Below are 56,185 nucleotides of genomic sequence, written 5' to 3' on the forward strand. Positions count from 1 at the left end.
GATGGCCTCCAAAAACAAAACACCCTGCGAAAGCGTAGCCCTCGCAGGGTGTGGGGGTGACCATCTCATTAGCCCGGGGGCGTTCTTCAATGAACGGCCCCGGGCTTTTTTACGCCTGGAGTTCAAGCAGGCAGTTCTTCCTTGCCCAGGCACGCGGCCGCGGTAAACAACACATCCGTGGACGAGTTAAGTGCAGTCTCCGCCGAATCCTGCAACACACCGATGATGAAACCGACCGCCACCACCTGCATGGCAATTTCGCTGGGAATGCCGAACAGGCTGCATGCCAGGGGAATCAGCAGCAGTGAACCACCGGCCACCCCCGAGGCTCCGCAGGCACAGACTGCCGCGACGACGCTGAGCAGTACGGCGGTGGGCAGGTCGACGGCAATCCCGAGGGTGTGCACGGCAGCCAGGGTCAATACGGTGATGGTGATCGCGGCGCCGGCCATATTGATGGTGGCGCCCAGGGGGATCGACACCGAGTAGGTGTCTTCATGCAGGCCCAGGCGTTTGCTCAACGCCAGGTTCACCGGAATATTCGCCGCCGAGCTGCGCGTGAAGAAGGCGGTGATGCCACTTTCGCGCAGGCACATCAGCACCAGTGGGTACGGGTTGCGGCGCAGCTTCCAGAACACGATGGCCGGGTTGATCACCAAGGCCACGAACAGCATGCAGCCGATCAACACCACCAACAGGTGCGCATAGCCGAGCAGGGCGCTGAAACCGGAAGTGGCCAGGGTCGAGGCCACCAGGCCGAAGATACCCAGCGGCGCAAAGCGGATCACCACGCGCACAATCAAGGTGACGCCGTTGGACAGGTCGTCGAGTACGGTGCGGGTAGTTTCGCCGGCATGGCGAATCGCGATCCCCATGCCGATGGCCCAGGCCAGGATGCCGATGAAGTTGGCATTCATCAGGGCACTGATCGGGTTATCCACCACGCTGAGCAGCAGGCTTTGCAGCACCTCGCCGATGCCGCCGGGGGCGCTCACCGTGGCGTCATGGGTGGCCAGTACGAGGAACGAGGGAAACAGGGTGCTGGCGATCACCGCAACGACTGCCGCGGCAAAGGTGCCCAGCAGGTACAGGAACAGGATCGGCTTGATGTGGGTTTCCTGGCCGTGTTTATGGTTGGCGATCGACGCCATGACCAGCACAAACACCAGGATCGGCGCGACGGCCTTGAGCGCAGTGACAAACACTTTGCCGATAAACCCGGTGGCCTTGGCGGCTTCGGGCAACAGCAGGGCCAGCAGGATACCGGCGATCAAGCCGATGACGATTTGCGTGACCAGGCTGACACGCGCAAGTCGTTGAAAGAGGGAAGGGGCAGCAGTCATAAAGTTGTCTCTGTTTTTTTAATGGGTGCAGCAGGGCGGGCGGAAAGGGCTGTAGGAAACAGGTCGCGAAGTCTAGCATGCTGCACGAACTGTCCCGGCCAATGCGGCAATGCGTCACCGGCCGGGCGCCGGTCTTAGCCAAGTCCGGACATGTTCTGTTAAGATTCTTGCCTCTCATCTTTCCTCTCCGTCAGCGAGCCCCCAGGGCAGTCGTTGATGTCGTCGTTTCTGGAGTTTTCATGCTGTTTCCGATCCTGCTGCTGTCGGCCGCCGGCTTTACCGTGCTGACCACGGAATTCATCATCGTCGGCCTGCTGCCGTCGATTGCCCGCGACCTGAATGTCAGCGTGTCCCAGGCTGGGTTGCTGGTGACCCTGTTCGCGTTCACCGTGGCGGCGTTCGGCCCGTTTCTCACGGCCTACTTCGCCCGATTCCAGCGCAAACGCCTGTTCATCACGATCCTGGTCATGTTCGCCGTGGCCAATAGCGTGGCCGCGCTGGCGCCGAATATCTGGGTCATGTCCCTGGCCCGCTTGATCCCGGCCTTGGGGTTGCCGGTGTTCTGGGCCCTGGCCAGTGAAACCGCGGTGGATATCGTCGGCCCCGAATTCGCCGGGCGCGCCATTGAGAAGATCGGCTTCGGGATTGTCTGCGCCACGGTGTTTGGCATCCCGGTCGGCACGCTGATTTCCGATATGTTCGGCTGGCGTACGGCGTTTGCCCTGCTAGCGGCCATTGCGCTGGCCAAGGCCTTGCTGCTGTACATCTACCTGCCCGTCACGAACGCCAAGAACGAGCAGGTCACCTTGCGCTCACAGTTCAAGATCCTGCGCAGCCCGCTGATGCAGGGGCATATCCTGCTGTCGATCCTGGTGTTCAGCGGCATGTTCACCGCCTACACCTACCTGGCGGACATCCTCGAGCGCCTGGCCGGGTTCGACGGTACGCTGGTGGGCTGGTGCCTGATGGGGTTCGGCGCGGTCGGCCTGATCGGCAACTCCCTCGGCGGGCGCGCGGTGGATCGTCACCCGTTGATCGCCTCCATGGTGTTTTGCGGGTTTATGATCGCTGGCATGGTGGCCGTGGTGCCCGCCATTCATTCGACAATCGGGCTGGCGGCGGCGATGGCGGTGTGGGGCGTGACCCAGGCGGCGATGTTCCTGGTCAGCCATGTCCGCCTGATGAAGGCCGCGCCCCATGCGCCGGCGTTTGCCGCGTCGCTGAATATCGCCGGGGCCAACCTGGGTATCGGCCTGGGGGCCATGGTCGGTGGGCATGTCATCGACACCTTGGGCCTGGGCAGCCTGGGCTTTGCCGCCTCCGGGTTTATCCTGGTGTCGATCCTGCTGGCGCTGTGGCTGATGACGGCCAAGCAACCGGCTGCTTCCAACGCCTGAGCTGTCAGGGCAGGGCGGTGAACAATTCTCGCCGCGCACCCTCGGTAATCGCCACGATGCCGGGGTGCTTGACCTTGCGCTCCACCGAGATCGCGTAGAACGACTCGCTCACCGCATCAGTCTGGCCGATCAGCGCCACGCCGTACTGGCGCACGACCTCATCGGCGATCACGCTGGGGGCGATAAAGATACCGCTGCCGGATTGGCCGAATGCCTGCATCAACGCGCTGTCGTCGAACTCGCCGATGATCTTTGGCTGGATCTTCTGCTCGGCAAACCAGCGCTGCAAGCGGCTGCGCACCACCGTCTCCGCCCCCGGAATCAAGAGCGGCGCGCCATGCAAGCATTGTGGGAAATCGCCGCCATGCCGGTCAGCCAGTGCCTGGGTGGCGAAGAAACTGATGCCACATTCCCCCAGTTTCTGGCTGTAACCCTTGATGTCCAAGTGCGTTGGCATAGGGCTATCGGAAATGACCAGGTCCAGGCGCTGGATCGCCAGGTCGGCCAATAAACGTTCGAGTTTGTCTTCACGGCAGGTGATGCGGATCGGTTCGCTTAGCTCTATGGTCGGTGCGATCAGCCGGTAGACGATGGACTTGGGCACCACATCCGCTACCCCGACCCGGAACACAATCTGCTGTTCATTGGGTTGCGCGCGCAGCATCGCTTCCAGTTCATTGCCCGTCTGGAACATCTGCTCGGCATAGGGCAGGGCCTGGCGACCCGCTTCGGTCAGCTCCAACTGGCGGCCTACCCGTTGAAACAATGCGACACCAAAGGTTTGTTCCAGCAGGCTGATCTGCCCGCTGATGGTCTGCGGCGTGAGGTTCAGTTGCTCGCAGGCGCGCACGATGCTGCCGGTCTTGGCTACCACCCAAAAGTAATGCAGTTGTCGGTAATTGAGCATGGCACCCTACACTTCGTAAAAATCGAAGTATACGCGAGAAAAATACGAATTTTCCTGAACTGTTCGCCTGCATAGAATGCCTCGCTATCGCGGGGCCACTATTTGGACCCAATGGTTCTAACGAGGAAGACATCATGAAACTCAACTCCCTGTGCGCTGCATCGCTGCTTGCGCTTTCATTGGTGGTGGTCAGCGGCTGTGATCAAGTCGAAAAAAGCGCGCAGCAAGTGATGGGCAAGGCCACCGAGCAGGCCAAACAAGTCATCGATGAAACCCACAAGGCCGCCGAACAGGCCTTGAGCGAGGCGACCCAGGGCCTGATCAGCCCGGAAAAAAAGGATGACCAGCCAGAAAACGCGCCGCAATCGGACAGTAAAGAAGCTTAACTCCCCCCGAACAACGTCAGGACTGACCTATGGATTACCTTTTACAACTGGCCGCCAGCCCCACCGCCTGGGTCGCCCTGGCCACCTTGATCGTCATGGAAATCGTGCTGGGCATCGATAACCTGATCTTTATCTCGATCCTCACCAACAAATTGCCGGAGAAGCACCGGGCCAAGGCTCGTCGCATCGGCATCAGCATGGCGCTGGTGCTGCGCCTGGGCCTGCTGAGTACCATCGCGTTCATCGTGCAGTTGACCGCCCCGGTGTTCGAGATATTCGGCCAGGCGTTTTCGTGGAAAGACATGATCCTGATCGCCGGCGGCCTGTTCCTGGTATGGAAGGCGACGACCGAAATCCATCACAGCATGGACCCGGAGCCGGAAGAGAAGGCCAGCACCAGCAATGTCGTGGCCATCGGTTTTGCCGCCGCCATCGGGCAGATCCTGTTGCTTGACCTGGTATTTTCCATCGACAGCATCATCACTGCCGTAGGCATGACCGAGCACTTGCCGATCATGATCATTGCCGTGGTGACATCGGTCATCGTGATGCTGGTGGCGGCTGAACCGCTGGCCAAGTTCATCAACGACAACCCGACTGTGGTGATGCTGGCCCTGGGCTTCCTGATCATGATCGGCATGACGCTGATCGCCGAAGGTTTCGGTGCCCATGTGCCAAAAGGCTATGTATATGCGGCGATGGCGTTCTCGGCGGCAATCGAATGCTTGAACATCGCGCGGCGTAACCGGCACAAGCGTTTGCTCGCTGCCCGTCAGTAACGGCTGGAACAAACAGGCCGGCTGCGCTCATCCGAGCCCAGCCGGCCTTTTGCTGTCTGCTAGAATCGGCCCACTTGATAGCTTGAGGTCCACCATGAACGAGCCGATTCGACTTACCCAGTACAGCCACGGTGCGGGTTGCGGCTGCAAGATTTCCCCCCAGGTGCTGGAAGTGATCCTGGCCGGCAGCGGAGCACAGAACCTTGACCCCAAGCTGTGGGTGGGCAACGCCTCGCGCGATGATGCGGCGGTGTATGCCATCGATGATGAGCGTGGAGTCGTCTCCACCACGGATTTTTTCATGCCGATTGTCGATGATCCCTTCGATTTCGGTCGCATTGCCGCCACGAATGCCATCAGCGATATCTACGCCATGGGCGGCGACCCGCTGATGGCCATCGCCATTCTCGGCTGGCCGGTCAACGTGCTGGCCCCGGAGATCGCCCGCGAAGTCATCCGAGGCGGGCGCTCGGTGTGTGACGAAGCCGGCATTCCGTTGGCGGGTGGGCACTCCATCGATGCGCCGGAGCCGATCTTCGGCCTGGCCGTGACCGGCATCGTGCAAAAGCGCCATATGAAGCGCAACGACACGGCCACCGCCGGGTGCCAGCTGTACCTGACCAAGCCTCTGGGCATCGGTATCCTCACCACTGCCGAAAAGAAGGGCAAATTGCGTGAGGCGGATATCGGCCTGGCCCGTGACTGGATGTGCACCCTCAACAAGCCTGGCAGTCGCTTCGGCAAGTTGGCCGGCGTGACCGCGATGACCGATGTCACCGGTTTCGGCCTGCTGGGGCATCTGGTGGAAATGGCTGACGGCAGTGGCCTGACTGCGCGCATCGAGTACGAAAAGGTCCCACGCCTGCCTGGCGTGGAGTACTACCTTGACCAAGGCTGCGTCCCTGGCGGCACCTTGCGCAACTTCGACAGCTACGCCAGCAAGCTCGGGCGCCTGCAGGAACTGCACAAGCGCGTGCTGTGCGACCCCCAAACCAGCGGTGGCCTGCTGATCGCTGTCAGCCCCGACGGTGATGCCGAGTTTCACGCGGTCGCGGCTGAACTGGGCCTGGCTCTTGAGCCGATTGGCCAGTTGGTGGAGCGACAGACCAACGCGGTAGAGGTGTCTTGATGGCCACTGACATCACCGATTACCGCGATATCTTCCTCAACGACCGACCCATGATGGATACCCGCGCGCCGATCGAATTCAGCAAAGGCGCGTTTCCCGGGGTGATCAACCTGCCGTTGATGACCGACGACGAGCGCCAGCGCGTCGGCACCTGCTACAAGCAACAGGGCCAGCAGGCGGCAATCGTGCTGGGCCATGAACTGGTGTCGGGGGCGATCAAGGCCGAACGCATCGAACAGTGGGCACGATTTGCCCAGGCCCATCCCGACGGTTACCTGTACTGCTTTCGTGGCGGGCTGCGCTCGCAGATTGTGCAGCAATGGTTGAAAACCGAGGCCGGTATTGAGTACCCCCGTGTCGGCGGCGGCTACAAAGCGATGCGCTCCTTTCTGCTCGACACCGTCGAGCGCGCCACCGCCGAGTGTGATTTCGTGCTGCTGGGGGGCATGACCGGCGCGGGCAAAACCGAGGTCCTGGGCCAGTTGCGCAATGCCTTGGACCTGGAAGGCCACGCCAACCACCGGGGTTCCAGCTTCGGCAAGCGGGCCACGGCGCAGCCGTCCAATATCGACTTTGAAAACCGTCTGGCGGTAGACCTGCTGAAAAAGCGCGCGGCGGGCATCGAGCAGTTCGTCGTCGAGGATGAAAGCCGCATGATCGGCAGTTGCGCACTGCCGTTGCCCTTGCACAAAGGCATGCAGTCCTTTCCGATGGTGTGGTTGGAGGACAGTATCGAAGGGCGCGTCGAGCGAATCCTCAACGATTACGTCGTCGATCTGAGCGCGGAATTTATCGAGGTGTTTGGCGAGCAGGGCCAGGCGCTGTTTGCCGAGCGCTTGACCCAGGGCCTGGCCAATATCTACAAGCGCCTGGGGGGCGAGCGCTTCCAGCGATTGCAGGTGATTCTGCAGGAGGCCCTGGCGGAACAGGCACGCACCTGCGTCGTGGATTTGCATCGGCTGTGGATCGAAGGTTTGCTGTGCGAGTACTACGATCCGATGTACGCCTTCCAGCGTGAAAAGAAAGGCGCACGGATCGAGTTCTCCGGCGAGCAGGGCGCGGTGCTGGCGTACTTGCGCGAGCGTAGCGCCCGGCGCGGTTGACAGGTGGGTTTCCGGTGCCTCATCGCGGGCTTGCTCGCGATAGGGCCGTCAGCCTCAACGAAGCGTTAGAGGATCACGGCACCGATCAATCCGCACACCACGCCCACCAGCATGGTCAAGCCGGCCACCGTCACCAGCACCCGCGCATCGAAATCCTTGCGCAGCATCAACAGCGACGGCAGGCTCACGCTCGGCAAGGTCATCAGCAAGGCCACGGCGGGGCCGGTGCCCATGCCCAGGGTCATCATGGTTTGTACGATGGGGATCTCTGCCGCTGTAGGAATCACAAACAGCGTGCCGACAATCGCCAGCGGTACCAGCCACACCAGGCTGTTGGCCATGGCGCCGTCCACATGGGGAAACAGCCAGACCCGCGCTGCACCGAGCACCAGCACCGCCAGGATATAGATCGGTATCGTGCTCCAGAAGAGCTGCCACAGGGTACGCAGCCAGCGGCTCAGGAACGGTTGCGACTCCGTGCTGCTGGCTTCGGCTACAGCCTCCAATGCCGCTTCCGGCACCTGTTCAGGCCGGGCGATGCGCTGTGCCACCATCGACACCCCCACCACCAGCACAATCCCCGCCACCAGCCGCAACGCCGTAAACCCCCAGCCCAGCACAAACCCCATGAACACCAGCGTGGCCGGGTTCAGCACCGGGTTGGCGATCCAGAACGCCAGCGCGGCGCCCACCGACACCCGCTGGCGGCGCATGCCTGCCGCGACCGGTGCCGCGCAGCAACTGCACATCATCCCCGGCAAGGCGAACAGCCCGCCGCGCAAGGTCGAACCCAGCCCGGCGCGGCCGAACAGGCGCAACAGCCAATCGCGAGGGATCAGGACCTGCAGCAAGGAACCAAGGATCACCGCCAACACAGCGGCTTTCCAGATCGCCAGGAAATACACCTGGGCATAGGCCAGCGCCGCGGCCAGCGGCGAGCTTTGCTGGTCATTGAGAATCGAGGCGCCGATGCTGTGGTTATCGGCGGCCACAAATGCCTTGAGGTAATAAGGCGACCACTTCACGTAGTAGAGGCCCACGCAGGCCACCAGCAGGAATAACGTTGGTTTCCACCAGAATGACCAGCCTCGGTTGGGCTGGGTGGAGGTGAGGTTGGGCATGGAAAGGTTCCGCAGGCGAGTCAAGAACGCAGCATCATACGCCCTTGCCTTCGATCATACCCACGCTCCTGCGTGAGCAAAGCTCAAGCCGAAACGCTGCGCTTCAGAGATCGGCGCTGGCCTGGGTCGCCTGTGGGCAAGTTTCGTCGCCGTTATTCAGCCCTTGCTTGTAGTTACGGCTCAGCAACGAGGCCTTGCCGTTGTGCCAGGTCAGCGTCAGCACATACAGCGTGTCGTAGTCACTGCCGGACCAGTCATTGGTGATGGTGTGCTTTTCGCCCACCGCTTCCCTGGCCACCTTGTTGATCAACTCCGGCAGGTAACCGTGGGACCAGGCGGTGTAGATGATGGCGTTGTGGTACTTGTCTTCCACCAGTTCGTCGGCGAGGGCGCTGGTGTCATTGGCCGAAAACTTGATGTTCACCGGCAGGCCGAGCTTGATCGCGCTGGGGCTGATGGTCATCAGGGGGCGAATGTAGCTGTACGAGTTATCTTTTTCGCCTTCTTCGATATTGCGCGTGGGGTTGGCGGCAAACACGAAGTTGGCCTTGCCGAATTTTTCCGGCAATACAGTGGCCAGGTTCATCGCACGGTTCAGGCCCTGGCAATTGAGCTGGCCCAGGCCGCCGGCGGGTTTTTCGCCGTGGCGCAGGAAAACCAGGGTTTGCACGCCATCCACCGGTTGGGCGCGGCTTTCGCGAGCGTCGAGGGCGGCGACCATGGCGGCGCTGACCAGCAGCAGCGGCAGCGTAATGTAGGAATAGCGTTTCAGTCGTTGTACATGGCGCAGAGGCTTGATCTTCATTGTAGGTTCGAGTCTTCATGCGTCAGGTTAAGGCGGACAAGCCTGGCCCCAGTCACGCCGATGGCGTCCTGCGGTGTGTTCCCTGTCGATACAGCGAGGTGCCTCCATTTACCGTTCGGGCGCATGTAAGAGTGCGCTTGGGCACTTTGGTTCGCCCGTGCGGGACATTAGCCCGCCAATGTTGCGCAATGATGACTTATGCACGACGGCAGGCGGGTGGCTATCATGGTGACTTTCTGCCTTGGGGTTTCCCGATGAATTCGCTCGCTGCCTTCCCGATCAACAGCAAATGGCCCGCCCAGCACCCTGAGCGCCTGCAGCTGTACTCGCTGCCCACGCCTAACGGAGTCAAGGTCTCGATCATGCTCGAAGAGCTGGGCCTGCCCTATGAAGCGCACAAGGTCAGTTTCGACACCCAGGACCAGCTGTCGCCCGAGTTCATGTCCCTGAACCCCAACAACAAGATTCCCGCGATCATCGACCCCAATGGCCCCAGCGGCCAGCCGTTGGCGCTGTTCGAGTCCGGCGCGATCTTGATTTACCTGGCGGAAAAGACCAGCCAACTGCTCTCGGAAGACCCGGCCACCCGCTACGAAACCCTTCAGTGGCTGATGTTTCAGATGGCCGGCATCGGTCCGATGTTCGGCCAGGTGGGGTTCTTCAACAAATTCGCCGGTAAGGCCTACGAAGACAAACGCCCGCGCGACCGCTACGTCGCCGAATCCCGACGCTTGTTGGCGGTGCTGGAGAAACGCTTGCTGGGGCGTACCTGGATCATGGGCGACGACTACAGCGTCGCCGACATCGCCACTTTCCCGTGGATTCGCAACCTGATCGGCTTCTACGAAGCGGGCGATCTGGTCGGCATTGCCGACTTCCCCAATGTACTGCGCGCGCTGGACGGTTTTGTTGCCCGGCCAGCCGTGATCCGTGGCTTGAACATTCCGAGCTGAGCATGCCGACTTTCGATTTCAAACAACTGGATGTATTTAGCCGCGAGTCGCTCAAAGGTAATCCGCTGGCCGTGGTGCTGGGCGCCGATAGCCTCAGCGACCAGCAAATGGCCGACTTTGCCCGGTGGACCAATCTCAGTGAGACCACATTTTTGCTGACACCCCGTGATCCACGGGCCGACTACCGCGTACGAATTTTCACTACCTTGAAGGAGCTGCCATTCGCCGGGCACCCCACATTGGGCAGTTGCCATGCGTGGCTCCAAGCCGGAGGTATCCCCAAGGGCGAGGAGATCATCCAGGAATGTGAAATCGGCCTGGTGCGTGTCCGCCGTCAAGGGGATGAACTGGCGTTTATTGCGCCGCCGTTATTGCGCGACGGCCCGGTGGAAGCGCCGTTGGTCGAGCGCGTGCGCCTGGCCTTGGGCCTGGAGCCGCAAGCGATTGTGCGCAGCCAATGGGTTGATAACGGGGCCGATTGGCTGGCGATAATGTTGGCCGATCGCAATCAAGTCCTGGGCTTGCAGCCAGACTATTCGCAACTGCTCGGTTTGGCCGTGGGTGTCATAGCCCCTTGCAACCCAGCCCACGATGACGTGGAGGCGCACTTTGAAGTGCGTGCCTTTGTCGCAGGCGATGGCGCCCAGGAAGATCCGGCCACCGGCAGCTTGAATGCCGGCATTGCGCAATGGCTACTGAGCGAGGGGCTGGCGCCGGAGCGTTATGTGGTCAGCCAGGGCACGGCCATAGGGCGTGCGGGGCGCATTCACATCGAGCGCCAGGGCGATGAAATCTGGGTCGGCGGGGCAGTGGCGGTGTGCATCGAAGGGCGTCTACAGCTCTAGATCAATGAATTATTACGGGCCTGGCAATACACTGTTGGCCCCTGGGCATTTGTGCTGCCGGGGCCAAGGGGCATAAGCTTTCGCCCCAAAGTTTTCAGTCTTCAGTCAGGAAAGCCATGACCAGCCAGTTCCCTCAAGCCCGCCCACGTCGCCTGCGCCGCTCCCCGGAGCTGCGCAGCTTGTTCCAGGAAACCGAGTTCACCCTCAACGACCTGGTATTGCCGATTTTCGTCGAAGAAGAAATCGACGACTTCGTGCCGATCACCAGCATGCCGGGGGTGTTGCGTATTCCCGAGAAGAAGCTGGCCCATGAGGTCGAGCGCTATGCCCGTGCGGGGATCAAGTCGGTGATGACCTTTGGCGTGTCCCACCACCTGGACGCCAGTGGCAGTGACACCTGGAAGGAACGCGGACTGGTCTCGCGCATGTCCTCGATCATCAAGGACGCTGTGCCGGAAATGATCGTGATGTCCGACACCTGCTTCTGTGAATACACCGACCACGGCCACTGCGGCGTAATGCACGGTGCCCACGTCGACAACGACGCGACTCTGGTCAACCTGGGCAAGCAAGCCGTTGCCGCCGCCCGCGCCGGAGCCGATGTGATTGCACCGTCGGCGGCGATGGACGGCCAGGTCCAGGCGATTCGCCGCGCCCTGGATGACGCCGGGTTCACCCATATCCCGATCATGGCCTACTCCACCAAATTCGCCTCGGCCCTCTACGGCCCGTTCCGCGAAGCCGGTGGCAGCGCGCTCAAGGGCGACCGCAAGAGCTACCAGATGAACCCGATGAACCGCCGCGAAGCCGTGCGCGAATCGCTGCTCGACGAACAGGAAGGCGCGGACGCGCTGATGGTCAAACCGGCCGGTGCCTACCTCGACATCATCCGCGACATCCGCGAAGCCTCGCGCCTGCCGGTGGCGGCGTATCAGGTCAGCGGCGAATACGCGATGATCAAGTTCGGTGCCCAGGCGGGGGCGATTGATGAGGATCGGGTGGTGCGTGAAACCCTCGGCTCGATCAAACGCGCGGGTGCGGATTTGATCTTCACCTACTTCGCGATGGACTTGGCGTTGGCCGGTATCTGAGAACAGTGCAAACCCTGTGGCGAGCGAGCTTGCTCGCGTTGGGCTGCGTAGCAGCCCTAAACCCCTGATTTACCTTAAATACTTCATCTCCCTGACTAACTGCATTCTGTGGCATTTGAATTTTGTGATTGGGTGAATGAGATTTTCTTCAATCGTTGGTCTGAATTTTATTTGTTTATTTCGGCTGTATAATTAGTTTTTATTTGTTATTCATAGCTTCTGCATTGTATTTGTCAAGGCAGTCAAGCAAGACTTTCATGAATTGCCTTTTGTCAGTTATTTCGTCGTTGAAATAAGTATCAAAAAGATAAAATACGGACTCGAAGTTTTCGTCTGTATTTAAGAAGTGCCGGATGGTGTTGATATGCCATTCCCTTTCGTCTTTCTTGTATTTGATAAATTCAGGTTTGGTAAGTGTGTCAAATAACTCGGCGAGTTCTTTGTCATTGTTTATATTTTTTGATGCAATGAAGATCTCTCTTTCGGAGTCGTCAAGGTTTTCGATGTTGTAGGTGAATAAAAGGCTGCGGAGGATTGAAAGTTTAGGGAGATGTTTCATATCAGTAGTCCGTATAAGCGGTGATTGGGTTTCCGTCTGAGTCTAGTATTACTGTTGCTTTTCGTTGTTTTCCATATTCAAATCTGTCTTTTTTATAGCCCTCTCCGATTTTTTTCCCATGTCCGTGGGATCGCGAGATGTTTCGAAGTTGGTACGTCTATATGTTGTCTCGGCACAAAAAATTAGCCTATAAATAGTACTGCCCCCTTTCTGATAACTATCTGGTCGTAAGCTTATCAAGCTTTACCTGTCGCTCCGCACGTGTCAGTTTCGGTGAGGCGGGTTCTCAATTTTATTCCCCGAGTAAGTGATTTTCGAGTTTTCGGAGTACGTGATCCAGCCATAGTGGTCCTGAAGCCCATTGATTTGGATAATAATAGTAACAATACTGCTCATGTAACAGATTTTCCTGGAATTCTGACTCGTTTGTGTAAGAAGTAATTAGGTCTAAAATTTGATTTCTTACAGTCAATACTACATCGGTAGGCGACTCGAGTAGAAAGCTATCAATGACCTCGTCAGCAGAGGCATGATTTTCTGTCCAGTCCTGATTAAAGTAGGCGCCAAAAAAATGTTGAAGTTCTATTAAGGTTTTGTTCATTTTTATATTGCGAGACAAAGGGGGGCAGAGGGATGGATTTATTTGATTGAGAACAGTGAATTTGAACTTAAGCCTATTAATAATTTTTTCCCCATTTTTCTGTTCCCTTTCTGGTCTTGCATGACTGGGGTCGCTTCGCCGTCCAGTGCGAGCAAAGCCTGCTCGCCACAGGTCGCAGGCATGATCTGAAAAATTGTTCTTTCGACTTATTTAAAAAGGTTTAATTGAGTTTTTCATAGTCTTTCGCGCCTATTGAGGCTAGCCAAGTCTTGAAAAAATCAATTTGTACTTGCGGATCGTTTGTTAGGTTGTTTTCTTCATAGTCAAATAAATGAACTATATTGTCTTGATCTGCGTGTTTGCCTAGTGTCATCTCGTATGCGACGAGTCCCGCGCTCATTTGAGAAGCCATTCTTGAAGGCATGACGTTTATCTTTGCGCCCTTGCACAAAAATGTCATGTGTGGGAATTCCGCTCTGACTTTTGCCAAGCACACGTATATGTCTTTTCCTTGATAAAGTTTTCTGAAGTTATTGGATTCTGAAAACCACATCAGCCTATTTACGGGGTCATATTTTACGGTTGTTTCGATTTTTATATTATTACGTATGACCTGAATTTTTTGGTATTCCATTTTTTATTTCTGCTGAGCCTTCTCGGGTGAGTGATTTATGGTTTGTCTAAATTGATTTAGCCCATTTGTTACGATAAAGAATTTGCTCGTTAACATCGTTAGTCAGTTCGTTTTCTTCATAATCGAATATGCGGACCAGCTTGGCCTCTGGGTCGCCCATTTCAACTTCGTATGCCACGAATCCACTTGACATTTGGGATGCCATTGCGGACGGGTAGACATTTATTTTAGAGCCTTTGCACAGGAAGGTTATGTCGCTGAACTCTTTTCTTAATAAACCAAAACAGATGAAAATATCTGTATCGCTATATGTTCTTTTTGCACCATTGCTAAATGTTATGGAGAGGGAGGGTATGCTTCTGTCATATTCAATGGTGGCCATTTCTCTAAGAGAATTATTAATTATGGCTATTTCTATGCTTTTCATTTTTTATTGTCTATTTGGATTGATTGGCGAATAGCCTTTATGTGTGCCGTTATCGTGAAGTGGGGGGCATATAAGGTATCTTTAGTGTTTATCCGTTCGAGACAAAGGGCGGTGGATTTGTTTAATTGCTGCTTTTTGCGATTACTGAGTGTTACGGTATTGCCTCAATCGACCGAGCAGCGTTCTCATGAACATTTGCTGATTAATTACAGGTTCACTGAAATAAGTTGCCATTGTTTTGAATATTGAGTCGAAGTTGTCTCCGATGGATAAATAGTGTTCGATCGAGTCAATGAACCACTCTTGCTCCTGTTTAGTGTATGATAGGAATTCCGGTTTGGTCAGTTCGTCAAGTAGTTCAATAAGCTCTTTTTCATTGTTTATGTTTTTTGACGAAATAAGATTTTCTCTTTTTAAATCATCCGTATTTTCAATGTCATAAGTGAACAGTAGTCCGCGAATTATTGACATGCTTGGTTTATTTTTCATTTTTATTCCTCGGTGTAAGCCGTTTTGGGATTTCCATTTTTGTCCAGTGTTACTCGAGCTTTGCGTTGTTGACTATATTTGATTTCGTCGCTGGAATACCCTTCACCAATAATTTTTCCCATGTCTCCGTTTCTTCTGAAGATCAGCTGTGCTCGATATATCGAGTTCAATTGATCCCTGTGACTAGGGACAAAGGGACGGATTTATTTGACTGAAAGCAGTGAGTTTTAACTTAAGCCTATTAATAGTTCTGTCCCATTTTCCCGCATTTTTTCAAGGCCAGGCGAAACTCCGTGGTGACCCATCTCTTGAGGCAAGCGAGTTCCTGTGGCGAGCGAGCTTGCCTCGCGTTGGGCTGCGTAGCAGCCCCATAACCGACACCGCCGAACTACTTGAAACCCCGCATTGCCCTGACTGGTGCCGCTTCGCGGCCCAACGCGAGCAAGCTCGCTCGCCACAGCGTTTTGGGCTGTCAGGGAAAGTGGTGGTGTTACCACGTTGACTGGTCTTCGAGGCTGGCTTTTTGCAGGTCGTCTTTCCATACCTCATTGGCTAGCCGGTAGATATCGGCGAAGAAGCCTCTAGGGTCGGCGATTTCCGTTTCGTCCCAAGCCATAGTTATGTGTTCGTCGTAATCACTTTCGAATTCTCTCGCAAAGTCAAAGTCGGGTTTGTCTAGCACACTCCTGAGTGCAGACATCAACACGAAGCGATGCCTGTAGGAGAGATACATAAGATCCTTAAGAATATAAGAAATTATAATTATTTCTCTGTCTTTTTCATTGTTAGGGTTGTACTGTCGTAATTCTTTTTCGACCGTGTTCTCAAGGTCGTATATCGATAAAGCTCCTAATATATGAGAGATGTTAGGGGCGTAGGGAGTATTCATGAATGGGCACTTCAGCATCGTCTGCTCACTTAGGGAATGCGGTAAATGGTCGAGTTGGATTGTTTCTATCAAATCTGACCTCTGCTCTGTCCATGTTTTCAATGTACTTAGGATCGTTTACGTCTCGGCGGTTAGGTTTGTAGCCGCGTCCGGCTCCGGGTAGCTCGACTATAACCACGGGGTTACCTCCTCTATCAAGACCTGTAGGAAATGGTGAATTGCCTTGCATCCTGCCCATGGCTTTATTTATAGCGTGAAGCTGCATTCCCCAGGTTTTAAATTGGGAGCTGGAATTGATAGTTTCTCTTTTTCCAGTGGTTGGACTTGTTCCATCAATAGATCGTTGCTTTAAAGCGTTGTCTGGTATCTCCGGGCCATGCTTTTCAACCGAGTGCATATCGTATTTCTGTTCCCAACCCAGTACTTTTTGTTTTGCATTTGCCTCTTTCAGTTCATCTATTCTCGCCTGTCGTTGAGTGCGCGTCAGTTGAGGTAGAGCTGGCGCGCCTTCATTAACGCTAGACTTCGGAAGGATAGGAGGAGCGCCAGGCTTGCATTCGTCACCAGGGCAGGTGCTTAAACCTAGTGGATCCACCCACCCCGTAGGATTGGGCACGTACTGGTATCCATTGATCCCACCCGCCAACTTCACCGGATCCGGTGTCAGGTAACGACCAACATCCGGATTGTAGTAGCGATGGCGGTTGTAGTGCAGCCCGCTTTCCTGATCGAAGTACTGACCCTGAAAACGCAGTGGGTTGTCGACTGTTCCGATGTCGAGTCGGGTGATTTCGCCATAGGCTCGGTAGTGGGCGGACCAGACGATTTCGCCCTCGGGATTGGTGAGTTCCTGGGGTGTGCCGAGGTGGTCGAGTTGGTAGTGATAAGGCTTGGTGTCTTTTGGGCCGAAGCCTTCCAGCAGGACGAGCGGGCGAAAGCTGTCCGGTTCGTAGAGGTAGCTGCGATGCTTTTCGGCGTGGTGTTCGGCAACCAGTTTGTCGCCTTGCCAGAAAAACTCCGTGGTGATGTTGTCGACCGTCTTGCTGATTCGTCGCCCAAACGGGTCATAGCGATAGCTCGCGGTTTGGCCGTCGGGCTGGGTAATGCCGATCAGCCGATGCTGGCAGTCGTAGCGGTATTCGGTGACGAGTTGGTGACCCTTGCCGTTCCGTTCGCGGATCAGGTTGCCGAAGGCGTCGTAGTCGTAGTGGCGGTCGCCCTGGATCATCAGGCGGTTGCCGGCGACGATGTCGGGGCCGGGGCGGTCTTGCATGAGCAGGTTGCCGGCCGGGTCGTGGGCGAAGCGTTCGTGCGGGTCTTGCGTGTGGTCGGCGCGGGTGAGGCGGGCGAGGGGGTCGTAGTGGTAGTGGTGTTCGCCTTTGCGGCTGTCGACTAAACGGGTGAGGTTGCCGGTTTTGTCGTAGTCATAGTGGCGTTGGTAGAGGGGAGTGTCCTGCTGCGCGACGGTGTGGGCGTGCAGGCGGTGTTGTTCGTCGTAGTGGTAGTGGCTGAGGAGTTGGCCTTGTTGGCGTTGGTGTTCTTGGCCGGCCTTGAATAGATGAGAGGTCAGCAGTGCGCCGTTTAACTCGACGGTGGCGAGGTGGCCGCCTTTGGCATGACTAAAAACCAGTCGGTTGTTGTCGGGCAGGCGCAGGTTTTGAAGCTGACCGCAGGCGTCGTAGCCATAGCGCAAGGTGCCCCAGCCTTGGTGTTCGGCGGTGAGACGGTTTTGTGGGTCGTATTCGTAGGCTAACGCCCAGTGGCCGTCGTCGACGCTAAGGAGGTTGCCTTGGCGGTCGTAGGTATATTCAACAAGGTTACCGTCGGGGAGGTTTTTTCGTACAAGGCGACCGGCGTGGTCTCGCTCATAACGAGTAACGAGCTGGCTGCCATCGTCGCCGTGTTCGGTCTTTTCCAGCAGATTGCCATTGAGGTCATAGGCATAAGCCGTACGCTGCCCATCAAACCCGACTTCCTGTTGAATCAGGCCGTTGGGGTGGTAGGCAAGTCGGTAGGTCTCGCCAACCTCGTTTTCGATCTCGGTCAGCAGTAACCGGGGGTTGTCGTAGCTGTAGTGGACCTGGGTGCCATCGGCATTGATACGGCGGCTGATCAGGTGCAAGCCGTCGGCGTATTCGTAGCGGGTGACACGCCCGAGTTCATCGCGTTCGGCGGTGATTTTTCCGTAGGGGTTGTAGCTGTATTCCCGCGTGGCGCCACCCGGTTGGGTTAGCTTGACCAGGCGCCCGGCGGCATCCCATTGGTACTGGGTCAGCGCGCCATGCTCATCCTCGCGGGCAATCTGTCGACCCAAGTCGTCATAGCGATAGCGCCGCACACCGCCATTGGGCAGCGTCTGCTCCAGCAGTTGCCCGCGCTCATTCCACACCAGCCGCTGGCAGCTGTGATCGGGGTGCCAAACCCCCACCAGTTGTCCGTATTGGTCGTAGCTGTAGTCGGTGACATGGCCGTCGGGATCGGTCTTACGCGTAATGTCGCCCTGGTCATTACGCTCGTACTTCCACAGCGCCTGACCCCGGCGCACCACGCGTACGAAGCCATTGTCATGCTCGTAGGACGTCGGCTCGTCATCCCCCGGAAACAGCGCGACCAAGCGCCCGGCTTCGTCGTACTGATACGCCGTCACCGCCCCCAGCGGATCTTGCTCAATCGTCAGCCGACCTTTGTCATCGTAGGATTTGAAGTGCTGCGCACCGTCCGGATCAATCCGCTGCACCAGCCGCGCCCGGTCGTCATGGACATACACTTCCTGACTGCCATCGGCGTTGTGCACCGTGACGCGCCCGTCGTCACTCCACACATAGCGCGTGTCCATCTGCGAAAAACTGGCCCAATGCCGGACACATCGCGCCGCCTTGCCAGACCGTTCCCACGCCCAGAAGAAACTCGCCCCGCCGGCCAATTGCCGCTCGAGAATGACGTGCTTATCGTCGTAGCGGTAAACCTCGCTTTCGCCGACGGCATTGGTCGCCGAGACCAGCCGTCCAGCGTTGTCATAGGCGTAGGCAACAACGTGCTGCTCCGTCACCCAGACGTAGGGTTCATGCCCCTTGGCGCGCTGAACCTGGTAGTCCACCGCCACAATGCGGCCCCGTTCATAGCGCAAAAACAGCGACCGGCCCGCGCCGTTATCCAACCGCTCAATGCGCCCCAATACGTCTCGGAAAATTCGCAGGCGGTTGTCATACGCATCACTGATCGAGACCAATACACCGTCGCGAAAGTGATAAAACCGCGCCGCCTGGGCCAGCACCAGTTCATCCGGCGAAGCGCCCAGATAGATCGCCGCTTCAGCCAGGCTATTGGTGATCGCGGGGCGAGCAGCGGTGGGCAGTGGAAACTCAGTCGTGCGGTTTTCATGGTCAATCCAGACGACCGAATCGCCCACCACAGAAAGCCTGTGCGCCAGCGAATGACTCCAGCCAAAGCCCAACCCGCAATCCACTTCCACCGCACTGGTGCGGTACAACCGGGTCCACTCGAACGGCAAAATCCCGTCCAGCGTGCCATCGGTCAGGGTGAGCAGCTCCTCGCCGGTAACCATCGACACCGGGCAGCCGTTGGTGACGGTCTTGTCCGAAGACGCGGCAGCATCCCCCGCAGGGTTTTTCCCCGAAACAGGCGCATCATCCACGTGCTCTTGCCTGACCAATACCGTTTGCGGGCGCTTGTTTCGAACTGCCGGCACCGAGTTTGAAACCAGGTTCTCACCCGCCTTCAGCGGTGCAACAGGTACAGACTTCGAGATCATCGAGCCGCCGAGCAACAACGGTTTCGCCGCTGCCACATGGGGCTCCAACGTCGGTCCTGCAACCTGCTTGGCGAGCAACTGCAGCAGCTCCCGCGCCCGTCCGGACTTGACCTGGCTCAGCACCTGGGAGCCCAGGCGCACCGCAACCCCCATCCCGGCCGTCACCCGAATCAGCAGCAGGTTGATCAGCACCTCACCGGTGATCTCGCCCCACAGTTCATGCATTTGCGGGGGCGGCAGCAGGCGCATCCAACTGACCATCGCCGACACATAGATGAACAGCAGCGGCTCATCGCTGAGGATCAGCAGGCCATGGGCGATCTTGTCGTTGCCCAGCTTCAACAGCTCATCGAGCTCGGCCTGGGAGAGGTATTGCAGCAGCTTTTCGCTGTTGGGCTTGATGTCCTTCAGCAGCTCATACAGCTGCGTAATGTTGTCCCACAGGCTGTAGAGCGCTTTGCCGATACCACTTAGGAACGCGGTCTCCAGCAGCCTGCGCCGGTCCAGTGGACTGGTGTCCGTATAGCCTTGCCACTGAGCTTGGAAAGCGCCGGCCCACTCTTCACGCAGGCGCACTTCCAGCTCGGCGATCACCGACTGATAAGACGCATACAGCGCCTTGACGTGATCCTTGGAAACGTTGGGATAGAAGGTGATTTGGTACTGCTGGTTGCGATCGCACTCGGTGATTTCGAGGATGCCGCTCGGGCCGATGGTTTTGTGGATCGGTTCACCCAGCGGGCCGCCGTTTGGATCAACGCGTTGCAGCACCACCGGTGTATTGCCGATGGGGACGAAGCGCGTGCTCTGGAACATATGCACCAGCGTCAGCGTGCCATCGGCCCGGCATGTGGCGACGGTGCTGCTCGGATAGAGGGAACGGGTCGTCGGTGCGACCAGCGCCACCTCATCCCCTACCTTGAATACCTGCTCGACATCGAGTGCCGAAAAGCTCCAGAAGCTCGCCGCCCAGGTGTCAAAGGTGTTGAGGCATTCACGAAAGTCGCGGAAGACGCCTTCAACGTCGACCGTCTTCACGTCCATTGGGGTCAGGACTAACCTGCCAATGGCCGGGTTCAAGCGGCAGCCCCCGCCATCGGGGCCTCAATAAAAAACGCCATCTGCAATCCCTCGCACTGTGTATTCAGGCGAGGGACTTTGCAGATGTTCTCAGGGAAGGGGAGTAGAGGTTATCCGGCGATCGGGTGGGACGTTTCGTCTTCTTTCGGCCCAGCTCGAAAGGGCTTTGCGGCCCGGCGAATGTAAGCTTTCAACGCTGCGCAAATGCCAGGTTCAGCCCCAACCCCGCAAACGCCGCCGCAAAACTGCGCCGCAACCAGTTCTGCACCCGTGGCGACTCGACCACCGTACGGCGGAACCCGTTGGCCAGCAGGCCATAGACCACAAACACCGCAAAGGTCATCGCCATGAACACGCCGCTCAGCACCAGCATTTGCAGGGCGGGCGCGGTGCTGCCTGGGGTGACGAACTGGGGCAGGAAGGCCAGGAAGAAAATGGTCAGCTTGGGGTTGAGAATATTCAGCAGGAAACCGCGGACCATCAAACTGTGTGCAGTCGCGACCGTTGGCGCGTCGTTCATGGCGAAGGCCGAGCGATCCCGCCAGGTGGCATACGCCAGGTACAACAGGTAGGCGACGCCGGCGTACTTCAACGCTTCGAAGGCCAGCGCACTGGTGTGCAGCAGCGCGGACAGGCCAAGCACCGACGCCAGCAGGTGGGGGAGGATGCCCGCCGTGCAGCCCAGGGCGGCGAAGACGCTGGCGCGCTTGCCGGCCGTGAGGCCTGTGGACACGGTGAAGATCACGCCGGTGCCGGGAATCAGCACGACAATCAGGCAGGTGACGAAAAAGTTCAGGCTAAGCATGGCATTCAAACTCCGTGTAGGAATGGTCGTTGATAGATCCTGTCACGTTCGACCCGGGAGGGCGAGAGGGGCGATTGGCGAACCCGCGTTAGACTTACCGGTCGAACCCCGCAATGCCTGACCATTGTCTTTCAAGGAAGCCCCATGTCCGTACGCTGCCTGATCCTGTGCCTCACCCCCTTGCTGGTGCTGGCCGGCTGCTCTACATCGCGGGCCCCGCAACAGCCGGAGCGCAGCGAGGCTGAGGTGAAAGCGCAGATCGTGCGACTGCTGCCCTCAACGGTGGCGGACCGGAATGGGTGGGCCCAAGACATTTACACGGCCTTCGACACCCAGAATATCTACCCCAGTACTGAAAATATCTGCGCTGTGTTGGCGGTGACCGAGCAAGAGTCCACCTACCAGGTCGACCCGGCAGTACCCGGCATGGGCAAGATCGCCCAGGATGAAATCCTGCGCCGTGCCGGTAAGGTCCATGTGCCGGCATTTGTCGTACGCAGTGCGCTGCAATTGCGTTCACCCACCGGCAAGTCCTACGCCGATCGCTTGAACGCCGCGCGCACGGAGAAAGACCTCAGCGGTATTTTCGACGATTTCATCAGCATGGTGCCTTTGGGCAACACGCTGTTTGGCGGTTTCAACCCAGTGCACACTGCTGGGCCCATGCAGGTCAGCATCGATTTTGCGCAAAAACACGCGCGGGGTTATCCCTACACGGTGGAGGGGACGATTCGCCGCGAGGTCTTTACCCGGCGTGGCGGCCTGTATTTTGGTATCGCCCATTTACTGGGGTATCCGGTGAGCTACGAGCAGCCGCTGTATCGCTTCGCCGACTTCAATGCGGGTTGGTACGCCAGCCGTAATGCGGCGTTCCAGGCTGCTGTCAGCCGTGTCTCGGGTAAAGAACTGGCGCTGGATGGCGACCTGATCAACTACGGTTCCTTGTTGCCCGGCACCACCGAACTGGCGGTGCGCTCATTGGGCGCGAAGCTTGACATGCGCAACCCCAGCATCCGTAGCCAACTGGAGCAGGGTGAGCAGCTGGATTTTGAAGAAACAACCCTCTACACACGGGTGTTTGCCCTGGCCGACAAAGCTGCTGGCAAGCCGCTGCCCCGGGCGATCCTGCCGGGCATTGTGCTCAAGAGCCCGAAGATCACCCGTAACCTGACCACGGCGTGGTTTGCCAAGCGCGTGGATGAGCGGTATCAGCGTTGTATGAAGCGCTGACACCGAATCACTGTGGCGAGCGGGCTTGCTCTGGCCAGTAGGCTTGCTCTGGCTAGTAGGCTTGTCGTGGCGAGCGGGCTTGCCCCGCGTCGGGCTGCGAAGCAGCCCCAATAAAGCAGAATGCGGTGTATCAGGTATCTTTTGGCTCCTGATTCCGGGGCTGCTTCGCAGCCCGACGCGGGGCAAGCCCGCTCGCCACAGCAAGCCTGTGCGACACAACGAATCTGCGCCATAGCCACACCCACAACCACACCACCGGAAACGCCAGGATCACGAACGGCAGCACGTAGCTGGCGCGCTCCAGGGCGTCTGCGGTGCCGTCCACCAGGTTCGTGCCCAGGTTGCTGAACATCCGGCTGAAGCGTGACGCTGGATTCGCGCCGTCGGAGGAGCGGAAGTTCAGCGTTACGCGGTTGGTATCGAGGCGATGTTGCTGGCCGGCAGCGACCTGGGCCAATGCCTGCAACTCGTTTTCGATGCCCGCTTGCTCCTTGCTCAAGGCGATCAGGTCGCTGACGGTGATGTCTTTGCGCTTGGCCAGTTCGTCGAGGCGTTGCTGCTGGGCTTGCAGCCGATCCTGGCGACGGCGCACATCGGCGACCGCATCGGCCAGGTCTTCGGCGCGGGTGATGCGCTGCCCGAGTTTGCCGCCTTCGGCAGCCAGGGTGACCATCGGTTCCACGCCGCCAGGCGCGATGCGCAGGATGATCTCGCCGCCATTACCGTCTTCGGTGATGCCGAGGATATTGCAGGCGCCAAACCGCGCGGACTCGCAGGCTTCGCGAGTGGCCTGCATGCGTGGTGCGAGCAAGGCGCCAGGCAGGGCCAGGGTCAACTCATGTTCATAGGCCAGTTGCGCGCCGGCCCGGCCTTGTTCGCCGCTGATCACCGTGGCGCGGGAGTGGTCCTTGGGCGAACAGCCGGCCAGGGCGAGGCCGGCGAACAAGATCATCAGAGGCATGCGGAGCGGGAGGGAGTTGCCGTCCAGGTGGCGCATTGCGATTCCTTGAGGTGTGCAGGAGACATTGGCGGCGATTAAAGCGGGTCTGGCCAATTAACGCAAAGCATCCCAGGGGATTTGCAGCGCTGATGGTGATGGCCGTCGTTTCGGACCCGGCGTACACCTCAAGCCTTATTCCAGGGACGTACTCGCCATGATCGCTCACGCTGTGCCCGAAGGTTTTGTCTCGCTGCCCCGAAGCAGTCCACTCCTTGACCTGCTGGGCCCGGCGTATTGCCGGGGGGAGGGCCTGCAACTGGAGATCGGCTTGCGTGCCGACAACCGTCACGCCAATGGACGCGGCACGGTGCATGGCGGGGTGTTGGCGACGCTGGCGGATATCGGCATGGGGTATGCCATGGCGTTTTCCAGTGAGCCGCCGTTGCCGTTGATTACGGCAAGCATGACGGTTGATTACCTGGGAGCGGTGCAGGTGGGGGAGTGGATCACCGTGCGCTTGGAGCATCACAAGCGGGGGCGGCAGATGGCGTTTGCCACCGTGGGTTTGCGGGTGGGGGAGAAGGTGGTCGCGCGGGCTAATGCGGTGTTTGCCGTGCCTCAATCTGACAGGCAATGAAGAGCTGATGTGGGAGGGGGCTTGCCCCCGATGAGGGTGGGTCAGTTAATACATCTGTAGCTGACCCGCTTCTATCGGGAGCAAGCCCCCTTCCACAGTAGGACTGTGTTTTTTCAGGGAAGCCGCGTAAAGAAAAGGCCTGGCTTTTCGTGGAGCCGGGCCTTTTCAGTGTTGCTCTTTTATCAGCTGCGTTCGAGTGCCAGGGCCACGCCTTGGCCGCCACCGATGCACAGCGTCGCCAGGCCTTTCTTGGCGTCGCGCTTGATCATTTCATGCAGCAGGGTCACCAGTACGCGGCAGCCTGAAGCACCGATCGGGTGGCCGATGGCGATGGCGCCGCCGTTGACGTTGACCTTGTCGGCGTCCCATTCCAGCTCTTTGCCCACCGCCAGGGATTGTGCGGCGAAGGCCTCGTTGGCTTCGATCAGGTCCAGGTCGCCCAGTTTCCAGCCGGCCTTGTCCAGGCAACGACGGGTCGCCGAGACCGGGCCGATGCCCATGATTGCCGGGTCGACGCCAGCATTGGCGTAGCTGGCGATACGGGCCAGCACCGGCAGGCCCAGGGCCTTGGCTTTGTCCGCGCTCATCAGCAGCACCGCAGCGGCGCCGTCGTTGAGGCTGGAGGCATTGCCGGCGGTGACACTGCCGTCTTTCTTGAACGCCGGCTTGAGCTTGGCCAGGGATTCGGCGGTGGTGCCGGCGCGCGGCTGTTCATCCACTGCAAAGGCAATCGGGTCGCCCTTGCGCTGGGGAATCAGGATCGGCGTGATCTCATCGGCAAAGCGCCCGGCTTCAATGGCGGCCGCGGCTTTTTGCTGGGACGCGGCGGCGAAGGCGTCCTGGGCTTCACGGCTGATACCGTATTTGTCCACCAGGTTCTCGGCGGTGATGCCCATGTGGTAGTCATTGAACGCATCCCACAAGCCATCGGTGATCATGCTGTCGATCATCTTGGCGTGGCCCATGCGCAAGCCGGTGCGCGCAGCAGGCAACACGTAGGGAGCAAGGCTCATGTTCTCCATGCCGCCAGCGACGATCACCTCGGCGTCCCCGCAGCGGATGGCCTGGGCGCCCAGGTGCAGGGCCTTGAGGCCCGAGCCGCAGACCTTGTTCAGGGTCAGGGCGGGTACGGCATGGGGCAGGCCGGCCAGGATCGAGGCCTGGCGCGCCGGGTTCTGGCCTGAGCCGGCGGTGAGCACCTGGCCGAGGATCACTTCATCGACTTCGGCCGGGTCCAGGCCGGTCTGCTCCAGCAGGCGACGGATCACGGCAGCGCCCAGTTCCGGTGCCGGGATGCTGGCCAGCGAACCTTGAAAGCTGCCCACGGCGGTGCGGGTGGCAGCGACAATCACGACGTCTTGCATGGAATCAGTCCTCACTGGAAGTGCATTTCTGGAACGTTGTCCGGGACGATCAGTTTACCGGCGGTCTTGCTCACAATCTCTTCAACGCTGACGCCAGGTGCGCGTTCCTTGAGGACAAAAGCGCCATTTTCGATTTCCAGGTAGGCCAGGTCCGTCAGTACACGCTTGATGCAGTTCGCACCGGTCAGCGGCAGGCTGCATTGGCTGAGCAGCTTGGACTCACCGTCCTTGGACGCGTGGGTCATGATCACGATGATGTTTTCTGCGCCGGCCACCAGGTCCATGGCGCCGCCCATGCCTTTGACCAGCTTGCCGGGGATCATCCACGAGGCGATGTTGCCGTGGACGTCGACTTCAAACGCACCCAGCACGGTCAGGTCGACGTGGCCGCCGCGAATCATTGCAAAGGACTCGGCGGAGGAGAAGATCGAGGCGCCGATACGCGCGGTCACGGTTTGCTTGCCGGCGTTGATCATGTCGGCATCAATGGTTTCTTCGGTGGGAAACGGGCCCATGCCAAGCAGGCCGTTTTCCGATTGCAGCATCACTTCCATGCCTTCGGGGATGTAGTTGGCCACCAGGGTCGGAATGCCGATGCCGAGGTTGACGTAAAAACCATCCTGCATTTCGCGGGCGACGCGTTGAGCCATTTGTTCGCGGGTGAGAGCCATGGTGACTTCCTCTTATTGTTCTGGACGTGGATTATTTGCGGACGGTGCGCTGTTCGATGCGCTTCTCGAAGGTGCCGCAGATGATCCGGTCGACGTAGATGCCAGGGGTGTGGATCTGCGACGGTTCCAGTTCGCCCGGTTCGACGATTTCCTCGACTTCGACCACCGTGATCTTGCCGGCGGTGGCGGCCAGCGGGTTGAAGTTCTGGGCCGTGTGGCGGTAGATGACGTTGCCGAAGTGGTCGGCTTTCCATCCCTTGACGATGGCAAAATCACCGGTGATGGACTCTTCCATCAGGTAGGGGCGGCCATTGAATTCACGGGTTTCCTTGCCTTCTGCGACGGGCGTGCCGACACCGGTGGCAGTGAAGAACGCTGGGATGCCAGCACCGCCTGCGCGCATTTTTTCCGCCAGGGTGCCTTGGGGAGTCAGCACCACTTCGATTTCGCCGCTGAGCAATTGCTTCTCGAACAGCGCGTTTTCACCGACGTAGGAGGCGATCACTTTGCGGATCTGTTTTTCTTCCAGCAGCACGCCCAGGCCGAAACCGTCGACACCGCAGTTATTGGAAACCACGGTCAGGTCGCGGGTGCCTTTGCGCTTGATTTCGGCGATGAGGTTTTCCGGAATGCCGCACAGGCCAAAACCACCCGCGAGCACGGTCATGCCGTCTTCCAGGCCTGCCAGCGCTTCTTCATAGGACGCCACGCGTTTATCGAAACCTGCCATATGCACCTCTTTTATTGTTTGTGGTCCAGCCATTGAACGAAGTGTTGCGCCGACGGATTGATTTGTTAAGTTGTTTTTTAAGGTTGATTGATTTAAAAAACAGCATAGTCGAGCCGTCTACGGAGTAGCCTCATGACAGTTAAACAGATGCGTGCCTTTCTTGCCGTGGCCCAGAGCCTGAGTTTTGCCGCTGCCTGCGAACGCCTGCACCTCTCCCAATCGGCCTTGAGCCTGACCATCAAGGGCCTGGAAGAAGGGCTGGGCGGGCGCTTGTTCAGCCGTAATACACGCAATGTCGCGCTGACACCCGAGGGCGAATCCCTGCTGCCCCTGGCACGCCGGCTGATGGCTGACTGGGACAATGCCGAGGACGAACTGCGCCAGTTGTTCACCCTGCAGCGGGGGCGGGTAACGGTGGCCGCGATGCCGTCGTTCGCCGGTAACCTGTTGCCGCCGATCCTGAAGATATTCCGCGCACGTTACCCCCAGGTGAATGTGACGGTACACGACCTGATCAACGAACAGGTGCTGGAAATGGTGCGCGACCGCCAGGTGGAGCTGGGCGTGGCGTTTGAGCCGGCGGAAGGCTCGTCACTGCTCTTTACCCCGCTGTACCTGGACCGCTTCATTGCCGTGGTGCCTGGCGATTCACCGCTGGCGCAGTACGCCGAGATCGATTGGCAAACCCTGCTGGAGCAACCGTTTATTACCTTGCAGCGGCCCTCTACGGTACGGGTGATGCTCGAAGAACACCTGGGCGCTTTAAAACGCAAGCTACCGGTGGCATTGGAGAGCCACCAATTGGCAACCGTGGGCAAGATGGTTGCCAGCGGCTTGGGCGTCAGCGCGGTACCGGCGTTATGTGCGCAGCAGATGCGGGAGGCGGGAGCCCATTGCATTACCTTGACCGACCCGGTGATAGAACGGCCGATTGGGGTGTTGACCAAGCCGGGGTATGAACTGTCAGCCGCCGCGCAGGCGTTGTTTGACATCTTTCGCGATGAGGCGGGGAAGGGCCGGTTCCCGCTGTGACGCTTGCGTCAGCGCCGGTTTATATGAATAAAAAATAATCGCGCGCATAAAAAAGTCCGCTCGGCTAACCGGGCGGACTTAATGTTGTAATGATTTTTTATCAGCAGTATTTATCAATCACTTTAACTTGCGATTGGCCCTTGATGTTCTGCCATTCGGTATTAAGTGTATGGAACACTTGCTCGATAAAGTTACGATCGGCAGCCGCTTTTTTACCGACATAACCCTGGCCGCGGCGGTACATCCGCAGGCGCGCCGCCAGTTCACGGTTATTGCGGTCGAACTCCGCTTCTTCGGTGTGGGGCGCCAGGCAGTCAATTTTGACTTCGCCCGATTTACCAATCCACAGGATATGGTCGTCGAGTTTGTCTTTCTGCGCTGCGAACATATCAGCCAATTCATCGATAGTTGGTTGGTTGTTCAGATTCATGTGTAAACCCCTTGACCAGTTGGCGATCTATCAATTGATTCGTTAATACACGTTTAAGTTGTCTCCGGTTCCGAAAACCGGGCGTCAGCGACTGTCTGCCGAATACGGGCAGGGTCTTGAACCTGATGCATGTAGTCTTGCTGATGAACTGCTACGCAATGGTTTCATAACGAAGACAAGCAGCGTTTGAGCTCCTTGTACCGATCCTTTCGGGCCGGTCAGCTTCATCAATCTGCCTTGTGGGCAGTGCACATCCGGAAAAAACAGCTCGGCGGTCAGACGAGCTTGTTCAAAACGCTTGTTGCCAACGCTCCCGATCCGGGAGACGTCTAGATCATGCAAGGACAAAAAGGTTACGTCAACGGTTATGTAGTGATTATTTTCGATCACTACATAAATCGCCGTGGGGACGGGAGGATGCAGGAGAAGGTGACTTGGGCGTCATTTTTTGTGCTGATTAGTCGCCGGCGCCAAGTGGCCATGCAGCGCTTGACCCTGGTGGGAGGGGGTAAGTCGAATCGTCGCACCGCCCCCTTCGACGGGTTGATCTGTGGTGTCTTTAGGCTCCCAGCCGCTCGGCCAGCAAAGGCAGCAACCGCTCACAAGAGGCTTCGATTTTCACCTGCAAGAGCTCATCGCCTCGGGTCTTGCCCAGGTTAATGGCGATCACCGGCTTGCCCTGTTCGACCATCGCCTTGCACAGGCGAAATGCCGAATAGGCCATCAGCGAAGAGCCTACCACCAGCAAGCCCTCGGCCTGCGCCACTGCGGCCATCGCCCTGGCCGCAGTGGCCGGCGCGACGTTCTCGCCAAAAAACACCACATCCGGCTTCAGTCGTTCGCCATCGCAATGGGGGCAGTGGGGTACCTGGAACTGCTCTTCGAAGGTCGGGTCAAGCAAGGTGTCGCCATCAGGCGCCTGGACGGCATGCACCTGCGCCAGGTAGGGATTGGCGATTTCCATTTGCCGCTGAACGCCATCGCGGGGGCTGCGTAGCTGGCAATCCAGGCACAGTACTCGATGCAGGCTGCCATGCAGTTCGATGACATCGTGGCTACCGGCCTGATCATGCAGGGTGTCGACGTTTTGCGTGATCAGGCCACTGATGCGCTGGCGTTGCTGCAGGGTCGCCAGCGCGCGGTGGGCGTTGTTCGGTTGGGCGATACGTACTCGCGGCCAACCCAGCATTGCCCGCGCCCAGTAACGGCGTCGCGCTTGCGGTGTGGCCAGGAACTCCTGGTACATCATCGGCGCCTTGCCCCGGCGTACGCCTTCGCTGTCACGGTAATCGGGTATCCCCGACGACGTACTGATCCCTGCACCGGTCAACACCAGAAAGCGCCGTTCGGCCAGGGCCCGGTGCAGGGTGTCGAGGTGATCCTCTTGATGTTCCAGCGTGTCGAGCATGGGGTCCCCTATTCGCCGCGGATGTATTGCTCCAGCTGTTTGATCAGGTCGGCCTGGTCGGCAATGGCTTCTTTTACCAAGTCACCGATGGAGAGCAGGCCCAGCAGTTTGCCGTCTTCGACCACCGGCAGGTGGCGCAGGTGACTGTCGGTCATGATGTTCATGCACTCATCGACCTTTTTATGGGTGTCGACGGTGATCACCGGAGAGCTCATCACCTCATGGACCTTTGTAGTGACCGACGACAGACCCTTGAGCATGATTTTGCGCGCGTAATCACGTTCGCTGATGATGCCTACCACCACGCCATCCTTAACGACCGGCAAGGCCCCGACGTTTTTCTCCGACATCCGGACCAGTGCTTCAAACACGGTGTGGTCGTGTTTGATGACATGGACTTCCTGGTTTTTCTGGTCCTTGGCTTTGAGCACTTGTGCAACGGTTTTCATGGCGACCACTCCGGTTTTTTTTAGTTAGTCTGGCTCCCCCTACAGAATCCTAGACGGCCCGCGCGGCGGCAAGGTCCAAAGCGGCGTTAAACCCGTCGAAAAACGTCATTCGCCGGTTTTTTTTACCTTTCATCCCGCATTCGCTGGCTTTTTGCCGCGCTTGGGGCTGCCGGCGGTCTTGCGGGGTGCGGCCTTGCGCTTCTTTTTCCACGGTGCGGCGCCTCGGCCCGCCGGGCTGGCCGGCCCCATGATGGTCATGCGCATGCCGTTGCAGCGCGCCACCTGCTTGCTCATCCAGGCCGCCTGTTTGGCGACGAATTCTTCCAGGCTCATCTCGCCGCTTTGCACCATGTCCAACGCCTGCTCCCAGATCGCGGTGGTGCCGGGGTCGGCGATGGCGCGGGGTACCGCGTCGATCAGGCTGAAGGCTGCCGGGGTTGCCGACAAGGCCTTGCCGTTCTTCACCAGGTAACCCCGGTCGAGCAACCCTTGGATAATGCCGGCGCGGGTGGCCTCGGTGCCGATGCCGGTGGTGTCCTTGAGTTTTTGCTTGAGCAGTGGGTCTTCCACCAGTTTCGCGACGTTTTTCATCGCCTTGATCAGGTCGCCTTCGGTGAAGGGTTTGGGCGGTTGGGTCCACAGGTCCTTCAGGTTGACCTTGGCCACTGCGTATTCCTGGCCTTGCACCAGTGTTGGCAAGGCCTGGGGGGCCGGGGCTTCGCGCCCCTTGGCCGGTGCGAGGGCTTCGGGCAAGGCCCGTTTCCACCCCGCTTCGATCACGACTTTGCCCACCGCGCGTAACGCCTGGCCCGCGCAGTCGAAATCCGCCTGGGTGCGATCGTATTCGTGGTTGGGCAGAAACTGCGCCAGGTAGCGCGCGCGAATAAGGGTGTAGACCGCGCGGTGCTTGCCGGTGAGTTGGCCAACGTCCTTGCCGGCCCCGGTGGGAATGATGCCGTGGTGGGCGCTGACCTTGGCATCATTCCAGGCTCGTGAGCGGCGCTGGGGGTCGATATGCGGCATCAACTCGTTCACTGCCGCATCCGCGCGGCCCAGCGCGGCGAGAATCTTCGGCGCTTCGCTGTGCTGGCTCAATGGCAGGTAGCCGCAGTCACTGCGCGGGTAGGTGATGACCTTGTAGGTTTCGTAGAGGGATTGGGCGATATCCAGGGTTTCCTGGGCGCCGAGCCCGAGCTTCTTCGAGCAGATTTCCTGCAGGGTGCCCAGGTCGAAGGGCAGGGGGGCCACTTCGCGCATGCGTTCGGTGCGCAACTTCACCAACTGTGCGCGGGCGGCCTGGGTCATGGCGTCGGCGGCGTCCCGGGCGAGTTGCGGGTTGAGGCAGCGGCCCTGGTCGTCACAGGCGTCCTCGGCGGCGCGCCATTGGGCGGTGAACGTCATGTGCTCATGACGCAGGTCGACATCGATCGCCCAGTACGCCACCGGCACGAAGTCGGCGATGCTGCGGTCGCGGTCCACCACCAGGCGCAACGTCGGGGTTTGCACGCGCCCCACTGGCAGCACGCCTTGGTAGCCGGATTGACGGCCGAGCAAGGTAAACAGGCGGCTCATGTTCATGCCGATCAGCCAGTCGGCGCGGGAGCGGCCCAACGCCGAGTGATACAGGCTGAAGGTCTCGGCACCGGGCTTGAGTGCGGCCAGGGCCTTGCGAATGGAGGCGTCGTCCAGCGCCGACAACCATAGCCGCTGGATCGGCCCGCGATAACGGCAATGTTCCACCAGCTCCCGGGCGATCATTTCGCCTTCACGGTCGGCGTCGGTGGCGATCACCAGTTCCTGGGCTTCCCCCAGCAGGCGCTTGACCGCCTTGAATTGGCTGGCGGTCTTGGGCTTGACCCGCATTTTCCATGTTTGCGGGACGATCGGCAGATCGGCGAGCACCCAGCGTTTGTACTTGGCGTCGTAGGCGTCGGGCGGGGCGGTTTCCAGCAGGTGGCCGATGCACCAGGTGACGGTGACTCCGCTGCCCAGCCAGCAACCGTCGCCACGGCGACTGGCGCCGAGCACGGCCGCGATATCCTTGGCCTGGGAGGGTTTTTCACAGAGGAACAGCCGCATGGTCAGCCCATTCGATACAGAGTTGAATGGGGAGCAGGATGGGCAAAAGACGGGAAATGATCAACCTTTATCTGGATGGATATACAGCTATTTGTGTGGCGCTGGAAAAAATGTGGGAGGGGCAGCCTCCCACAGGGGATCTCCTGTGTTCAGAAGATCGGTTTAGTTGTTATCGATATCCACATGCCGCGTTTCCTTGAGGCAGAACATCCCCACGATCAGGCTAACGCCAGTCACCGCTACCGGGTACCACAGGCCATAGAAGATATCGCCGGTGTACACCACCAGGGCAAACGACACGGTTGGCAGGAACCCACCAAACCAGCCGTTACCGATGTGGTAAGGCAGGGACATCGAGGTGTAGCGGATGCGCGTCGGGAACAGTTCCACCATCAGTGCCGCCAGCGGGCCGTAGCACATGGCTGCGATCAGGATCAGCGCGACGATCAGCACCACCACCATCACCTTGTTGACCTGGGCCACATCCGCCGAAGTCGGATAACCCGCCAGCGCCACCGCGCCACGCAGGGCGGCTTCGTCAAAACCATCGATACGCACTTCACCCACGCTCACTTGCACCGGGCTGCCGGCCGGGGCGGCGGCGCTGCTGTAGGGCAGGCCTTGCTTGACCAGGAAGGTCTTGACCTTGTCGCAGGGGCTGTCGAAACGCGCCTTGCCTACCGGGTCGAACTGGAAGGTGCAGGTGGCCGGGTCGGCCAGTACGGTGATTGGCGCCTGGTGGCTGGCCTGGTCCATCGCCGGGTTGGTGTAGTGCGCCAGGCTCTTGAAGATCGGGAAGTACAACGCGGTGGCCAGCAGCAGGCCGAGCATCAGCACCGGCTTGCGTCCAACCTTGTCCGAGAGCCAGCCAAAGAAGATAAAGAACGGCGCCCCGATCACGACGCTGATGATCAACAGCATGTTGGCCAGGGCCGGGTCCATCTTTAGGAACTGCGTGAGGAAGAACAGCACATAAAACTGCGCCGCGTAGAAGGTCACCGCTTGCCCGCCGTTGATGCTGAACAGCGCAATCAGCACCACCTTGAGGTTTTCCCATTTGCCGAAGGACTCACGGATCGGCGCCTTGCTCGCCTTGCCTTCCTCTTTCATCTTCAGGAAGGCGGGTGACTCATGCAGGCTCATGCGGATCCAGGTGGAAATGCCCAGCAGTACGATGGAAAACAGGAACGGAATGCGCCAGCCCCAGACTTCGAACTGGTCACCGGTGAAGTAACGGCATGCCAGTACCACCAGCAGCGAGAGCAGCAGGCCGAGGGTGGCAGTGGATTGAATCCAGCTGGTGTGGAGGCCGCGTTTGCCGACCGGCGCATGTTCGGCGACATAGGTGGCCGCACCGCCATATTCACCACCCAGCGCCAGGCCTTGCAGCATGCGCAGCACGATCAGGATGATCGGCGCCGCGATGCCGATGCTGGCGTAAGTGGGCAACAGCCCGACGCAAAAGGTCGCTACACCCATCAGGATGATGGTGACGAGAAAGGTGTATTTGCGTCCGATCATGTCGCCCAGGCGACCGAATACCAGGGCGCCGAACGGTCGTACGACAAAGCCGGCAGCAAAGGCCATCAGGGCAAAGATAAACGCCGTGGTGTCGTTGACCCCGGCAAAGAACTGTTTGCTGATCACCGCCGCCAGGGCGCCGTAGAGGAAGAAGTCATACCACTCGAACACCGTCCCCAGGGACGAGGCGAAAATGACTTTCCTTGATTCGCTGGCGGTACTCGGGCTGACCGCCGAGCCCAGGACTTGAGCATGTTCTGACATCGGGTATCCCTCACAGTGATTATTTATTGTTGTTCCACTGTCGGCGCCAACCTCGGCGCCGGTCTGTTTTCCGTTCCTCAGCAGGAGCGGACTTGCTCGCGAAAATCGTCAACGATTACGCGGGAAACCTGGCTGAACGTGGCGCCTTTGCATTTTTCTCGAGTTGGCTGCTGGCTCCTGCAGTATTCGGTGAAAGGATCAACTGCGCGGCTTTCTCGGCGATCATCAGCGTCGGTGAACAGGTATTGCCGGATGTAATGCGCGGCATGATCGAGGCATCGGCGATGCGCAGGCCGGGCACGCCATGCACGCGCAGTTGCGCGTCGACCACCGCGTCCTTGTCATCGCCCATGCGGCAGGTGCCCACGGGATGGAAGATAGTCGTTCCGATGCGCGCGGCGGCTTCGTGCAGTTGCTCTTCGGTTTGCAACGCATCGCCGGGCAGGTACTCCACGGGTTTGAACTGGCTGAGAGCCGGCGCCGCCACAATGCGCCGGGTCAGGCGAATGGCATCGGCAGCGACGCGCAAGTCTTCCGGATGGCTGAGGTAATTGGGCTGGATCAGCGGTGCATCCGCCGGGTTGGCTGAGCGAATATCGATGCGGCCACGGCTGTGCGGGCGCAGGTCGCAGACCGACGCGGTAAAGGCCGGGAAGGCATGCAGCGGCTCGCCAAAACGCTCCAGGGACAGCGGCTGTACATGGTATTCAAGGTTGGCCGAGGTCTGTTCCGGGCCGGAGCGGGCAAACGCACCGAGCTGGCTGGGCGCCATCGACAGCGGGCCGCTGCGGTCATACAGGTAGCGCAGGCCCATGCCCATCTTGCCCCACACGGTGCCGGCGATCTGGTTCAAGGTGCGGGCGTTTTCCAGCTTGTAGATCAGCCGCAGTTGCAAGTGGTCTTGCAGGTTGCCGCCGACACCCGGCAGTTCATGCACCACGTCAATGCCCAGCGGCTTGAGCACATGGGCGGGGCCGATTCCCGAGCGTTGCAGGATACCCGGCGAACCGACGGAGCCGGCGCATAGCACGATCTCCTTGCGGGCTTCCCAACTGACCTGCTGGCCGTGCTGGCGCCCGAGTACCTTGGAGGCGCGGCCGTTCTCCAGCAGCACACGGTCGACCTCCACCTCGGTCAGCACGGTCAGGTTAGGCCGTTGGCGGATCGGCTTGAGAAATGCCTTGGCCGCATTCCAGCGTACCCCGGCCTTCTGATTGACCTGAAAGTAGCCGCAGCCTTCGTTATCGCCTTGGTTGAAGTCGCTGATGTTGGCAATGCCGCTCTGCGCCGCGGCTTCGCGAAACGCATCCAGGATCGGCCACGACAATCGTTGTTGTTCTACCCGCCATTCGCCGCCATCGCTGTGGAATTCCGAGCCGCCGGCAAAATGGTTTTCGCTCTGCTTGAACAGCGGCAGCACGTCTTTCCAGGCCCAGCCGGCGTTGCCTGCCGCCGCCCAGCCGTCATAGTCCTGGGCCTGGCCGCGCATGTAGATCATGCCGTTGATGGAGGAACAGCCCCCCAGCACCTTGCCGCGTGGATAACTCAGTGCGCGGCCTTGCAGGCCCTCCTGGGCTTCGGTCTTGAAGCACCAGTCGGTGCGCGGGTTACCGATACAGAACAGGTAGCCGACGGGGATATGGATCCAGGGGTAATTGTCGCGACCACCGGCTTCGAGCAGCAGCACGCGGTGGGCGGGGTTGGCGGACAGTCGATTGGCCAGCAGGCAACCCGCGGGGCCGGCGCCTACTACCACGTAATCGTATTGCGCAGCTGCAATGGGCATCTGAGGTCTCGCTTGTTTTTCTTATTGGCTCCATCCTAGTTGTTAGTTTTCGTCTTAAAAATGTTAGTTTTTACCCAGCTGCTGTGCGTTTTTAAACAGCGCTGCCGGTTGGCGCCAGCCCCTTTGGCGAACGAGCTTGTTGTGGCGAGGCTTAAGTCATTATTTATGCCCAAGGGAGAAAGGCGACATGTTCGACTGGAATGACCTGCGATATTTCCTGGAGTTGCAGCGCAGCGGCCGCCTGCTGACTGCCGCACAGCGCCTGAAAACTACCCACGCCACGGTGGCGCGGCATATCGAGGCCATCGAGAAAAGCCTGGGTACGGCGTTGTTTGTGCAGCACGCCCAGGGCTACGAGCTGACGCCTGCTGGCGAAGCCTTGCTCAAGCACGCCGAAGCCATGGAAAACGTCGCGCTGCTGGCCGAAGACGAACTCACCCACAGCGCCGCCCCGCTAGGCAAGATCCGCCTGGGCGTGGCCGAGGGCCTCGGCGTGATGTTCCTCGCCAGCCGCATGGGCGGGCTGTTCGAGCGCTACCCAGGGTTGGAAGTCGAGCTGGTGGCGGTGCCGCGCTTTGTCAGCATTCTCAACCGCGAAGCGGAAATCAGTATTCACCTCGAACGCCCCAGCGTCGACCAACTGGTAACGCGCAAGCTCACCGACTACCGCCTGGCCCTCTACGCCAGCCGCGCCTACCTGGCGCGCACGCCACCGATTGAAAAACGCGAAGACCTCGCGGCCCATTCATGGATCGATTACGTCGACGACCTGCTGTTCAGCCAGGAATTGAAGTTCCTTAGCAGTTTCTGCCGTAACCCCAAGGTGGTGTTCCACAGCACCAGCGTGATCGCCCAGCACCAGGCGGCACGCTCGGGGTTGGGGATTGCCGTGTTGCCGTGCTTCATGGCCGCCGGCGACCCCGACCTGGTGTCGTTGCTGCCGGGGGAGGGGATTCAGCGCAGCTACTGGATCAGCTCGCGCAGGGAGTTGCACAAGTCGGTGCGGCTGCGGGTGTTGTGGGATTACGTGGTGGAGTTGTGCGCGCGGGAGCAGCCGCTGCTGCTCGGCGAATCCAACTGAAGAAACCGGATCAACAATGTGGGAGGCTCCGCTAAATCTCCAACTTGGCGCTGTCGCGCAGCAAACTGGAACTCCTGTGGCTAGCCGGCTTATTGTGGCAAGCGGGCTTGTTGTGGCTAGCAGGCTTATTGTGGCAAGCGGGCTTGTTGTGGCTAGTAGGCTTGTTGTGGCGAGCGGGCTTGCCCCGCGTTGGGCTGCGAAGCAGCCCCAAGACCAGCCGCCCCGGCAATATCTGATACACCGCATTCTGCTTTATTGGGGCTGCTTCGCAGCCCAACGCGGGGCAAGCCCGCTCGCCACAACAAGCCCGTTCGCCACAAAAATTCGGTCATGGGCAAGCCCCCCTCCCACTTTGATGGGTGGCGTTGGTTGAATCGAGTCAATCGCGCAATACGAATTCCGCACTGCCCAATCGCTCCCCATTCACCAGCACATGCACCTTATGCCTGCCAGGGTAGTGCTTACGCGTGGTCAGTTCGCGGATGTGCTGCTCGCGGCTGATACGTTGATGTTCACCCGCCGCCAGCGTGAAGGCCTTGAGCTTGAACACCTTGGCCGCGCTGTGGCCGGCGCTTTTGACATAGTCGATGGCGTAGTCCACCACCAGCTTTTGCGCGGTGGCGGCGGTGGACTCCAGGCTGAACGACAGGTTGATGCGCTCGCCCAGTTTGATGACCGCCGGGGAGACGTTCAAATGATGAATCTTCACCTCGGCCTTGGCCCCTGCGCCCATGATCGTCAGTGCCCGGGTGTTGCCTTGCTTGATCAGGCTGCGCAGTGCATGGCGGGCAATCCAGGCGGTGTGGGGGTTGTCGAGGTTCCAGCCTTCAATCAGGCTGAGCACCCAGTCCGGGTGGTCCTTGGTGATGTCGTTGAGATGGTTGGCCACGGACTTGCGCACGTAGAGGCTGCTGTCGGCCTTGAGGTTGTCTAGGATCGACGCGCACAGCTCGGGGTTGGCCTGCACTTCGGCCAGGCGAAACGACCAGGGCAGGCGTGGCCGCGAGCCCTCGCTGGCGAGGCGACGTACGTGTTCGTTGGTATCCCGCGACCACTGTTGCATCACCGCCAGGGTGCGGTGGAAATCGTGCAACAGGAAGTGCCGGATAGCGAATTCGGCCGAACCGAACGTGGTGAAGTATTTGAGCGCGGCCATGGAGCGCTTGAAGTCATCCCGGCCGTAACTCGCCACGTAGTGCGGCAGGAACAGGCTGACAAACCCGCTGTTCAGGCGCGGCGCCAAGGCGTAGAGCAATTTCAGGGTCTGCGGGTAATCCAGCGCGATTACCGCGTGCAGGCTCTCGCTGACCCGCGCCATGCGCTGCATCACCGACAATTCGGCCAACCCGGCCTTCGCATGCTTGAGGAAACCCTTGGCGTCGAACGCCGGATACACCGCGCTCATTTCGGTGGCGATGTGTTGCAGGCGTTCGACGTTGAAGATTTCCTTGAGGGCCGGGGCGCTTTGGGCGGTCATCGGTGATTCCTGTGGGGGTTAGAGAAACCAGCGGTACTCCCGCGCGTTGATCTCTTGCTGAAACGCCAAGTGATCCTGACGCTTGTTTTCGCAGTACACGTCGACAAATTCCGCCCCCAGCTTATCGCGTACCACGGGGTGATGTTGCATGGCGCGCACGGCGTCGAGCATTTCCAGGGGGAAGTCGGCGCCGCTGGTGCGGTCCTCGTTCAGCGGTGTGATGGGTTCGCGCTTGGCCTCCAGCCCATGTTCCAGCCCGGCCAGGATCGCCGCCAGCACCAGGTACGGGTTGGCATCGGCGCTGGCCAGGCGGTGTTCGATGCGCAGGTTGCGTGGGTCGGACTCGGGAATGCGCACGCACGCATCGCGGTCTTCAAAGCCCCAGCTCGCACGGGTTGCCGCGTTGACCGTACCGCCCAGGCGGCGAAAGGCGTTGTGGTTCGGTGAGAATATCGGCATGCAGTGCGGCAGTAACTCCAGGCAGCCGGCAACGGCATGGCGCAGGGGTTGCTGCTGGTGCGCCGCGAGCAAGTTATTGCCGGCGCCGTCATAGAGGCTGACATGCACATGCATGCCGCTGCCGGGAAATTGCAGGTAGGGCTTGGCCATGAAGCTGGCGCGGTAGCCATGCTTGAGCGCGACGCCACGGGTGCTGCGGCAGAACAGGGCGGCCCAGTCGGCGGCACGCAGGCCATCGTCCAAGTGGCCGAAGTTGATCTCGAACTGGCCAGGGCCGAGTTCGGCGGTGATCACCGTGATGTCGATGCCCTGGTCCTTGGCGGTTTGCGCCATATCGTCGAGCACTTGCGAGAAACGTGACAGCCGTTCGATATGCAGGTTGGGCTGGTCATCGGCGTCGTCGCTCAACGGGTCACGGGCATATTGCGGCAGGCCATTGTCGAGTTTGCGGTCGAACAGGTAGAACTCCAGCTCAAACGCGACCACCGGGTGAATGCCTTTGTGGTGCAGACGCTCCAGCACTTTGGCCAACACTTCCCGAGGCTCGAATTCGATGGGTGCCTCGGTGCCGTCCGAGGTGATCAGCATCTGACCCAGGGGCTGGTTCTCCCAGCTCACTGGCTTGAGCGTGCCTGGCACCAGGCGGCGGTTGGCGTCAGGGTCGCCGTCGTTGAAGCAGTAGTCGCCGATCTTGAACAACCCGCCTTGCGTTCCCAGCAGCACGGCATTTTGCGGCAGTTTCAATGGGCCGCCGGCGGCGACTTTTTCCAGCATCTCCACCGGGTAGCGCTTGCCGTAGAAATGCCCGGGGATGTCCAGGGCGATCAGGTCGACGTAACGCACGTCGGGATGGTTCTGGCGAAAGGTCCGTACTTCGGCCAGTAACGTGGAGGCATGGCTTTTCACGGGTGTTGCTCCTAGTTGTAGACCCACAGCACGCGGGCGGGCAGATCGGTCAGGTTGGCATAGCGACAATGGGCGTAACTGGCCAGGTGGAAGCTGTCGCCGGGGCCCAGGGTCACCGATCCGGCTTCGCCTTCCACCCACAGCGTCAACTCGCCCTCCAGCACAAAACCGGCCTGCTCGGCGCGGTCGCTCATGCTCTGTTCGCCGCTGTTGGCGCCGGGGGCCAGCAGGCTGTCGAGCATCGAGAACGCGCCGTTCATGCTTGGCGAGACGAGGATGTCGGTGATGCCATTGGCGTAATACACCGTGCGCCGCTCATTCGGGCGGGTCACCCAGTCCACGGCCTTGGGTTTGGGCCGGCTGTAGAAGTAAGTGGTTGGCACATCGAGGGCGTGGCTGATGGCGGTCAGATCCGCCACGGTCGGGCGCGACAGGCCACGCTCAACCTGGGACAGGAAGCCCACCGAACGCTCGATCTTTCGCGCCAATTGGGCGAGGGTGAGCTTCTTGTGCTTACGCAGGTCGTGGATCAGCGCAGCCAGGGTGGCGAGTTCTTCTTGTTGGTTCATGAAATTTATGTCGAATAATTTCATGAAAAATTACAGGATTTATTTCACGCAGGCAATGGCCATGCAGTCGGAGCTGTGTTTGTTCGCCCTCGACGGCGCCAGGAGTTCGTGCTGCTCACTTCTGGCTGAATGATTCCCCGTGCCTGCGGTCGGAACCTGGGTACGCGTCATTCATTGAAGGAGCCCCCATGAAGTCCAGAACACTCGCTGCTTGCCTGCTGGTCGCCGCCAGCCTGTCCACTGCCAGCTTTGTCGCGCAGGCTGGAGATACTCCGCAGGAAACTGTGCAACCGTCCAACATCAACACCCGCGACTTGAAAGAGGGCGACCGCGCTCCGGATATCCTGATGCGCAAGGAGTCGGCCGTCAGCGACTGGAAAAAGCGCGGCCTCAAGCAACCCGAAGAAGACAGCCAGTGGGCACGGGTGGGTGACAAGTTCGTGCTGCTCAAAACCACCAACGGCACCATTCTCGAGATCACCCCAGTCAAGAAATAAGCCGGTGGCAGCACCTGCTTTTTTCGAGATCCCCGGGTTAAGGTAACCGGCTGAAATGGTCGCGTTACCTTCAAGGAAAAGAGCAGGATGCTTGCCACAATAAGAAACTACCCCCGCACGGTGAACCTGCTGCTGTCGGCTACCTTGATGCTGACGCTGGCCAAAGCCATCACCTTCCCCTACCTCGTGATCTACCTGACCAGCCACTTTGCACTGGACATCAGCCAGGTCGGCCTGGTCATCGGCAGTTCGCTGATTGTCGGTTCGCTGCTCAGCGTCTATGGCGGGTTTCTGGTCGATCGCATCAACAGCTATCGGCTGCTGCTCGGGTTGAGCGTGCTATTTGCGCTGGGCTTTGTCGGCACGGTACTCGCGCAGAATATCTGGACGTTCTACAGCTGCCTGATCCTGATCAACCTTGCTTATGCGGTGATCGACATTGCCGTCAAGGCCGGTTTCGCCAGCCTGTTGCCGGAAGAGGCGCGCAGTGAAGTGTTTTCCATCAAGTACACCCTGACCAATATCGGCTATGCGGTGGGGCCGTGGTTTGGCGCGATGGTGGCCAAGCTGGATATCAGCCTGCCGTTCATTCTGTCGGCCCTGTTGGGGGTGGGGTTTTTCCTGCTGTACTGGCGCTGGGGTGATCGCTCACTGGCTACCGCCGATGCGATGCAAAAACCGGTGTCATTCCTGGCCGTTGGCGGCGTGCTGCTGCGCGACCATCGCCTGGTGTGCTTCACCCTGGGTGGCCTGCTCAGTGCGGTGGTGTTCGGCCAGTTCACCGCGTACCTGTCGCAGTACCTGGTGACCACCACCACGGCGGAATATACCTACACCGTGATCAGCGCCGTACTCACCACCAATGCCGTGCTGGTGATTGCCTTGCAGTATGTGATCGGCCGACGTATTTCCCACCGTCACCTGAGCCGCTGGCTGATCTTCGGCCTGAGCATGTTCATGCTGGGCTTGATCGGTTTCGCGCTGTCCACCAGCGTGTGGTGGTGGGTGCTGGCGATGGCGGTGTTCACCATTGGGGAAATCATCGTGTTCCCGGCCGAGTATATGTTTATCGATCGGATTGCCCCGGACCACCTGCGGGGCATGTACTACGGCGCGCAGAACCTGTCGAACCTCGGTGCCGCCCTGGGGCCGGTATTGTGTGGGCTGGTGCTGGCCAGCCTGCCGGCACACTACATGTTCTACATGCTCGGTGCGTTTATCGTCGCGGGCGGGGTGTTCTATTTCATTGGTTCGTCGTTGAAGGCAAGTCATCGATCATGAGCTTGCCCATGTTGTTGCTTTGCAGTTCGTAGCGCAGCTCTTCGACCATCTTTTCCACTTCTTGTGGGGTCTGCAGCCGATTGGTGTTGATGCCGGTCACGACCAGGTCGACCCGACCGGTTTGAGCGTCGTAGACCTTGAGGGTCAGCGATGCGTCCCGGCACAGTGTGAATTCGCAGGTCAGCGGCGCCAGGCCTTCTTCGATGCAATTTCGCAGTTGAGAGAGGGTGAACATGTGGGTTCCTTCAAGGGGGTCGTTTTGCGACTGCACAGGTTCAAAGACCTGTGCTCACCCTGGAAGGTTAAGGACTGCAACGACACGCGATAAGGCGAATTCGCACTAGCCTCACTAGTGCATTTGCACTTTTAGCGCTTGTTCTTGACCCGCATTTCTCCGGCAAACAACCCGCGTTCACGGGCCCAGACGATGGCTGCACTACGGCTGTGCACCCCCAGCTTGGAGTACACCGTCGCCACATGGTTACGCACGGTATTCGGCGCCAGTTTAAGGCGTGAGGCGATCTCCTTGTCGGCCAGGCCTTCGCAGATCAATCCGAGCACATCGCGCTCGCGGGCAGTGAGGTCGGTGAAGGTAACGTTTGGCAGGTTGGGGCTGTTGACGCTCTTGGCATTGGCCAGTTTTTCGATCAGGGTCTGGCTGAACCAGGAAGCGTCCTGCATCACTTCTTCGATGGCCGCCACCAGTTCCAGCTCCGAGCGTTTACGTTCGGTGATGTTCATCAACACCATCAGGTAGCAGGGCACGTCCTGGATGATCACGGTGTCGGCGGAGACTACGCAGTCGATCACCTCATCGCCTTTCTTGCGCACCTTCAGGTCCAGCCCATCGAGGTTGCCGGCTTTTTCCAAGGTAGTGAACAGCTGCGCGCAGGCCTGGGCGCTGTCGATAAAGTCGATGTCTTCGATGGCCTTGCCGATCAACTCTTCACTGATGTAGCCCGTGATGTTCATGAACGCCTCGTTGATATCCACCACCTGGCGGTTGGCGGCGCTGCATACCAGGGTGGGCACCGGGGTCAGTCGAAACGACTTGGCGAAGCGTTCTTCACTCTGGCGCAGGGCGATTTCCGCCTTGCGTCGTGGCTCCAGGTCGGTGAAGGAAAACAGCATGCAGTCTTCCTCATTCATGTCCAACGGCTGGCCAGCGACGATCACCAACTTGCTGCCGCCTTCGGGCAGGCGCAGTTCGGCTTGCATCTGCGGGATGGTCGCCCCTTCGCTCAGGCGTTGGATGGCCAGGTCCTTGCGCTCGGCCTGTTCCAGCACATCCAGTTCATACACCGAGCGGCCGATCACCTGGTCGCGGTTGTAGCCGGTCATCTCCAGGAACCCCTGATTGACCTTGATATAGCGCAGGTCGCTCAGGCGGCAGATTACGGCGGGCGCCGGGTTGGCGTTGAAGGTTTTCTCGAAGCGTTGTTCGGCGCTGGCCCATTCGGTGGCATCGCTGAGGATCAGCACCAGCAACTCCGGCTCCCCGCGCGCATCGGTCAGCACCAGGCTGCGCAGGCGGTGCACCCAACTGCGGTGGTCGTCGTCGAGGGGCGTGACTTCCACCACCACATCACTGAATTCTTCACCGGCTGCCACACGGCTCAGCGGGTAGCTGTCCAGCGGCAGCGGGTGGTTGTTGCGATAACGCAGGGCGAAGCGCTTGGCGTACTGCTCGGTGTTGGCGCCCAGCGCCAGGACGTCGCTGACACCGTGCATGGTCAGCGCGGCTTCATTGGCCCAGAGGATGGTCTGGTCGACCTCGGCCAGTATCACACCGTCGGACAGACCGGAAATGATCTGCTGCAGTTGGCGGCGGTTGGTTTCTTTGGCTAAGACGTCCTGGCTCATGGTTTCTCCGTGGTTGGCGATCCGTGTCCCGGGCGGGGGAGGGGCGCATGGGAAGTACGACACCCGGGCTTAAAGATAGTGCAGATCAATTGCCCGTCACGGAGTGCGAATGCACTAGAGGGGGTGGTGCATTTTTGCGAGGACGACGTGCACGCTGTTCGCCAGGCTCAAATGATCAATTGCGCGGAAAGGATCGAGCAGGACCTTCGGCAATGTGGTCGGTAAAGATCTGTCGGTTGCTGACAGGGGGGATCTACGCCATTTCAGGGGAGGGGGGTGTAGACCCCCCTCACCACTCAAGCTTATGTGATTAATTTACCGATCAGAGGCACAACCAATAGCGTACTAATCGCCATTGAAATTACATTGCCGATATAGGGGTGAAAGTGTCCAGGTAACCGCTGGGTGATAGCACACGCCAACGGCGGTGCGATTAACGCACCCAGTGTTGCACTTAAGGCAATCACGGCGCCGCTACCGCCGTGGGTCAATACTGCTGCAGGCACCACCGAGACCAGTGGAACGTAAGTCGGATACCAGCCTTGCTTGATCCATTGATGCCTCCATATCACTACACCCAGCGCTGACGTCAGAGCCTGTGCGGCGACCATGTGCAACACCAGTCCCGATCCGTACGCCGGGCTCATGGGGTTCAGGGCATAGGCCAGCAACACTCCCGCCAACAGACCAAGACTGGCAAGTTCATTCCCAAAGAATGGTGCTTCGGAGAAGTCTGCTAGTACTCGGCGCAGACTCCATACGACACCATAAGTGGGTGGACTGGTCGGCAATGGTTTGGTCGGGGCGACGTAATCCGAGCGCACTATTGAGGGGGCTCGGCGAAGCAGCATGAACGCGATGACGCTGCCCACCGCCATGCCCAGCACATTACCGATGACCACCGGCAAGCCGAGTGGCACGCATACAAAGTTGACGATCAACAAGCACATCGGCGTAACCAGCAATGCCCCAAGCACCGCGGCGTTGAGTGTGACCTTCCAGCCACCGCCAAACATCAGCACCATCGCTGCCGGCAACGAAACGAATGCTGCAAACGTCGGTTGCCATGTTTCTGCCGTGATGCTCCAACCCCATAGCAGATTGCTCAACAGCAGCCCTAACAGGGAGCTGGTCACAAGCCAAGGCCACAATCCAGTGCCATAGGAAATGGGAAAACCCTGCCAGGCTTTATTGCGCTTGCTCGCCCACCAAGCCAGGTAAGCACCGCCTAATAGACCAAGTGAAGCAAGTTCATGCTTGTAGAAGGCAACCTCGCTGATATCTCCCAGCACCCAGCGCAGCCAGGCTGCTGGATGCGGCAAGCTGACGACCATCTCATCGTATCCAGGCCATGACCCCCGATAACTGAATACAACCCATATCACCAATAGAATGCTGGTCAACGCGAGGCTAAGGACTGTTATATCTGTCCACGAACGGGGGCGAGCTGTCTTGGTAAATGAAGTTTCCATGACGTCCCCTCTGATCAGCGCGGCAGGGCTGGGTGTCGGGAATACCCGAGCATCTGATCGTATAAGTCATTGCGCCGGTCCCGTTGCAGGTCATTGAGGCTGTTCCATATAGGGGCGCTACGGGCACTCGTGAGGTCAATGTCGGCAAACAGAATTTCCTGCCGATTGGCCGAAGCTACGGCGCCAATCGGCCAACCGTTGGTTCCAGCAATCAACGAGCATCCGAGGTAGCGAGCATCCCGTTCTTCACCGATGCGGCTGGCTGCGGCGATAAACACGTTGTTTACATGGGCTGCAGTCATGGTCAGGTACGACGCCATGCATTTGCCTGCCTCGTCAAAAAGCGGTGGTGGCGTCCACACCCAGTTGTTCAGGCTGCAAATGATATCGGCGCCTTGTTGGCTGAGAATTCGCGGCACCTCCGGGAACCAGATATCCCAACAAATCAGCAGACCGATTCGGCCGATCGGGGTTTCAAATACCGGAAAGCCTGTATCGCCAGGAGTGAACCAAAGCTTTTCCAGGTTCCACAAATGTGCTTTCCGATATTTGCCTATGAATCCGTCGGGTCCCAACAGCACGGCAGTGTTGAACAACTGCACCCCTTCAATCTCACTCAGGCCTGCCACCAGATAAACCTGATGCCTGCATGCAAAATCAATCCACGCCCGCACGCTTGGCCCGTCCGGTATCGCTTCAGCGTGATCGAACGCGTCTTTGCGACTGCAGAAAAAATACCCGCAGTTGGAGAGTTCGGGCAGAACGATCAGGTTGGCGCCACCGTTCACTGCTTCGTTTGCTAGTTCGAGGCTCTGACGCAGGTTTTCGGCTCTATTGAAAACGCCGACTTGCGGAGCAAATTGAATAACAGCAACGCGGGTAGGGCTTGTCGGTTCTTGCATGGGGGTGACCTCTTATTATGCAACCGGGATGGTTGAATGTTTATAAGAAGTGATGAAGTGTTTAAATGGAAGTCAGATGATTCCTGTCGTGATGTAGTCTGATTCTGTTGAGTCTTTAATTTTTATTTATATACTCGGGGTAATCTTGCATTGTGAAATCGCCGTTGAAGTTTGCGTGGGTTTTGTTGCAAATATTTATCACTGTGTCTATAGCGCCTCTGAAGCATGGCTCTGTCCAGCCCGCGTCAACGGAAAATGACTCGCCGCAAAGATACAGTCCCGACGTGTATGAAAAGTCCCTGTTGTATTTCATAAGGCTGACAGCGTCATAATACGTGCCCGCACGATAGAGTTTTGCGCAACCCAAGGAGTGCTTGTCTTTCATCCAGCGTTGAACAAGTGCTTGTTTGTGCCCTATGTAGGGAGATATTCGTTCTTGTATGTTTGTTGATTTCAGGAGGATTCTGTCAAGTTCTTTTATGCATTTTTCGACGAGTTCGTTGTCGCTGAATGAAGACAATTTTGTGGCGTCATCTTCCCATGTGTAGCTGAGAAGTATGCAATCATAGGTGCTGTTTTCGTTGTAGCGGTAAGTGTATACGTCATGTATGAAACTGTCGGTAACTATCGCTTGTGGGATGTTTTTGTTATTTGATAGGAACGTTTTTTTGAGGGGGGCGTAGACCTTGCAACTGGTCTCCCAGTGCGCGGTTTTGTACGCTGCAATAATTTCAAATGGAAGCATGTCCTGATTGAAGTTTTCAAGAAGAATCTGCGTCTCTATTATCCATGAAGGTAGCGTCATTACCACTGAGTCGAAGTCGATAAAATATGAGTTTGTGATTTTTGATTGAATGGGATGCCAGGTGTAGTGAACTCGGATTTGCCCGTTTTTTAGTTTTTCCAGTTTCGTTACTGAACTGCTGGTGAGTAATCCGGATTCTCGTTTTATCAAGTGTTCGTATAGAGACTCCTGGGTTTCGGTCGGTTTTATAAATAGTAAAGACTCTGCCAAAGATGCAAGGCCTATATAATTTGGCTTATTGAATTTTAGTCCTTTTGAGTCGACAACTTCAGGAGCATTCAAATAGGGGGACGGTATAGGCGTGCCATCGGGATTTACACGCCCATGAATTAATTGGAGATGACTGCTGAATCCGAATATGGCTGTGCGTATCGGATAAAGAGAACATATGTCATAGAATGCTCCCCAGCTACCGTCACCGATTCCGATAGAGTAAAAAATTGCTGATTCTTCTGCCGTCATTCCCATACCTCCAAAATTACCAGGATCGTTAGCGTTCCAAGCGTTAATCGTTGGTGTTTTGACAAGGTCGCGAAATGTAATGCCTTCGTATCTCTTTACGATAGCTGCCCAATAGTCTTCCCACTTGTCAGTGCCGTAGTAGTGGGCGATTGTTGATGTCATGTGCTCGGCGAATGCCGTCCATTTTGCGAAGACAACCCCTAAGGTCTTGCCTGGGGGTGGTGTTCTTCCATCCGTGTTTTTCCAGATCAGCATTATTGGTTGATCGTTGTCATCTATGCATCCTTCTTGGAGGTAGATTCCAGTTGATCGGACCCATGGACTACCAGGGTTCGGGAAATTTGAGTGGGCCAGTTCGAACTCATTTGCGTAATACGCCATAAGCGAGCGCCCATCTTTTGGTTGTTCATTTGATTTGTTGAAGAAAGGCATTCTCATTGCACCCATTTCAAATGGGGGTCTGCCAAGGGTGTTGGTGTTGTTGCTTCCAAGTGCCGTAAGGTGTCTTCCGCCAATACGCGTTGATTTTTCAATCAGGGTGATATGGGTGAACCCGCACCTGTGTAATTCTCGTGCGGTTGTTAGGCCTGTAATTCCTGCGCCTATCACACAGATTTTATGACGGGGCTCTGTTGCTTGTGCCACTCCGTTTTTTTGTTCTAATAGAGTGCGGTAGTCAAAACACAGATCTGGTGGGTTTGGAAAGGTTGCCGTCCACTTACTTTTGGAAGAGCGTTTTTTTCTATGGAGTTTTGTGGCGATGTCTGCAGGGTAATTGAAGTCTGATCCGATAGTCATTTTGGTGTTGTCCATTAATAATTGATTGGCTTTTTACAGCGTGAACGTGATTTTGCGGGGCGGGAATAGGCAGGTTGTAATTTTTGGCTAAGGAAGGTCGCGTTGTTTTGTAGGTGAAAACTACTTGATCTGAAAGTCACGGTCGGGAAGCAAAGCCATGAGTGGGATTTACACCTTGTTATGAGGGACTGGACCAACATGCCATTCAATTAAGGGTAGTTGGCGTGACATGCTCCTGATAGTAAGCCTCCTTGCCACAACGGAATGTGTTCGACACGTTATTATCAATTAACGTAGTCGCTCACGACGCTACGTATCTAAAAACCAACTGGTATGGACCTGTGAACTCTGACAGTAGGCAAGCCCTTACACCCACCGTAGGCTGGTGCATGTGTCCACCGCATAGATGAGTAAGGAGCCTGGCCATGACAAAAAATGAGTTTAGCGTTCATCTAGAGGAAAAAATGGCTGCTGCCCGTAAGCGAATCTCGTCCAAGATGACCAAGTCAGACCGCATGGATTCGGGCAGGGTGGCGTTTTTGACCGCGTTGAAACATGTGGTCGATGGGGCCGGCAGTCCAGAGGACCTGGGGACCCTCGATGCCGTCAATGATGTACTGCAGGACCTGGGGATGCTGGCAAAGTCGAAGACCTTTTTGGCCATGCTCGAGCCTTGAGGAGGGGAGTGTCTGGTGTCGTGAAGGGCGCATTGCACGCTATCTGTCTAACACCGAATAACCCCTGTCGCTCTCCATGTTGATGCCTCTTTCATCAACATGGAGCCAGTGCCATGAGCACGTTCAACCCATCGACCCGCGTCTTCGTTCAGTGAAGTCGAGGGTTACCTGAGCGCGATCGGCCCACAGTTGTTCGAGCAGGCTGCATCGCTGTTGCCGAAGCAGCCCGCCCGCGTGGAGCCGCTGCATTTACAGCGCGTGCCTGTATCCACGGGAGACCTTGCTGGTGCATCGTTCGCGCAGTGGGCGGCTGGCAATCAGCCTTGCCAAACGCGTTTGATTCTGGGAAAACCCCAGCCTTTGCGCATTCAACGAGAGCCTCCATGAGCGACGACACCCTCCAAGTCACCGATATCCGCCCAGGCACCGGCAAGGCCGTGGTCAAGGGCGCGCTGATCACCACCCAATACACTGGCACCCTGGTCGATGGCACGGTGTTCGATTCGTCCTGGGCGCGCGGCAAGCCGTTCCAGTGCGTGATTGGCACCGGGCGGGTGATCAAGGGCTGGGACCAGGGCCTGATGGGCATGCAGGTGGGGGGCGTGCGCCAGTTGTTCGTGCCGGCGCACCTGGCCTACGGCGAGCGCTCGATGGGCGCGCATATCAAACCCCATAGCGATTTGCGCTTTGAGATTGAATTGCTGGAAGTACTGACGCGCGATGATTGAAAGGCCATGAACAGGGACGTTGATCCACAGGCGTTACCGGGTTGCTCCATCGAGGGCATTCGGGTGGTTGAATTGCGGGGCCGCGATGAGGCTGAACTGCAACGGTTTTTTGCGCAGGCGCCGGATTACTTCCTGGCGGTCAACGGTGAACCAGCCACGCCCAACGAGGCCCGCGAGGAACTGCAGGGCCAGTTGCCGCCAGGCTGGCGCTGCCGCCGGATGTACTGGCTGGGCTACCGTGATGGGCAAGGCCAACTCGTCGCCGTGGTCAATATCGCCGCGGACCTGCTCGCGTTGGGCGTGTGGCATATCGGCTTGCTGCTGGTGGACTCGCGCCTGCACGGCACAGGGCTGGCGCAGCGGCTGCATGTGGATCTTGAGGCATGGGCGGTGACACAGGGCGCCGAGTGGCTACGGCTGACCGTGGTACTTGGCAATACCAAGGCTGAGCGCTTCTGGCCCAAGCTGGGGTACGTGACGGTGCGGACTCGGGAGGGGATCAGGATGGGGCGCCAGGTGAACCGCGTGGCGATCCAGGTGAAGGCCCTGGCCGGTGGGCAGGTCGATGATTACTTGAGGCGCGTGGCGCGGGACCGGGCCGATGCGCAGTAGCCATGGTGGTCCACTCTTCCATTGTGGGAGCGGGCTTTGGGGAGGGTTGAAAATCGCTTCCTGAACCCGTCCTGAAGAATATTCTTATTCCCCATGCGGAAAATTTCCTACGGTTTACTCTCCTGTAATCGGCGCGTAAGCTTCGCGCGTTTTCATCAATAGCGGAGACCCTCAGTGGGTACTTGTTCGAGTGACAGTTGTCAGCCGGTCTCGGTAACCGGCCCATACTTGGCAAGGTAACGCGCATTTTCCAGATGCCGTTGTCTCGCCACCTAGCGAGAAGCGGCATCCCGGCAGCGGCCAGTCCTGGCGCCTGCCTGATCCCTCTCATCGACGCTGACCTGCACCTGAGTTGACTCGGGATGCTACGGACGCGCCTGCCTGTTACGGCAGGCGGGCCCCGCCGGCTATGCCTGTCTGACAGGCGTGGCGCGGATGGGCAGTACCTGCATGACGGTTTTTTCCTCACGCAGGAGTCACACCATGAACCTCACTCTGTTGAAAGCGTTTTTCGCCGGCTTCCTGCGAGACCCGGCATATCGCCCGGCACTTCCGTCGCCTGGCATTACAGGCGCTGCCGTCGCTGTACGTTGTGTTCCTGCCGCTGATTCTGCTGGCGTATAGGGGCCTGGCCCCGGCAGTAAAGGGGGGCCGCATCCGTAAGTTTGGCTGGCAGTAACACGCTGTATCGACCACCCCTGGCCCTGGTGGGGGACGGCTGACGGGCCTCCACCGGGAGCAACGGTGGTTTCAATTTGCTCAGGCATTCATGGAGTTTTTTATGCAGGCAATCAACAACATCAACCTCAATTCCCTGATCGATACCCTGGTCAGCCTCACCGCCGCGTTTATCCTCGGTGGGCTGATCGGCTTCGAGCGCCAATATCGCCAGCGTACGGCGGGGTTGCGCACCAATGTGCTGGTGGCGGTGGGCGCAGCGATATTTGTCGACATGGCCAACCGCCTGGGCGGCGCGGAGGGCGCGGTGCGAGTGGTCGCGTATGTGGTATCGGGTATCGGCTTTCTGGGTGCCGGCGTGATCATGCGCGAAGAAGGCAATGTGCGCGGGCTCAACACCGCCGCCACGCTTTGGGCCTCGGCGGCGGTGGGGGCATGTGCCGGCGCCGACCTGATCCTCGAAGCGCTGCTGGGGACGCTGTTTGTACTGGCGGCCAACACGTTGCTGCGCCCGATCGTGAACAACATCAACCGCCAGCCGTTGGACGTGGTGTCGGCGGAGGTGACCAATATCCTCTATGTCATTGCGCGGCGTAGCCAGCAGCAGGCAGTCATGGTTTTGCTGGAGGCCGAATTGGCGCGCTGCAACTACCCGGCCAGCGACGTCGACGTCCGGCCGTTCGGCAGCGACGAAGTGGAAATCGAGGCCACGCTGGTGGCCACCTCGGTAGACGGCGACGAGCTGGATGCCCTGGTTGCGCGCATTTCCACCTCGACGCTGGTGGTACAGGCCTTCTGGAGCCCGAGTACCACTGACTGACCCCCCGCCAGGCATAGCCAGGCCCACGGGGCTATGCTTTTTTGTGAGGAAAAGTCCTACATTCAGTCAGGAGTATCCCTTCAAATAATACGCCACCTCATTGCTAAGGTTGCGCGCTTGCGGCTGGCCGGCGGCAAAGGTACGGCTTTATAGGGTCAAGGTGTTTTTCAATTGAAGGGACCAGGCACTGCCTGGCTGGCGTCCTGAGGGGAAAGGCAGTACCGCTTGTCGGAACTGTCATTTCTCACAGGTACCCGAGTCCCGTGTGATGTGTCAGCGTACTTTGTCCTCCCAGGGGAGTTATATGAGTAAAGCGTTAATTGTCGATGATCATCCGTTTATCCGGGCCACGGTCCGGTATCTGTTGAAGCAGGAAGGCTTTACTGAGATCGATGAGGCGGGCAACGGTGCAGATGCTGTGCAGAAGGCCAGGGAAGGGCGCCCGGATCTGGTGATCCTCGACCTGGCAATGCCGAAGCTGGGCGGGCTGGAGGTGATCGCTCGGATCAAGGCGCTTGGCCTGCCGTGCAAGATCCTTGTGCTGACCTCCTACCTGGCGGTGTTTTTTTCCACCCGCTGCATGCGCGCCGGGGCCATGGGGTTTGTCGCCAAGACCGGCGAGCTGGACGAACTGCAGAAGGCTATCAAGGCGGTGATGTCCAACTACAGCTGCTTCCCCAGCTTGCCCACCAGTTCGGTACGGCGCGATGATTTGCAATCTACCGAGCAAGCCATGGTGGAGGCGCTCTCGGATCGTGAGTTGACGGTGTTGCAGAAACTGGCCCTGGGCCTGGGCAACAAGGAAATCGCCGACGACATGCTGCTGAGCCACAAGACCATAAGCACCTACAAGACGCGTCTCAAGGAGAAACTGCGTATGTCATCGGTGGTGCATCTGTCCAAATTTGCCCAGCGCAATCATCTGATTTGAAATGATCGCCTCCGCGTTTGCCCGACTCGCGGCCATTCTGTTGGCGGCCCTGTTGCCCCTGTTCGCGGTGGCCCTGGATGAAGCGCACCCGTTGCGGCTGCTGGGCCACTCCCACCTTGAAAACCCCGGCGTTGAGCTGGACGAAGCCGATTGGCGCTGGCTGCGCGAGCGGCGCAGCGTGTTGATGGGCGTCTCCGCGCCGGACTACGCGCCGTTCGACCTGAGCAACAATAATGACGAGCTTGAGGGGATTACCGCCGATTATGCGGCGCTGGTGGCCCAGGCGCTGAATATCACCGTCGAGGTCCGGCGCTATGACACGCGCGATGAGGTGATCGAAGCCCTTAAGCAAGGCCAGGTGGATTTCCTCGGTTCGGCCAATGGTTACGAGGCCGCAGACCCGCAACTGGTGCTGTCGCGCTCCTATGCCAATGATCAGCCGACCCTGGTCACGCGTACCGGGGACAGCCAGGCCCTGAGTGCCGACCTGGCCGGCAAGCGCGTGGCCATGCTCTATCACTACATGCAGCCCGCCGCCGTGCAGGCGTTTTACCCTCGGGCCCACCTGCAGCTGTTTGCCTCGACCTTCGAAGCCATTGGCGCCGTAGCCTTCGAGCAAGCGGATGTGTACCTGGGCGATGCCATCAGCACCCGGTATCTGATCAGCAAGAACCACCTCAACAATGTGCGCATGGCGGATTTTTCCGCCCTGGAGGTCAACCCGTTCGCGTTTGCCGTGGCCAGGGGCGATGATCGATTGCTGCGCATCCTTAATGCGGCACTGGCGACCATCCCCGTCAATACGCAGTTGGAGATCCTGCGCCGCTGGAGTGCGGGCAGCAGTGGTTTCCTGGAGGCCGACCGGCTGCGCCTGAGCCGGGGTGAGCAACGCTGGCTGGAGAAACATCCCCGAGTGAAAGTCGCGGTGCTCGACAAGTTCCTGCCTCTGTCGTTTTTCAATGCCAAGGGCGAATTCGAGGGGTTGAGCGCCGAAGTGCTGTCGCGGATCAGCCTGCGCACCGGCTTGAAATTCGATGTGGTGAAAGGCAGTTCGCTGCCTCGCCAGATCGACGCGGCCAGCATGGGCGACGTGGATATGATCGCGGTGATCACCCCCAGCAATGAGCGCGCCGAAAAGGTCCGTTTTACCCGACCTTACCTGACCAATCCCTATGTGCTGGTCAGCCGTCTTGATGGAAAAAGCCCGCTCACCCTGGAGGACATGGCTGGAAAACGCCTGGCCTTTATCGGAGGCAATACGCTGGGCGAGCGTATTGCCCGCGACTTCCCGCGCGTCGAGTTCGTCGACACCGAGAACCCTGAACAAGCCATGGCGATGGTGGCCAGCGGCGCCGCCGACGCGACCGTGCTGTCATTGATCAGCGCGCGCTACATGATCGCGCGCTATTACCGCGACCGCCTGCGGGTGACCAGCACGGTCGGCGCCGAACCGGCACGCATCACCTTTGGCGTGAACCGTAGCCAGTTGGAGCTGTACTCGATCCTCGACAAGGCGTTGTTGAGCATCACGCCCGAGGAAATGGACGAACTGACCAACCATTGGCGCAGTGAAGTGATCATCGAAGACAGCTATTGGCTGCGCCATCGCAATGCAATCATCCAGGGGTTCGGGCTGGCCGCATTGTTGTTGCTGGTCACCCTGGGCTGGGCCATGTACCTGCGCAATCTGATTCGCAAGCGGGTCCAGGCCGAACGGGCGTTGAGCGACCAGATGCGCTTTATGAGTGTATTGATCGACGGTACGCCCCATCCGATTTATGTGCGCGATCGCCAGGGGCGGTTGATGGCCTGCAATAACGCCTACCTCGAGGTATTCGGCTTCAAGCTGGAAGACGTGATCGGCAAGACCGTGGTGGAAACCGATACGGGTAATCGGCCGCAAGCCCAGTCCTATCATGACGATTACCTGCGGCTGATGGCGCGGGGCGAGCCGCAGATTCATGACCGCATACTCCGGGTGCCCAGTGGTGAGGTCCTGACCATTTATCAATGGATGTTGCCGTATCGTGATGGCGACGACCATGTGGTGGGCATGATCGCCGGCTGGGTGGACGTGAGCGAACGCCAGCGCCTGCTCGGCCAGTTGCAGGAAGCCAAGGACGAAGCCGACGCCGCCAACCGCGCCAAGACCACCTTCCTGGCAACGATGAGCCATGAGATCCGCACGCCGATGAACGCAGTGATCGGCATGATCGAGCTGGCCCTGAAAAACGCTGAGCAGGGCCGGGCCGACCGTGATGCGCTGGAGGTGGCGTCGGTGGCTTCGCGCGGCATGTTGGAGTTGATTGGCGACATTCTCGATATTGCCCGCATCGAGTCCGGCCATCTGTCCCTGGACCAGGCGCCGGCCAACCTGCATGAGTTGCTGGCGTCGGTGGCGCGGGTGTTCGAAGGGCTGGCGCGAGCCAAGGGCCTGGCGTTGAAAGTGGAGCTCGATCCGGCGCTCGATCGCCCGGTGCTGATCGACCCGCTGCGCTTCAAGCAGGTGGTGTCGAACCTGTTGAGCAATGCCATCAAGTTCACCGCCCAAGGCCAGGTGCAGCTCGGCGCTCAAGGGCTGTTAGCGGGTGAGCAACTGACCCTCAAACTCTGGGTGCAGGACACCGGTATCGGTATCAGTGCCGAAGACCAGCAGCGCTTGTTCAACCCGTTTATCCAAGGTAGCAACACTGAGCAATCGGCGCGCAGCGGGTCTGGCCTGGGGTTGGTGATCAGCCGTAACTTGTGCGAAATGATGGGGGGGCAATTGCACTTGACCAGCGTGCTGGGGCAGGGCACACGGGTGGATGTGAGCCTGCCACTGGTCACCACCGACGCCATGCCGGCCCCGGGGTTGGCACCCGCCGCGCACCTGCCGCCGGCGTGTGCCTTGAGCATCCTGGTGGTGGATGACTACCCGGCCAATCGCGTGCTGCTGACTCGGCAATTGAGTTTCCTCGGGCATCGCATTACCACGGCGGAAGACGGCGTACAGGGGCTTGCGCTGTGGCAGACCGGTCACTTCGACGGAGTGATCACCGATTGCAATATGCCCCTGAAGGACGGTTACACATTGGCGCGGGATATTCGTGCGCAAGAGCGTGAGCGTGGGTTGGTGCCGTGCCTGCTGCTGGGGTTTACCGCCAATGCCCAGCCTGAGGAGGTCGAGCGTTGTCGCCAGGCGGGCATGGACGGATGCCTGTTCAAGCCCACCGGCCTGGAAGATTTACGCGCGGCGTTGGCCGTGCGCAGCGCCAGCTTTTCCCCGCCGGAGGCTGAACCCCTGTTTGATCTGAGCGCGCTGATCGCCTTGACGGGCGATGATCACGCCGCCCTGAAAGAGCTATTGATACCGTTACTCGAGAGTTTGGAAACCGATCGTGCACGGTTGTCGTCCCTGCAGCACCAGGCTGACTTTTCCGGGCTGCACGACCTTGCGCACCGCGCCAAGGGTGGCGCGCGGATGGTCAAGGCACAGGCGCTGATCGAGGTCTGCGAGACGCTGGAGAGG

Annotated in this window: 50 protein-coding genes (1 of these 50 cut by a window edge); 20 read left to right on the top strand and 30 right to left on the bottom strand. The window is 58.8% G+C overall.

Annotated features, from left to right (window positions below):
* Positions 1-122: 122 nt before the first annotated feature.
* Complete coding sequence (sstT, locus tag AC1Q6I_RS10590; RefSeq protein ID WP_102625627.1) at positions 123-1,343, bottom strand: serine/threonine transporter SstT; 1,221 nt, start codon at positions 1,341-1,343, stop codon at positions 123-125.
* 239 nt (positions 1,344-1,582) lie between these two features.
* Here sstT and AC1Q6I_RS10595 point away from each other — a divergent pair, with 239 nt between their 5' ends.
* Positions 1,583-2,740, top strand: coding sequence for an MFS transporter (locus AC1Q6I_RS10595; protein ID WP_024074480.1), 1,158 nt, complete (start codon positions 1,583-1,585; stop codon positions 2,738-2,740).
* A gap of 4 nt (positions 2,741-2,744) precedes the next feature.
* On the opposite strand, the gene nhaR is transcribed toward AC1Q6I_RS10595, so the two are convergent.
* Positions 2,745-3,647: a transcriptional activator NhaR gene (gene nhaR, locus AC1Q6I_RS10600; RefSeq protein WP_102625628.1), complete on the bottom strand. Its 903-nt coding sequence runs from the start codon at positions 3,645-3,647 to the stop codon at positions 2,745-2,747.
* 134 nt (positions 3,648-3,781) lie between these two features.
* On the opposite strand from nhaR, the gene AC1Q6I_RS10605 reads away from it, so the two are divergent.
* From AC1Q6I_RS10605 to mnmH, 4 genes are all read left to right on the top strand, one after another.
* Complete coding sequence (locus tag AC1Q6I_RS10605) at positions 3,782-4,033, top strand: hypothetical protein (RefSeq protein WP_102625629.1); 252 nt, start codon at positions 3,782-3,784, stop codon at positions 4,031-4,033.
* A gap of 29 nt (positions 4,034-4,062) precedes the next feature.
* Positions 4,063-4,812, top strand: coding sequence for a TerC family protein (locus AC1Q6I_RS10610; protein WP_069075652.1), 750 nt, complete (start codon positions 4,063-4,065; stop codon positions 4,810-4,812).
* Positions 4,813-4,906: 94 nt separating this feature from the next.
* Positions 4,907-5,941: a selenide, water dikinase SelD gene (gene selD, locus AC1Q6I_RS10615; protein ID WP_024074484.1), complete on the top strand. Its 1,035-nt coding sequence runs from the start codon at positions 4,907-4,909 to the stop codon at positions 5,939-5,941.
* On the top strand, positions 5,941-7,044 hold the full coding sequence (mnmH, locus tag AC1Q6I_RS10620) for a tRNA 2-selenouridine(34) synthase MnmH (RefSeq protein ID WP_102625630.1): 1,104 nt from the start codon (positions 5,941-5,943) through the stop codon (positions 7,042-7,044). The genes selD and mnmH overlap by 1 nt, the downstream gene beginning before the upstream one ends.
* A 65-nt stretch (positions 7,045-7,109) precedes the next feature.
* Here the strand turns inward: mnmH and AC1Q6I_RS10625 are convergent, their stop codons facing one another.
* Positions 7,110-8,165 (bottom strand): permease, encoded by a 1,056-nt coding sequence (locus AC1Q6I_RS10625; RefSeq protein ID WP_024074486.1) that lies wholly within the window; start codon positions 8,163-8,165, stop codon positions 7,110-7,112.
* A 103-nt stretch (positions 8,166-8,268) separates the two neighbouring features.
* Positions 8,269-8,970, bottom strand: a complete 702-nt coding sequence (locus tag AC1Q6I_RS10630) for a histidine phosphatase family protein (RefSeq protein WP_102625631.1) — start codon at positions 8,968-8,970, stop codon at positions 8,269-8,271.
* A gap of 254 nt (positions 8,971-9,224) precedes the next feature.
* Between AC1Q6I_RS10630 and AC1Q6I_RS10635 the strand changes: the two genes are divergently transcribed.
* The 3 genes from AC1Q6I_RS10635 (at position 9,225) to hemB (ending at position 11,859) form a co-directional block, all read left to right on the top strand.
* Positions 9,225-9,923, top strand: coding sequence for a glutathione S-transferase N-terminal domain-containing protein (locus AC1Q6I_RS10635; protein WP_102625632.1), 699 nt, complete (start codon positions 9,225-9,227; stop codon positions 9,921-9,923).
* A 2-nt stretch (positions 9,924-9,925) separates the two neighbouring features.
* Positions 9,926-10,768 (top strand): PhzF family phenazine biosynthesis protein, encoded by an 843-nt coding sequence (locus AC1Q6I_RS10640; protein ID WP_024074489.1) that lies wholly within the window; start codon positions 9,926-9,928, stop codon positions 10,766-10,768.
* Between the two features lie 116 nt (positions 10,769-10,884).
* The gene (hemB, locus tag AC1Q6I_RS10645; protein WP_024074490.1) at positions 10,885-11,859 is read left to right on the top strand and encodes a porphobilinogen synthase; all 975 of its coding nucleotides are present in this window, start codon (positions 10,885-10,887) and stop codon (positions 11,857-11,859) included.
* A 199-nt stretch (positions 11,860-12,058) separates the two neighbouring features.
* Here the strand turns inward: hemB and AC1Q6I_RS10650 are convergent, their stop codons facing one another.
* The 8 genes from AC1Q6I_RS10650 to AC1Q6I_RS10685 all read right to left on the bottom strand — a co-directional run bounded on the left by AC1Q6I_RS10650 (position 12,059) and on the right by AC1Q6I_RS10685 (position 21,115).
* The gene (locus AC1Q6I_RS10650) at positions 12,059-12,418 is read right to left on the bottom strand and encodes a hypothetical protein (RefSeq protein ID WP_102642593.1); all 360 of its coding nucleotides are present in this window, start codon (positions 12,416-12,418) and stop codon (positions 12,059-12,061) included.
* A gap of 292 nt (positions 12,419-12,710) precedes the next feature.
* Positions 12,711-13,019: a contact-dependent growth inhibition system immunity protein gene (locus AC1Q6I_RS10655; protein WP_102625791.1), complete on the bottom strand. Its 309-nt coding sequence runs from the start codon at positions 13,017-13,019 to the stop codon at positions 12,711-12,713.
* Positions 13,020-13,239: 220 nt separating this feature from the next.
* Positions 13,240-13,653, bottom strand: a complete 414-nt coding sequence (locus tag AC1Q6I_RS10660; RefSeq protein ID WP_102642594.1) for a hypothetical protein — start codon at positions 13,651-13,653, stop codon at positions 13,240-13,242.
* A gap of 46 nt (positions 13,654-13,699) precedes the next feature.
* Positions 13,700-14,080, bottom strand: a complete 381-nt coding sequence (locus AC1Q6I_RS10665) for a hypothetical protein (protein ID WP_102625777.1) — start codon at positions 14,078-14,080, stop codon at positions 13,700-13,702.
* Positions 14,081-14,221: 141 nt separating this feature from the next.
* On the bottom strand, positions 14,222-14,569 hold the full coding sequence (locus AC1Q6I_RS10670) for a hypothetical protein (protein ID WP_102625778.1): 348 nt from the start codon (positions 14,567-14,569) through the stop codon (positions 14,222-14,224).
* 490 nt (positions 14,570-15,059) lie between these two features.
* On the bottom strand, positions 15,060-15,458 hold the full coding sequence (locus tag AC1Q6I_RS10675) for a hypothetical protein (RefSeq protein ID WP_227496858.1): 399 nt from the start codon (positions 15,456-15,458) through the stop codon (positions 15,060-15,062).
* Positions 15,459-15,483: 25 nt separating this feature from the next.
* A complete protein-coding gene (locus AC1Q6I_RS10680; protein ID WP_492618397.1) occupies positions 15,484-20,274 on the bottom strand; it encodes an RHS repeat-associated core domain-containing protein in 4,791 nt (1,596 codons plus the stop codon).
* Between the two features lie 226 nt (positions 20,275-20,500).
* The gene (locus AC1Q6I_RS10685) at positions 20,501-21,115 is read right to left on the bottom strand and encodes a LysE family translocator (protein ID WP_024074498.1); all 615 of its coding nucleotides are present in this window, start codon (positions 21,113-21,115) and stop codon (positions 20,501-20,503) included.
* A gap of 144 nt (positions 21,116-21,259) precedes the next feature.
* Between AC1Q6I_RS10685 and AC1Q6I_RS10690 the strand changes: the two genes are divergently transcribed.
* On the top strand, positions 21,260-22,345 hold the full coding sequence (locus tag AC1Q6I_RS10690) for a DUF1615 domain-containing protein (protein WP_069076249.1): 1,086 nt from the start codon (positions 21,260-21,262) through the stop codon (positions 22,343-22,345).
* A 130-nt stretch (positions 22,346-22,475) separates the two neighbouring features.
* Here AC1Q6I_RS10690 and AC1Q6I_RS10695 read toward each other — a convergent pair whose 3' ends face one another.
* Positions 22,476-23,342 (bottom strand): DUF4349 domain-containing protein, encoded by an 867-nt coding sequence (locus AC1Q6I_RS10695; protein WP_102625475.1) that lies wholly within the window; start codon positions 23,340-23,342, stop codon positions 22,476-22,478.
* Positions 23,343-23,499: 157 nt separating this feature from the next.
* Here AC1Q6I_RS10695 and AC1Q6I_RS10700 point away from each other — a divergent pair, with 157 nt between their 5' ends.
* Positions 23,500-23,922, top strand: a complete 423-nt coding sequence (locus tag AC1Q6I_RS10700) for a PaaI family thioesterase (RefSeq protein WP_024074501.1) — start codon at positions 23,500-23,502, stop codon at positions 23,920-23,922.
* Between the two features lie 182 nt (positions 23,923-24,104).
* On the opposite strand, the gene AC1Q6I_RS10705 is transcribed toward AC1Q6I_RS10700, so the two are convergent.
* The 3 genes from AC1Q6I_RS10705 to AC1Q6I_RS10715 are packed head-to-tail and all read right to left on the bottom strand — an operon-like array spanning position 24,105 to position 26,687.
* A complete protein-coding gene (locus tag AC1Q6I_RS10705) occupies positions 24,105-25,286 on the bottom strand; it encodes an acetyl-CoA C-acetyltransferase (protein WP_102625476.1) in 1,182 nt (393 codons plus the stop codon).
* A gap of 11 nt (positions 25,287-25,297) precedes the next feature.
* Complete coding sequence (locus AC1Q6I_RS10710) at positions 25,298-25,957, bottom strand: CoA transferase subunit B (RefSeq protein ID WP_024074503.1); 660 nt, start codon at positions 25,955-25,957, stop codon at positions 25,298-25,300.
* 31 nt (positions 25,958-25,988) lie between these two features.
* Positions 25,989-26,687, bottom strand: a complete 699-nt coding sequence (locus AC1Q6I_RS10715; RefSeq protein WP_010566044.1) for a CoA transferase subunit A — start codon at positions 26,685-26,687, stop codon at positions 25,989-25,991.
* A gap of 132 nt (positions 26,688-26,819) precedes the next feature.
* Here AC1Q6I_RS10715 and AC1Q6I_RS10720 point away from each other — a divergent pair, with 132 nt between their 5' ends.
* Positions 26,820-27,719, top strand: a complete 900-nt coding sequence (locus AC1Q6I_RS10720) for a LysR family transcriptional regulator (protein ID WP_024074504.1) — start codon at positions 26,820-26,822, stop codon at positions 27,717-27,719.
* Positions 27,720-27,819: 100 nt separating this feature from the next.
* Here the strand turns inward: AC1Q6I_RS10720 and AC1Q6I_RS10725 are convergent, their stop codons facing one another.
* From AC1Q6I_RS10725 to AC1Q6I_RS10750, 6 genes are all read right to left on the bottom strand, one after another.
* Positions 27,820-28,149 carry a hypothetical protein gene (locus AC1Q6I_RS10725; RefSeq protein ID WP_069076246.1) on the bottom strand — a complete coding sequence of 110 codons (330 nt, stop codon included), beginning with the start codon at positions 28,147-28,149 and terminating at the stop codon, positions 27,820-27,822.
* Between the two features lie 559 nt (positions 28,150-28,708).
* Positions 28,709-29,557 carry an NAD-dependent protein deacetylase gene (locus AC1Q6I_RS10730; RefSeq protein ID WP_102625477.1) on the bottom strand — a complete coding sequence of 283 codons (849 nt, stop codon included), beginning with the start codon at positions 29,555-29,557 and terminating at the stop codon, positions 28,709-28,711.
* An 8-nt stretch (positions 29,558-29,565) separates the two neighbouring features.
* Positions 29,566-30,006, bottom strand: a complete 441-nt coding sequence (locus AC1Q6I_RS10735) for a CBS domain-containing protein (RefSeq protein WP_024074507.1) — start codon at positions 30,004-30,006, stop codon at positions 29,566-29,568.
* A gap of 129 nt (positions 30,007-30,135) precedes the next feature.
* The gene (locus AC1Q6I_RS10740) at positions 30,136-32,085 is read right to left on the bottom strand and encodes a DNA topoisomerase III (RefSeq protein ID WP_102625478.1); all 1,950 of its coding nucleotides are present in this window, start codon (positions 32,083-32,085) and stop codon (positions 30,136-30,138) included.
* Between the two features lie 162 nt (positions 32,086-32,247).
* Positions 32,248-33,870: an MFS transporter gene (locus tag AC1Q6I_RS10745; protein ID WP_024074509.1), complete on the bottom strand. Its 1,623-nt coding sequence runs from the start codon at positions 33,868-33,870 to the stop codon at positions 32,248-32,250.
* 115 nt (positions 33,871-33,985) lie between these two features.
* On the bottom strand, positions 33,986-35,656 hold the full coding sequence (locus tag AC1Q6I_RS10750; protein ID WP_102625479.1) for a GMC family oxidoreductase: 1,671 nt from the start codon (positions 35,654-35,656) through the stop codon (positions 33,986-33,988).
* A gap of 187 nt (positions 35,657-35,843) precedes the next feature.
* Here AC1Q6I_RS10750 and AC1Q6I_RS10755 point away from each other — a divergent pair, with 187 nt between their 5' ends.
* Positions 35,844-36,737 (top strand): LysR family transcriptional regulator, encoded by an 894-nt coding sequence (locus AC1Q6I_RS10755; protein WP_024074511.1) that lies wholly within the window; start codon positions 35,844-35,846, stop codon positions 36,735-36,737.
* A gap of 379 nt (positions 36,738-37,116) precedes the next feature.
* Here AC1Q6I_RS10755 and AC1Q6I_RS10760 read toward each other — a convergent pair whose 3' ends face one another.
* From AC1Q6I_RS10760 to AC1Q6I_RS10770, 3 genes are read right to left on the bottom strand one after another with little or no spacing between them, the layout of a single operon-like run.
* Complete coding sequence (locus AC1Q6I_RS10760; protein ID WP_102623962.1) at positions 37,117-38,214, bottom strand: DNA alkylation repair protein; 1,098 nt, start codon at positions 38,212-38,214, stop codon at positions 37,117-37,119.
* A gap of 18 nt (positions 38,215-38,232) precedes the next feature.
* On the bottom strand, positions 38,233-39,579 hold the full coding sequence (locus AC1Q6I_RS10765; RefSeq protein ID WP_102623961.1) for a glutamine synthetase family protein: 1,347 nt from the start codon (positions 39,577-39,579) through the stop codon (positions 38,233-38,235).
* An 11-nt stretch (positions 39,580-39,590) separates the two neighbouring features.
* Positions 39,591-40,148 carry a helix-turn-helix domain-containing protein gene (locus tag AC1Q6I_RS10770; RefSeq protein WP_102623960.1) on the bottom strand — a complete coding sequence of 186 codons (558 nt, stop codon included), beginning with the start codon at positions 40,146-40,148 and terminating at the stop codon, positions 39,591-39,593.
* 188 nt (positions 40,149-40,336) lie between these two features.
* On the opposite strand from AC1Q6I_RS10770, the gene AC1Q6I_RS10775 reads away from it, so the two are divergent.
* Together AC1Q6I_RS10775 and AC1Q6I_RS10780 are read left to right on the top strand one after the other, a co-directional pair.
* Positions 40,337-40,645, top strand: coding sequence for an RcnB family protein (locus AC1Q6I_RS10775; RefSeq protein WP_102623959.1), 309 nt, complete (start codon positions 40,337-40,339; stop codon positions 40,643-40,645).
* 87 nt (positions 40,646-40,732) lie between these two features.
* Positions 40,733-41,926: an MFS transporter gene (locus AC1Q6I_RS10780; protein ID WP_024074516.1), complete on the top strand. Its 1,194-nt coding sequence runs from the start codon at positions 40,733-40,735 to the stop codon at positions 41,924-41,926.
* On the opposite strand, the gene AC1Q6I_RS10785 is transcribed toward AC1Q6I_RS10780, so the two are convergent.
* From AC1Q6I_RS10785 to AC1Q6I_RS10805, 5 genes are all read right to left on the bottom strand, one after another.
* The gene (locus AC1Q6I_RS10785; protein WP_024074517.1) at positions 41,889-42,161 is read right to left on the bottom strand and encodes a DUF1652 domain-containing protein; all 273 of its coding nucleotides are present in this window, start codon (positions 42,159-42,161) and stop codon (positions 41,889-41,891) included. The genes AC1Q6I_RS10780 and AC1Q6I_RS10785 overlap by 38 nt on opposite strands.
* Before the next feature lie 131 nt (positions 42,162-42,292).
* Positions 42,293-43,789 (bottom strand): PAS domain S-box protein, encoded by a 1,497-nt coding sequence (locus AC1Q6I_RS10790; RefSeq protein WP_024074518.1) that lies wholly within the window; start codon positions 43,787-43,789, stop codon positions 42,293-42,295.
* Positions 43,790-44,091: 302 nt separating this feature from the next.
* Positions 44,092-45,261: a hypothetical protein gene (locus tag AC1Q6I_RS10795; protein WP_172831351.1), complete on the bottom strand. Its 1,170-nt coding sequence runs from the start codon at positions 45,259-45,261 to the stop codon at positions 44,092-44,094.
* Between the two features lie 14 nt (positions 45,262-45,275).
* Entirely contained in the window at positions 45,276-46,163 is an 888-nt protein-coding gene (locus AC1Q6I_RS10800) for a nitrilase family protein (protein WP_024074520.1), read from the bottom strand.
* 115 nt (positions 46,164-46,278) lie between these two features.
* A complete protein-coding gene (locus AC1Q6I_RS10805; RefSeq protein WP_102623958.1) occupies positions 46,279-48,228 on the bottom strand; it encodes a flavin monoamine oxidase family protein in 1,950 nt (649 codons plus the stop codon).
* Between the two features lie 425 nt (positions 48,229-48,653).
* Between AC1Q6I_RS10805 and AC1Q6I_RS10810 the strand changes: the two genes are divergently transcribed.
* From AC1Q6I_RS10810 to AC1Q6I_RS10835, 6 genes are all read left to right on the top strand, one after another.
* Positions 48,654-48,905 carry a hypothetical protein gene (locus tag AC1Q6I_RS10810; protein WP_069076238.1) on the top strand — a complete coding sequence of 84 codons (252 nt, stop codon included), beginning with the start codon at positions 48,654-48,656 and terminating at the stop codon, positions 48,903-48,905.
* A 383-nt stretch (positions 48,906-49,288) separates the two neighbouring features.
* The gene (locus AC1Q6I_RS10815; protein ID WP_069076237.1) at positions 49,289-49,633 is read left to right on the top strand and encodes an FKBP-type peptidyl-prolyl cis-trans isomerase; all 345 of its coding nucleotides are present in this window, start codon (positions 49,289-49,291) and stop codon (positions 49,631-49,633) included.
* A gap of 6 nt (positions 49,634-49,639) precedes the next feature.
* On the top strand, positions 49,640-50,245 hold the full coding sequence (locus AC1Q6I_RS10820; RefSeq protein ID WP_102623957.1) for a GNAT family N-acetyltransferase: 606 nt from the start codon (positions 49,640-49,642) through the stop codon (positions 50,243-50,245).
* Positions 50,246-51,026: 781 nt separating this feature from the next.
* The gene (locus AC1Q6I_RS10825; RefSeq protein ID WP_024074525.1) at positions 51,027-51,743 is read left to right on the top strand and encodes an MgtC/SapB family protein; all 717 of its coding nucleotides are present in this window, start codon (positions 51,027-51,029) and stop codon (positions 51,741-51,743) included.
* 304 nt (positions 51,744-52,047) lie between these two features.
* Complete coding sequence (locus tag AC1Q6I_RS10830; RefSeq protein ID WP_102623956.1) at positions 52,048-52,674, top strand: response regulator transcription factor; 627 nt, start codon at positions 52,048-52,050, stop codon at positions 52,672-52,674.
* A gap of 1 nt (position 52,675) precedes the next feature.
* On the top strand, positions 52,676-56,185 hold the 5' portion of the coding sequence (locus AC1Q6I_RS10835; protein WP_069076234.1) for a transporter substrate-binding domain-containing protein. The gene runs 108 nt beyond the window's last position; 3,510 of the gene's 3,618 nt are visible here — the first part of the coding sequence; the start codon lies at positions 52,676-52,678; the stop codon falls past the right edge of the window.

Source organism: Pseudomonas sp. MPR-R2A5 (assembly GCF_058793055.1).

What these genes read in the sequence shown, in the direction of transcription:
- AC1Q6I_RS10735 (WP_024074507.1), bottom strand. Translation starts at nt 30,006, where the DNA reads ATGAAAACCGTTGCACAAGTGCTCAAAGCCAAGGACCAGAAAAACCAG.
- AC1Q6I_RS10610 (WP_069075652.1), top strand. Translation starts at nt 4,063, where the DNA reads ATGGATTACCTTTTACAACTGGCCGCCAGCCCCACCGCCTGGGTCGCC.
- sstT (WP_102625627.1), bottom strand. Translation starts at nt 1,343, where the DNA reads ATGACTGCTGCCCCTTCCCTCTTTCAACGACTTGCGCGTGTCAGCCTG.
- AC1Q6I_RS10625 (WP_024074486.1), bottom strand. Translation starts at nt 8,165, where the DNA reads ATGCCCAACCTCACCTCCACCCAGCCCAACCGAGGCTGGTCATTCTGG.
- AC1Q6I_RS10635 (WP_102625632.1), top strand. Translation starts at nt 9,225, where the DNA reads ATGAATTCGCTCGCTGCCTTCCCGATCAACAGCAAATGGCCCGCCCAG.
- AC1Q6I_RS10770 (WP_102623960.1), bottom strand. Translation starts at nt 40,148, where the DNA reads ATGAACCAACAAGAAGAACTCGCCACCCTGGCTGCGCTGATCCACGAC.
- nhaR (WP_102625628.1), bottom strand. Translation starts at nt 3,647, where the DNA reads ATGCTCAATTACCGACAACTGCATTACTTTTGGGTGGTAGCCAAGACC.
- AC1Q6I_RS10675 (WP_227496858.1), bottom strand. Translation starts at nt 15,458, where the DNA reads ATGAATACTCCCTACGCCCCTAACATCTCTCATATATTAGGAGCTTTA.
- AC1Q6I_RS10805 (WP_102623958.1), bottom strand. Translation starts at nt 48,228, where the DNA reads ATGACTATCGGATCAGACTTCAATTACCCTGCAGACATCGCCACAAAA.
- AC1Q6I_RS10640 (WP_024074489.1), top strand. Translation starts at nt 9,926, where the DNA reads ATGCCGACTTTCGATTTCAAACAACTGGATGTATTTAGCCGCGAGTCG.
- AC1Q6I_RS10795 (WP_172831351.1), bottom strand. Translation starts at nt 45,261, where the DNA reads ATGGAAACTTCATTTACCAAGACAGCTCGCCCCCGTTCGTGGACAGAT.
- AC1Q6I_RS10630 (WP_102625631.1), bottom strand. Translation starts at nt 8,970, where the DNA reads ATGAAGATCAAGCCTCTGCGCCATGTACAACGACTGAAACGCTATTCC.
- AC1Q6I_RS10725 (WP_069076246.1), bottom strand. Translation starts at nt 28,149, where the DNA reads ATGAATCTGAACAACCAACCAACTATCGATGAATTGGCTGATATGTTC.
- mnmH (WP_102625630.1), top strand. Translation starts at nt 5,941, where the DNA reads ATGGCCACTGACATCACCGATTACCGCGATATCTTCCTCAACGACCGA.
- AC1Q6I_RS10780 (WP_024074516.1), top strand. Translation starts at nt 40,733, where the DNA reads ATGCTTGCCACAATAAGAAACTACCCCCGCACGGTGAACCTGCTGCTG.
- AC1Q6I_RS10705 (WP_102625476.1), bottom strand. Translation starts at nt 25,286, where the DNA reads ATGCAAGACGTCGTGATTGTCGCTGCCACCCGCACCGCCGTGGGCAGC.
- AC1Q6I_RS10720 (WP_024074504.1), top strand. Translation starts at nt 26,820, where the DNA reads ATGACAGTTAAACAGATGCGTGCCTTTCTTGCCGTGGCCCAGAGCCTG.
- AC1Q6I_RS10820 (WP_102623957.1), top strand. Translation starts at nt 49,640, where the DNA reads ATGAACAGGGACGTTGATCCACAGGCGTTACCGGGTTGCTCCATCGAG.
- AC1Q6I_RS10715 (WP_010566044.1), bottom strand. Translation starts at nt 26,687, where the DNA reads ATGGCAGGTTTCGATAAACGCGTGGCGTCCTATGAAGAAGCGCTGGCA.
- AC1Q6I_RS10685 (WP_024074498.1), bottom strand. Translation starts at nt 21,115, where the DNA reads ATGCTTAGCCTGAACTTTTTCGTCACCTGCCTGATTGTCGTGCTGATT.
- selD (WP_024074484.1), top strand. Translation starts at nt 4,907, where the DNA reads ATGAACGAGCCGATTCGACTTACCCAGTACAGCCACGGTGCGGGTTGC.
- AC1Q6I_RS10740 (WP_102625478.1), bottom strand. Translation starts at nt 32,085, where the DNA reads ATGCGGCTGTTCCTCTGTGAAAAACCCTCCCAGGCCAAGGATATCGCG.
- AC1Q6I_RS10660 (WP_102642594.1), bottom strand. Translation starts at nt 13,653, where the DNA reads ATGGAATACCAAAAAATTCAGGTCATACGTAATAATATAAAAATCGAA.
- hemB (WP_024074490.1), top strand. Translation starts at nt 10,885, where the DNA reads ATGACCAGCCAGTTCCCTCAAGCCCGCCCACGTCGCCTGCGCCGCTCC.
- AC1Q6I_RS10830 (WP_102623956.1), top strand. Translation starts at nt 52,048, where the DNA reads ATGAGTAAAGCGTTAATTGTCGATGATCATCCGTTTATCCGGGCCACG.
- AC1Q6I_RS10750 (WP_102625479.1), bottom strand. Translation starts at nt 35,656, where the DNA reads ATGCCCATTGCAGCTGCGCAATACGATTACGTGGTAGTAGGCGCCGGC.
- AC1Q6I_RS10785 (WP_024074517.1), bottom strand. Translation starts at nt 42,161, where the DNA reads ATGTTCACCCTCTCTCAACTGCGAAATTGCATCGAAGAAGGCCTGGCG.
- AC1Q6I_RS10815 (WP_069076237.1), top strand. Translation starts at nt 49,289, where the DNA reads ATGAGCGACGACACCCTCCAAGTCACCGATATCCGCCCAGGCACCGGC.
- AC1Q6I_RS10775 (WP_102623959.1), top strand. Translation starts at nt 40,337, where the DNA reads ATGAAGTCCAGAACACTCGCTGCTTGCCTGCTGGTCGCCGCCAGCCTG.
- AC1Q6I_RS10810 (WP_069076238.1), top strand. Translation starts at nt 48,654, where the DNA reads ATGACAAAAAATGAGTTTAGCGTTCATCTAGAGGAAAAAATGGCTGCT.
- AC1Q6I_RS10800 (WP_024074520.1), bottom strand. Translation starts at nt 46,163, where the DNA reads ATGCAAGAACCGACAAGCCCTACCCGCGTTGCTGTTATTCAATTTGCT.
- AC1Q6I_RS10790 (WP_024074518.1), bottom strand. Translation starts at nt 43,789, where the DNA reads ATGAGCCAGGACGTCTTAGCCAAAGAAACCAACCGCCGCCAACTGCAG.
- AC1Q6I_RS10690 (WP_069076249.1), top strand. Translation starts at nt 21,260, where the DNA reads ATGTCCGTACGCTGCCTGATCCTGTGCCTCACCCCCTTGCTGGTGCTG.
- AC1Q6I_RS10700 (WP_024074501.1), top strand. Translation starts at nt 23,500, where the DNA reads ATGATCGCTCACGCTGTGCCCGAAGGTTTTGTCTCGCTGCCCCGAAGC.
- AC1Q6I_RS10745 (WP_024074509.1), bottom strand. Translation starts at nt 33,870, where the DNA reads ATGTCAGAACATGCTCAAGTCCTGGGCTCGGCGGTCAGCCCGAGTACC.
- AC1Q6I_RS10605 (WP_102625629.1), top strand. Translation starts at nt 3,782, where the DNA reads ATGAAACTCAACTCCCTGTGCGCTGCATCGCTGCTTGCGCTTTCATTG.
- AC1Q6I_RS10825 (WP_024074525.1), top strand. Translation starts at nt 51,027, where the DNA reads ATGCAGGCAATCAACAACATCAACCTCAATTCCCTGATCGATACCCTG.
- AC1Q6I_RS10760 (WP_102623962.1), bottom strand. Translation starts at nt 38,214, where the DNA reads ATGACCGCCCAAAGCGCCCCGGCCCTCAAGGAAATCTTCAACGTCGAA.
- AC1Q6I_RS10730 (WP_102625477.1), bottom strand. Translation starts at nt 29,557, where the DNA reads ATGCTCGACACGCTGGAACATCAAGAGGATCACCTCGACACCCTGCAC.
- AC1Q6I_RS10670 (WP_102625778.1), bottom strand. Translation starts at nt 14,569, where the DNA reads ATGAAAAATAAACCAAGCATGTCAATAATTCGCGGACTACTGTTCACT.
- AC1Q6I_RS10755 (WP_024074511.1), top strand. Translation starts at nt 35,844, where the DNA reads ATGTTCGACTGGAATGACCTGCGATATTTCCTGGAGTTGCAGCGCAGC.
- AC1Q6I_RS10655 (WP_102625791.1), bottom strand. Translation starts at nt 13,019, where the DNA reads ATGAACAAAACCTTAATAGAACTTCAACATTTTTTTGGCGCCTACTTT.
- AC1Q6I_RS10680 (WP_492618397.1), bottom strand. Translation starts at nt 20,274, where the DNA reads ATGGACGTGAAGACGGTCGACGTTGAAGGCGTCTTCCGCGACTTTCGT.
- AC1Q6I_RS10710 (WP_024074503.1), bottom strand. Translation starts at nt 25,957, where the DNA reads ATGGCTCTCACCCGCGAACAAATGGCTCAACGCGTCGCCCGCGAAATG.
- AC1Q6I_RS10665 (WP_102625777.1), bottom strand. Translation starts at nt 14,080, where the DNA reads ATGAAAAGCATAGAAATAGCCATAATTAATAATTCTCTTAGAGAAATG.
- AC1Q6I_RS10650 (WP_102642593.1), bottom strand. Translation starts at nt 12,418, where the DNA reads ATGAAACATCTCCCTAAACTTTCAATCCTCCGCAGCCTTTTATTCACC.
- AC1Q6I_RS10695 (WP_102625475.1), bottom strand. Translation starts at nt 23,342, where the DNA reads ATGCGCCACCTGGACGGCAACTCCCTCCCGCTCCGCATGCCTCTGATG.
- AC1Q6I_RS10595 (WP_024074480.1), top strand. Translation starts at nt 1,583, where the DNA reads ATGCTGTTTCCGATCCTGCTGCTGTCGGCCGCCGGCTTTACCGTGCTG.